General features: G+C 69.6%; 67 protein-coding genes (1 of these 67 cut by a window edge). 42 read left to right on the plus strand and 25 right to left on the minus strand.

Annotated features, from left to right (window positions below):
- Positions 1-142: 142 nt before the first annotated feature.
- Positions 143-559 (minus strand): type II toxin-antitoxin system VapC family toxin, encoded by a 417-nt coding sequence (locus tag BGO46_RS09080; RefSeq protein ID WP_292678028.1) that lies wholly within the window; start codon positions 557-559, stop codon positions 143-145.
- On the minus strand, positions 556-801 hold the full coding sequence (locus BGO46_RS09085; protein WP_292678026.1) for a type II toxin-antitoxin system prevent-host-death family antitoxin: 246 nt from the start codon (positions 799-801) through the stop codon (positions 556-558). The genes BGO46_RS09080 and BGO46_RS09085 overlap by 4 nt, the downstream gene beginning before the upstream one ends.
- 196 nt (positions 802-997) lie before the next feature.
- Between BGO46_RS09085 and BGO46_RS09090 the strand changes: the two genes are divergently transcribed.
- The 5 genes from BGO46_RS09090 (at position 998) to BGO46_RS09110 (ending at position 4123) form a co-directional block, all read left to right on the plus strand.
- The gene (locus BGO46_RS09090) at positions 998-2110 is read left to right on the plus strand and encodes an alcohol dehydrogenase catalytic domain-containing protein (RefSeq protein ID WP_292678025.1); all 1113 of its coding nucleotides are present in this window, start codon (positions 998-1000) and stop codon (positions 2108-2110) included.
- 117 nt (positions 2111-2227) lie between these two features.
- Entirely contained in the window at positions 2228-2968 is a 741-nt protein-coding gene (locus BGO46_RS09095; protein ID WP_292678023.1) for a DUF4192 family protein, read from the plus strand.
- A 44-nt stretch (positions 2969-3012) separates the two neighbouring features.
- On the plus strand, positions 3013-3300 hold the full coding sequence (locus BGO46_RS09100) for a type II toxin-antitoxin system Phd/YefM family antitoxin (protein ID WP_292678021.1): 288 nt from the start codon (positions 3013-3015) through the stop codon (positions 3298-3300).
- Positions 3297-3716 carry a type II toxin-antitoxin system VapC family toxin gene (locus tag BGO46_RS09105; RefSeq protein WP_292678019.1) on the plus strand — a complete coding sequence of 140 codons (420 nt, stop codon included), beginning with the start codon at positions 3297-3299 and terminating at the stop codon, positions 3714-3716. The genes BGO46_RS09100 and BGO46_RS09105 overlap by 4 nt, the downstream gene beginning before the upstream one ends.
- A gap of 32 nt (positions 3717-3748) precedes the next feature.
- The gene (locus BGO46_RS09110; protein ID WP_292678017.1) at positions 3749-4123 is read left to right on the plus strand and encodes a DUF5655 domain-containing protein; all 375 of its coding nucleotides are present in this window, start codon (positions 3749-3751) and stop codon (positions 4121-4123) included.
- A gap of 79 nt (positions 4124-4202) precedes the next feature.
- On the opposite strand, the gene BGO46_RS09115 is transcribed toward BGO46_RS09110, so the two are convergent.
- The 5 genes from BGO46_RS09115 to BGO46_RS09135 form a co-directional block, all read right to left on the minus strand.
- Positions 4203-4430, minus strand: a complete 228-nt coding sequence (locus BGO46_RS09115) for an AbrB/MazE/SpoVT family DNA-binding domain-containing protein (protein ID WP_292678015.1) — start codon at positions 4428-4430, stop codon at positions 4203-4205.
- A gap of 60 nt (positions 4431-4490) precedes the next feature.
- Positions 4491-4781 carry a type II toxin-antitoxin system RelE/ParE family toxin gene (locus BGO46_RS09120; protein WP_292678013.1) on the minus strand — a complete coding sequence of 97 codons (291 nt, stop codon included), beginning with the start codon at positions 4779-4781 and terminating at the stop codon, positions 4491-4493.
- A gap of 1 nt (position 4782) precedes the next feature.
- The gene (locus BGO46_RS09125; RefSeq protein WP_292678011.1) at positions 4783-5016 is read right to left on the minus strand and encodes a type II toxin-antitoxin system ParD family antitoxin; all 234 of its coding nucleotides are present in this window, start codon (positions 5014-5016) and stop codon (positions 4783-4785) included.
- A 55-nt stretch (positions 5017-5071) separates the two neighbouring features.
- Positions 5072-5263: a DUF6767 domain-containing protein gene (locus BGO46_RS09130; protein ID WP_292678009.1), complete on the minus strand. Its 192-nt coding sequence runs from the start codon at positions 5261-5263 to the stop codon at positions 5072-5074.
- An 85-nt stretch (positions 5264-5348) separates the two neighbouring features.
- On the minus strand, positions 5349-6653 hold the full coding sequence (locus BGO46_RS09135) for a trypsin-like peptidase domain-containing protein (RefSeq protein WP_292678007.1): 1305 nt from the start codon (positions 6651-6653) through the stop codon (positions 5349-5351).
- Between the two features lie 136 nt (positions 6654-6789).
- On the opposite strand from BGO46_RS09135, the gene BGO46_RS09140 reads away from it, so the two are divergent.
- The 3 genes from BGO46_RS09140 (at position 6790) to BGO46_RS09150 (ending at position 9198) form a co-directional block, all read left to right on the plus strand.
- Complete coding sequence (locus tag BGO46_RS09140) at positions 6790-7233, plus strand: MerR family transcriptional regulator (RefSeq protein WP_292678005.1); 444 nt, start codon at positions 6790-6792, stop codon at positions 7231-7233.
- Positions 7234-7426: 193 nt separating this feature from the next.
- On the plus strand, positions 7427-8314 hold the full coding sequence (locus BGO46_RS09145; protein WP_292678003.1) for an aldo/keto reductase: 888 nt from the start codon (positions 7427-7429) through the stop codon (positions 8312-8314).
- Positions 8315-8442: 128 nt separating this feature from the next.
- Positions 8443-9198 carry an SDR family oxidoreductase gene (locus BGO46_RS09150; RefSeq protein WP_292678001.1) on the plus strand — a complete coding sequence of 252 codons (756 nt, stop codon included), beginning with the start codon at positions 8443-8445 and terminating at the stop codon, positions 9196-9198.
- Positions 9199-9310: 112 nt separating this feature from the next.
- On the opposite strand, the gene BGO46_RS09155 is transcribed toward BGO46_RS09150, so the two are convergent.
- From BGO46_RS09155 to BGO46_RS09165, 3 genes are read right to left on the minus strand one after another with little or no spacing between them, the layout of a single operon-like run.
- Positions 9311-10168, minus strand: coding sequence for an aldo/keto reductase (locus tag BGO46_RS09155; RefSeq protein WP_292677999.1), 858 nt, complete (start codon positions 10166-10168; stop codon positions 9311-9313).
- The gene (locus tag BGO46_RS09160; RefSeq protein WP_292677998.1) at positions 10165-10587 is read right to left on the minus strand and encodes a cupin domain-containing protein; all 423 of its coding nucleotides are present in this window, start codon (positions 10585-10587) and stop codon (positions 10165-10167) included. The genes BGO46_RS09155 and BGO46_RS09160 overlap by 4 nt, the downstream gene beginning before the upstream one ends.
- A 1-nt stretch (position 10588) precedes the next feature.
- On the minus strand, positions 10589-10924 hold the full coding sequence (locus BGO46_RS09165) for a carboxymuconolactone decarboxylase family protein (protein ID WP_292677996.1): 336 nt from the start codon (positions 10922-10924) through the stop codon (positions 10589-10591).
- Positions 10925-11123: 199 nt separating this feature from the next.
- Between BGO46_RS09165 and BGO46_RS09170 the strand changes: the two genes are divergently transcribed.
- Positions 11124-11630, plus strand: coding sequence for a GNAT family N-acetyltransferase (locus BGO46_RS09170; protein WP_292677994.1), 507 nt, complete (start codon positions 11124-11126; stop codon positions 11628-11630).
- Positions 11631-11684: 54 nt separating this feature from the next.
- Positions 11685-13184 (plus strand): SDR family oxidoreductase, encoded by a 1500-nt coding sequence (locus tag BGO46_RS09175; protein ID WP_292677992.1) that lies wholly within the window; start codon positions 11685-11687, stop codon positions 13182-13184.
- 19 nt (positions 13185-13203) lie between these two features.
- Here the strand turns inward: BGO46_RS09175 and BGO46_RS09180 are convergent, their stop codons facing one another.
- On the minus strand, positions 13204-13623 hold the full coding sequence (locus BGO46_RS09180) for an NUDIX domain-containing protein (protein ID WP_292677990.1): 420 nt from the start codon (positions 13621-13623) through the stop codon (positions 13204-13206).
- Positions 13624-13666: 43 nt separating this feature from the next.
- Between BGO46_RS09180 and BGO46_RS09185 the strand changes: the two genes are divergently transcribed.
- Both BGO46_RS09185 and BGO46_RS09190 read left to right on the plus strand, forming a co-directional pair.
- Positions 13667-14134: a hotdog domain-containing protein gene (locus BGO46_RS09185; RefSeq protein WP_292678043.1), complete on the plus strand. Its 468-nt coding sequence runs from the start codon at positions 13667-13669 to the stop codon at positions 14132-14134.
- A 127-nt stretch (positions 14135-14261) separates the two neighbouring features.
- On the plus strand, positions 14262-16424 hold the full coding sequence (locus tag BGO46_RS09190; protein ID WP_292677988.1) for an HAD-IA family hydrolase: 2163 nt from the start codon (positions 14262-14264) through the stop codon (positions 16422-16424).
- A gap of 31 nt (positions 16425-16455) precedes the next feature.
- On the opposite strand, the gene BGO46_RS09195 is transcribed toward BGO46_RS09190, so the two are convergent.
- A complete protein-coding gene (locus BGO46_RS09195) occupies positions 16456-17370 on the minus strand; it encodes a DUF808 domain-containing protein (RefSeq protein ID WP_292677986.1) in 915 nt (304 codons plus the stop codon).
- Positions 17371-17572: 202 nt separating this feature from the next.
- Here BGO46_RS09195 and BGO46_RS09200 point away from each other — a divergent pair, with 202 nt between their 5' ends.
- From BGO46_RS09200 to BGO46_RS09245, 10 genes are all read left to right on the plus strand, one after another.
- A complete protein-coding gene (locus BGO46_RS09200) occupies positions 17573-19120 on the plus strand; it encodes an MATE family efflux transporter (protein WP_292677984.1) in 1548 nt (515 codons plus the stop codon).
- 107 nt (positions 19121-19227) lie between these two features.
- Entirely contained in the window at positions 19228-20046 is an 819-nt protein-coding gene (locus BGO46_RS09205; protein WP_292677982.1) for an alpha/beta hydrolase, read from the plus strand.
- Positions 20047-20395: 349 nt separating this feature from the next.
- Complete coding sequence (locus BGO46_RS09210) at positions 20396-21274, plus strand: LssY C-terminal domain-containing protein (protein ID WP_292677979.1); 879 nt, start codon at positions 20396-20398, stop codon at positions 21272-21274.
- Complete coding sequence (locus BGO46_RS09215) at positions 21271-21783, plus strand: hypothetical protein (protein ID WP_292677977.1); 513 nt, start codon at positions 21271-21273, stop codon at positions 21781-21783. Before BGO46_RS09210 ends, BGO46_RS09215 begins: the two co-directional genes overlap by 4 nt.
- A 30-nt stretch (positions 21784-21813) precedes the next feature.
- On the plus strand, positions 21814-22764 hold the full coding sequence (locus BGO46_RS09220) for a Gfo/Idh/MocA family oxidoreductase (RefSeq protein WP_292677976.1): 951 nt from the start codon (positions 21814-21816) through the stop codon (positions 22762-22764).
- A 53-nt stretch (positions 22765-22817) separates the two neighbouring features.
- Positions 22818-23189, plus strand: a complete 372-nt coding sequence (locus BGO46_RS09225; protein WP_292678041.1) for a helix-turn-helix transcriptional regulator — start codon at positions 22818-22820, stop codon at positions 23187-23189.
- A gap of 14 nt (positions 23190-23203) precedes the next feature.
- Positions 23204-23623, plus strand: coding sequence for a VOC family protein (locus tag BGO46_RS09230; protein WP_292677974.1), 420 nt, complete (start codon positions 23204-23206; stop codon positions 23621-23623).
- Position 23624: 1 nt separating this feature from the next.
- The gene (locus BGO46_RS09235) at positions 23625-24062 is read left to right on the plus strand and encodes a hypothetical protein (RefSeq protein WP_292677972.1); all 438 of its coding nucleotides are present in this window, start codon (positions 23625-23627) and stop codon (positions 24060-24062) included.
- 73 nt (positions 24063-24135) lie between these two features.
- Positions 24136-24795: an acyl-CoA synthetase gene (locus tag BGO46_RS09240; protein ID WP_292677971.1), complete on the plus strand. Its 660-nt coding sequence runs from the start codon at positions 24136-24138 to the stop codon at positions 24793-24795.
- The gene (locus BGO46_RS09245; protein ID WP_292677969.1) at positions 24792-25121 is read left to right on the plus strand and encodes an amino acid transporter; all 330 of its coding nucleotides are present in this window, start codon (positions 24792-24794) and stop codon (positions 25119-25121) included. Before BGO46_RS09240 ends, BGO46_RS09245 begins: the two co-directional genes overlap by 4 nt.
- A gap of 166 nt (positions 25122-25287) precedes the next feature.
- On the opposite strand, the gene purB is transcribed toward BGO46_RS09245, so the two are convergent.
- The gene (gene purB, locus BGO46_RS09250; RefSeq protein ID WP_292677967.1) at positions 25288-26676 is read right to left on the minus strand and encodes an adenylosuccinate lyase; all 1389 of its coding nucleotides are present in this window, start codon (positions 26674-26676) and stop codon (positions 25288-25290) included.
- A gap of 372 nt (positions 26677-27048) precedes the next feature.
- Positions 27049-27552, minus strand: a complete 504-nt coding sequence (locus tag BGO46_RS09255; RefSeq protein WP_292678039.1) for a low molecular weight protein-tyrosine-phosphatase — start codon at positions 27550-27552, stop codon at positions 27049-27051.
- A gap of 139 nt (positions 27553-27691) precedes the next feature.
- Here BGO46_RS09255 and BGO46_RS09260 point away from each other — a divergent pair, with 139 nt between their 5' ends.
- Together BGO46_RS09260 and BGO46_RS09265 are read left to right on the plus strand one after the other, a co-directional pair.
- On the plus strand, positions 27692-27964 hold the full coding sequence (locus tag BGO46_RS09260; RefSeq protein ID WP_292677966.1) for a hypothetical protein: 273 nt from the start codon (positions 27692-27694) through the stop codon (positions 27962-27964).
- The gene (locus tag BGO46_RS09265) at positions 27961-29403 is read left to right on the plus strand and encodes a hypothetical protein (protein ID WP_292677964.1); all 1443 of its coding nucleotides are present in this window, start codon (positions 27961-27963) and stop codon (positions 29401-29403) included. Before BGO46_RS09260 ends, BGO46_RS09265 begins: the two co-directional genes overlap by 4 nt.
- Here BGO46_RS09265 and BGO46_RS09270 read toward each other — a convergent pair.
- From BGO46_RS09270 to BGO46_RS09280, 3 genes are read right to left on the minus strand one after another with little or no spacing between them, the layout of a single operon-like run.
- On the minus strand, positions 29372-29767 hold the full coding sequence (locus BGO46_RS09270; RefSeq protein ID WP_292677962.1) for a phage holin family protein: 396 nt from the start codon (positions 29765-29767) through the stop codon (positions 29372-29374). The genes BGO46_RS09265 and BGO46_RS09270 overlap by 32 nt on opposite strands.
- Before the next feature lie 7 nt (positions 29768-29774).
- Positions 29775-30143: a type II toxin-antitoxin system death-on-curing family toxin gene (locus BGO46_RS09275; protein WP_292677960.1), complete on the minus strand. Its 369-nt coding sequence runs from the start codon at positions 30141-30143 to the stop codon at positions 29775-29777.
- A complete protein-coding gene (locus BGO46_RS09280) occupies positions 30140-30340 on the minus strand; it encodes a ribbon-helix-helix protein, CopG family (protein ID WP_292677958.1) in 201 nt (66 codons plus the stop codon). The genes BGO46_RS09275 and BGO46_RS09280 overlap by 4 nt, the downstream gene beginning before the upstream one ends.
- A gap of 288 nt (positions 30341-30628) precedes the next feature.
- On the opposite strand from BGO46_RS09280, the gene BGO46_RS09285 reads away from it, so the two are divergent.
- The 5 genes from BGO46_RS09285 (at position 30629) to BGO46_RS09305 (ending at position 33644) form a co-directional block, all read left to right on the plus strand.
- A complete protein-coding gene (locus BGO46_RS09285; protein ID WP_292677956.1) occupies positions 30629-30829 on the plus strand; it encodes a helix-turn-helix domain-containing protein in 201 nt (66 codons plus the stop codon).
- The gene (locus BGO46_RS09290) at positions 30822-32027 is read left to right on the plus strand and encodes a site-specific integrase (protein WP_292677954.1); all 1206 of its coding nucleotides are present in this window, start codon (positions 30822-30824) and stop codon (positions 32025-32027) included. The genes BGO46_RS09285 and BGO46_RS09290 overlap by 8 nt, the downstream gene beginning before the upstream one ends.
- Before the next feature lie 19 nt (positions 32028-32046).
- On the plus strand, positions 32047-32688 hold the full coding sequence (locus BGO46_RS09295; protein ID WP_292677952.1) for a hypothetical protein: 642 nt from the start codon (positions 32047-32049) through the stop codon (positions 32686-32688).
- 294 nt (positions 32689-32982) lie between these two features.
- Positions 32983-33333 carry a type II toxin-antitoxin system RelE/ParE family toxin gene (locus BGO46_RS09300; protein WP_292677950.1) on the plus strand — a complete coding sequence of 117 codons (351 nt, stop codon included), beginning with the start codon at positions 32983-32985 and terminating at the stop codon, positions 33331-33333.
- A 5-nt stretch (positions 33334-33338) separates the two neighbouring features.
- Positions 33339-33644 carry a helix-turn-helix transcriptional regulator gene (locus BGO46_RS09305; RefSeq protein ID WP_292678037.1) on the plus strand — a complete coding sequence of 102 codons (306 nt, stop codon included), beginning with the start codon at positions 33339-33341 and terminating at the stop codon, positions 33642-33644.
- 178 nt (positions 33645-33822) lie between these two features.
- Here the strand turns inward: BGO46_RS09305 and BGO46_RS09310 are convergent, their stop codons facing one another.
- The 7 genes from BGO46_RS09310 to BGO46_RS09340 all read right to left on the minus strand — a co-directional run bounded on the left by BGO46_RS09310 (position 33823) and on the right by BGO46_RS09340 (position 39822).
- Positions 33823-36300, minus strand: a complete 2478-nt coding sequence (locus tag BGO46_RS09310; RefSeq protein WP_292677948.1) for an FAD-dependent oxidoreductase — start codon at positions 36298-36300, stop codon at positions 33823-33825.
- A gap of 292 nt (positions 36301-36592) precedes the next feature.
- Positions 36593-36754 (minus strand): hypothetical protein, encoded by a 162-nt coding sequence (locus BGO46_RS09315; protein WP_292677947.1) that lies wholly within the window; start codon positions 36752-36754, stop codon positions 36593-36595.
- A gap of 29 nt (positions 36755-36783) precedes the next feature.
- The gene (locus BGO46_RS09320) at positions 36784-37059 is read right to left on the minus strand and encodes a metal-sensitive transcriptional regulator (protein WP_292677945.1); all 276 of its coding nucleotides are present in this window, start codon (positions 37057-37059) and stop codon (positions 36784-36786) included.
- Positions 37060-37070: 11 nt separating this feature from the next.
- Positions 37071-37292, minus strand: coding sequence for a hypothetical protein (locus tag BGO46_RS09325; protein WP_292677944.1), 222 nt, complete (start codon positions 37290-37292; stop codon positions 37071-37073).
- Between the two features lie 46 nt (positions 37293-37338).
- Complete coding sequence (locus BGO46_RS09330) at positions 37339-39030, minus strand: FAD-dependent oxidoreductase (RefSeq protein ID WP_292677942.1); 1692 nt, start codon at positions 39028-39030, stop codon at positions 37339-37341.
- A complete protein-coding gene (trxA, locus tag BGO46_RS09335; protein ID WP_292677939.1) occupies positions 39027-39425 on the minus strand; it encodes a thioredoxin in 399 nt (132 codons plus the stop codon). The genes BGO46_RS09330 and trxA overlap by 4 nt, the downstream gene beginning before the upstream one ends.
- A 31-nt stretch (positions 39426-39456) precedes the next feature.
- On the minus strand, positions 39457-39822 hold the full coding sequence (locus BGO46_RS09340; RefSeq protein WP_292678035.1) for a rhodanese-like domain-containing protein: 366 nt from the start codon (positions 39820-39822) through the stop codon (positions 39457-39459).
- A 508-nt stretch (positions 39823-40330) separates the two neighbouring features.
- Here BGO46_RS09340 and BGO46_RS09345 point away from each other — a divergent pair.
- The 12 genes from BGO46_RS09345 to BGO46_RS09400 all read left to right on the plus strand — a co-directional run bounded on the left by BGO46_RS09345 (position 40331) and on the right by BGO46_RS09400 (position 52596).
- Positions 40331-41395: a histidinol-phosphate transaminase gene (locus BGO46_RS09345; protein ID WP_292677937.1), complete on the plus strand. Its 1065-nt coding sequence runs from the start codon at positions 40331-40333 to the stop codon at positions 41393-41395.
- 133 nt (positions 41396-41528) lie between these two features.
- Positions 41529-42659: a thiamine pyrophosphate-dependent enzyme gene (locus BGO46_RS09350; RefSeq protein WP_292677935.1), complete on the plus strand. Its 1131-nt coding sequence runs from the start codon at positions 41529-41531 to the stop codon at positions 42657-42659.
- 23 nt (positions 42660-42682) lie between these two features.
- Positions 42683-43648: an alpha-ketoacid dehydrogenase subunit beta gene (locus tag BGO46_RS09355; RefSeq protein WP_292678032.1), complete on the plus strand. Its 966-nt coding sequence runs from the start codon at positions 42683-42685 to the stop codon at positions 43646-43648.
- 199 nt (positions 43649-43847) lie between these two features.
- Complete coding sequence (locus BGO46_RS09360) at positions 43848-45245, plus strand: dihydrolipoamide acetyltransferase family protein (protein ID WP_292677933.1); 1398 nt, start codon at positions 43848-43850, stop codon at positions 45243-45245.
- 75 nt (positions 45246-45320) lie between these two features.
- Positions 45321-46349 carry a zinc ABC transporter substrate-binding protein gene (locus tag BGO46_RS09365; protein WP_292677931.1) on the plus strand — a complete coding sequence of 343 codons (1029 nt, stop codon included), beginning with the start codon at positions 45321-45323 and terminating at the stop codon, positions 46347-46349.
- Positions 46346-47167: a metal ABC transporter ATP-binding protein gene (locus BGO46_RS09370; RefSeq protein ID WP_292677929.1), complete on the plus strand. Its 822-nt coding sequence runs from the start codon at positions 46346-46348 to the stop codon at positions 47165-47167. The genes BGO46_RS09365 and BGO46_RS09370 overlap by 4 nt, the downstream gene beginning before the upstream one ends.
- Before the next feature lie 13 nt (positions 47168-47180).
- Positions 47181-48041, plus strand: a complete 861-nt coding sequence (locus tag BGO46_RS09375; protein ID WP_292677927.1) for a metal ABC transporter permease — start codon at positions 47181-47183, stop codon at positions 48039-48041.
- Positions 48042-48085: 44 nt separating this feature from the next.
- Positions 48086-48529: a transcriptional repressor gene (locus tag BGO46_RS09380; RefSeq protein WP_292677924.1), complete on the plus strand. Its 444-nt coding sequence runs from the start codon at positions 48086-48088 to the stop codon at positions 48527-48529.
- Entirely contained in the window at positions 48522-49556 is a 1035-nt protein-coding gene (locus tag BGO46_RS09385) for a permease (RefSeq protein WP_292677922.1), read from the plus strand. The genes BGO46_RS09380 and BGO46_RS09385 overlap by 8 nt, the downstream gene beginning before the upstream one ends.
- Complete coding sequence (locus tag BGO46_RS09390) at positions 49549-50349, plus strand: TIGR03943 family protein (protein ID WP_292677920.1); 801 nt, start codon at positions 49549-49551, stop codon at positions 50347-50349. Before BGO46_RS09385 ends, BGO46_RS09390 begins: the two co-directional genes overlap by 8 nt.
- Positions 50339-51754, plus strand: coding sequence for a hypothetical protein (locus BGO46_RS09395; protein WP_292677918.1), 1416 nt, complete (start codon positions 50339-50341; stop codon positions 51752-51754). The genes BGO46_RS09390 and BGO46_RS09395 overlap by 11 nt, the downstream gene beginning before the upstream one ends.
- Positions 51755-51942: 188 nt before the next feature.
- Complete coding sequence (locus tag BGO46_RS09400; protein WP_292678030.1) at positions 51943-52596, plus strand: DNA-3-methyladenine glycosylase; 654 nt, start codon at positions 51943-51945, stop codon at positions 52594-52596.
- A gap of 47 nt (positions 52597-52643) precedes the next feature.
- Here the strand turns inward: BGO46_RS09400 and BGO46_RS09405 are convergent, their stop codons facing one another.
- Positions 52644-53270: a TetR family transcriptional regulator gene (locus BGO46_RS09405; protein WP_292677916.1), complete on the minus strand. Its 627-nt coding sequence runs from the start codon at positions 53268-53270 to the stop codon at positions 52644-52646.
- A 34-nt stretch (positions 53271-53304) separates the two neighbouring features.
- On the opposite strand from BGO46_RS09405, the gene BGO46_RS09410 reads away from it, so the two are divergent.
- A protein-coding gene (locus tag BGO46_RS09410; protein WP_292677913.1) for a glycosyltransferase crosses the window boundary here: on the plus strand, positions 53305-54160 show its 5' portion. 473 nt of this gene lie beyond the right edge of the window; only the first 856 of its 1329 coding nucleotides appear in the window; the start codon lies at positions 53305-53307; its stop codon lies off the right edge, out of view.

A 54160-nucleotide genomic window follows, 5' to 3' on the forward strand; every position in this document is an offset into this window, starting at 1 on the left:
GCTCTTGTAAGAATCCGCCACTACTCGCGGAATCCTGAACCCGAAACCCCAGCCAACTACCGTGGAATCGCGGCATTCCTCGCCATCTCGAGCGGGAACCTACAGTGATGATCTCGGCGAGGCGTTGTCACCGGCGGCGCTTTCACCCGGCGAGATCCCACGGGTTCAGCAGTGCGGCGCCCGTGCGTTCCATATCCCGAAGGTTGCGCGTCACGAGCGTCAGTCCATGCACAAGCGCGGTCGCCGCGATAAGCGCGTCCATGTCGGGCATCCGATCAGGGGAATGCAGGCCAGACGCCACCAGGGCGACGCGTTCGTCGACGACGAGGATGCGCCCGGTGAACAGAGGCCGCACGGCGTCGTCGAGCCACAGGCGAAGCCGGGCCCCCTGGGCGGGGTCGCGGCGCTCGCGCTGACGTACTCCGCGATCGAGTTCGAGGACGGTGATCGCGCTGATGGCGAGATCGCCTTCGACCTGTGCGTCCATCCATCTGTCCAGCGCGGGAGAGACTCCCTTGTAGTGATCGCTGATGATGTTCGTGTCGAGCAGGTACTTCACAGGTCGGGCACTCGGCTGTCGTCGATCCTGCGATCGGGCAGGTCGAAGTCGACCGGCACGCCTTGCGCCTTCAACCGTGTGCCCACTCGGCGTCTGTGGCCCGTGAGCTGATCGAACAGCGCGGCGGTGATCAGAACGTGTGACGGTCGTCCGTGATCGGTGATGGTGACCGGCTCCACCTCCGCGGCGCGCTTGGCGGCGCCGACGTCGTGATTGAAGTCTCGACTGGTGATCGTGGGCATGACCGTCTCCCAACTATGTAGGAACAATACCTACATAGTACGACGATTGCGAAGTCGAGCGCACTACTTGATCCCGACTGTGCGGGGGTATCGCCACCGTGACCCAGACCGGTGACACCCCGCTCGCATCGGCGACCTACAGTGGATAGCGCGCTGAGCCTGAACACCGCGTCGGCATCCAATGAAGGAGCACGTCATGAGAATCACCGGAGCCGTCCTCGAAGAGATCGGACGCGCGCGTCCGTTTGCGCAGTCGAAGCCCATCAGCATCTCGACGCTCGAGCTGGGCGAACCGGGGCCGACGGAGGTTCTCGTCCGCATTGAGGCGGCGGGCGTCTGCCACTCTGACCTCTCGGTCGTCGACGGCAACCGGGTGCGGCCCGTGCCGATGCTGCTCGGCCACGAAGCCGCCGGCATCGTCGAGTCCTTCGGTGACGAGGTGACCGACCTCGCCGTCGGTGAGCGGGTCGTCATGGCGTTCCTGCCGCGGTGCGGAGAGTGCGCGGGCTGCGCAACCGACGGGCGCCTGCCCTGCGAGCGCGGCACCGCGTCGAACAACGCCGGGACGCTCCTGCACGGTGAGCGCCGGCTCACCCGCGACGGGCGCGACATCCAGCACCACCTTGGCGTCTCCGGATTCGCAACCCATGCGGTCGTCGACCGTGTGTCGATCGTCCGCGTGCCCGCGGACGTCCCCGCCGACGTCGCGGCGGTGTTGGGCTGCGCGGTGCTGACCGGCGGTGGTGCGCTGCTGAACGCCGTCCGCCCCGAGCCGGGCGACAGCGTCATGATCGTCGGGCTGGGCGGCGTCGGCATGGCCGCTCTGATCGCCGCGATCGCCGAGGGCAAGGGTGATGTGATCGCCGTCGACAACGTTCCCGAGAAGCTCGAACTCGCCCGCGAACTCGGAGCGACCGCGGCCTACACGCCGGCCGAGGTGGCCGAGCGGGGGATCAGAGCCTCGCACGCGTTGGAGTGTGCGGGGCATCCGCGTGCCTTCGAAACCGCCTTCGCCGCGACCGCTCCGGGCGGCCGCACCGTGACCGTGGGGCTGCCTGACCCGGCGGCGCGGGCGTCGATCTCGCCGCTCACGATCACGGGTGAGGCACGCGCGATCATCGGCAGCTATCTAGGCTCGGCGGTGCCCGCCCGCGACATCCCGCGCTTCGTGGATTGGTGGCGCGCCGGTCGCCTGCCGATCGAGCGCCTCATCACCCGCCGCATCCGCCTCGATGAGATCAACGACGCGATGGATGACCTCGCCGACGGCCGCGCGGTTCGCCAGGTCATCATGTTCGACGAGGGCTGAGCCCACCCCGCGCCAGCGCCGTGCGGAGCTTCCTCCACAATCGCCGACTTTCGGGACTTGTCCACATTCCGGCTCATCGGCCGACCACGGGATGTGCTCAGCGTCGAGGATCGGGGGATGAATGACACCAGCGCGACACGAACCGGCCTTCGCCTGCCCTCCGTTGACGAACACGATCGCGACCGAGTGCTGCACCGCATCCTCTCCGTTGCGGATGACCTGCCGCGGATCTCCGTCCAGGTCTCGCGCTCTGAAGCGGCGCGTGCCATGGAGGAGCACGGCTCTGACGATGAGCCGTTCACCCACTGGGAGACGCTTCATCTGATCATCTCGATCGTCGAGACGCTGTTCGACGACGAGGTCACCTCGTACTCCCCCACGTTCCACGCGCAGCTGACACTGATGCTGCAGTTTCCGCTGGTGCCGGAGTCGACGGCGACACAGGTCGCATTCGGACGCGGCATGGGGGAGAACGCACTGCTGCTGATCGAGAGGATTGCCGCCGCGGCTTACGCGCGCGGAATCACTGTCGATGAGCGCGTTGAGGAGCTCGCCGCGCGAGGGGACGTCGGACATGATCTGTCATCGAGGTGTCTGCGTGGCGAGATCCGCCGGGTTCCGAACGGAGGGCGCATGCAGAAGGCCGTCGAACTCTTCCGGCTCACCGCTGCGTACGCACCCGAGCAGCTGCGCCCGCCCGTGCTGTGCGTGATCGCGTGGTTGCTGTGGGCCGCGGGCAAACGGGCACTTGCGCTCGCGTATCTGCGGGAGGCCCTTGCGATCGAGCCGGGGCACCTGCTGGCCCAATCGTTCAGCATTCTGATGAGCAGAAGCCGCCCAGACTGGACCCACGAATGACCGCACAGCCTCCAGAGATTGTACGCCAGCGTACAATCCCGTACATGGCAGAGATCAGCGCGAGCGTAGCGCGTCAGACTCTCCCCGCTCAGCTCGACCGGGTCGAGAAGGGTGAGGAGATCTCGATCACCCGACACGGGCGGGTGATCGCTGTACTGGTGCGTCCCGACGTGCTCGCGGCGCGTCGGTCATCGAGGGTCTGGGCGGGCGCGGATCGGATCGGAGCGATGCTTGACCGGGCGCGCGACGAGCCGCTCGAGGGCCCGGTGATGTCGGCGGAACGTGCAGAGGAGCTGGTGAACGACATCCGTGCCGGCCGGGCGGTGCGATGAGCATCGCCTTCGACGCCGACGTGCTCATCTACGCGGCATCGGGTCATCCGCTCGGTTCGGCCGTCGGGCGGATCTTCGCCGCAGTGGGCGACGCGCCGGCGGGAATCGGGTCGGTCCTCCTTCTCACCGAGACGCTGGCGAAGCCGCTCCGTGCGGATCCGGAATCGGCTGAGAGCCGCGAGCTGCTGCGTCTGCTGAGCAGACTCGAACTGCGACCGTTCGATGAGTCCGCCGCGCGGATGGCGCTCGCATGCTCGATCTCGTACGGTCTTCGTGCTGCGGATGCCGTGCACCTGGCGACCGCGATCGTCAATGGCGCCGATCGCTTTCTCACGAACAACCGCAGAGACTTTCCGAAGACGATCGACGAGATCGACGTGATCTATCCCGATGAGCTGGCCGAGACACACGCCTGACGCGTCCTGGTCCCCGAACAAGGAGGTTCACCATGACGCCGGATGCCGAGTGGACGATCGAGCGACATCTCGAAGGGCAGCCGGAGTTCGCCGTCGAGCTCTTCGACCGCTTCATCGAGCTCGTCTCGACGTTCGGCCCGTTCACCTACGCGGTGTCGAAGTCATCCATCACGCTGAAGGGGTCTCGGCGGGGGTTCGCCGGCGCCCGACCGGTCACCGCCGGACTGCGCGGATACCTCGACCTGCAGCGCGCGGTGTCAGACCCGCGCATCCGATCGGTCGCGCCGTACACGCAGCGCCTGTTCGTGCATCATTTCCAGGTCGCCACCATGTCGGAGCTCGACGATGAGTTCGTCGGCTGGCTCGGCGAGGCGTATGCCGTCGGTGAGGGCATGCACCTGCGCTGACGGGAGCGGCCCGCGGCGTGCGGGGGGCGCGTCTTCGGTCAGTACATCGAGGATGATGTCGGAGTCGATGAGCGTGGCGTTACTCGCCACGAGTGAGTTGCATGATTTCGTCCGTAGCCATGCCACCCCGCGCTATTCCCCGCGCGCGGTGAATCCAGCGATCCGTCGGGGTGGCGTCCGGCGCGCTGTGCACGATCCGCAACGTCGCTCCGTCCTCGATGACTTCCACCTCGTCGCCCTCGACGAACCCGAGCTTGTGTCGCAGTTCGGCGGGGATCGTCACCTGTCCCTTGCTGTTGAGCCTCATGCGCACTCCCCTCCATGTATTAGGTTACGAACGCTCGACGCAATACGCGAGGGCGCCGCACTACAGGTGGCGGGTGGGATCCATCCGCTGGTGCAGGATGCGGATGACGTCGATGCCGTTGTCGCCCTCGAGGAAGAAGATCAGGTGGCTTCCGATCGCGTAGCGGCGGTAGCCGGCCCGCATGTGGTCGACGGTGCGTCCACGATCCGGTTGCTGAGCCAGGCGCTCAATAGCGTTGCGAATCTCGAGCACATACGTCTCGGCCTGCCCGGCATCCCAGCGCTCGACCGTGTAATCCCAGATGGAAGACAGGTCGCGCTGAGCAGCCGGCGTGAGCCGGTAGGAACCCACGTCAGGGACGCTTCGAGGCGATGAACGCATCGAAGTCGAACGGTTCGGGCGCGCCACTCTCTTCGCCGCTGACCAGGGCTGCCCGCAGCGCGCTCATCTGCGTCTCCTGATCCTCGAGCAGGCGAAGCCCGGCACGCACGACTTCACTTGCGGAGCGGTAGCGTCCGGTTGCCACTTCCTGCGCGAGGAAGTCGGTGAAGTGCGCATCGAGGCTGATCGACGTGTTGGTGGCCATGAGGAATAGTACCAAGAATTGGTAACACCAGCTCGGCTCGCGGCCGATGCGCGCCTCAGCGCTTCGCGCGGGCGGCCTGGCGCAGCTCGTTGGCGCGTTCGCGCAGTTCGGGGTCATCCATCACGAGCAGCACGAGGGGGCAGTCCTGCGGACCGGTCGCTCCCGGAACGCACAGCGAGCAGGGATCCCCGGCGCGCACGGGACACATCGGCTGCGGAGTCCGCCGCTTCTTCTGTGCCGCATCCATACCTCCAGCTTGCGCTCGCCGGCACGACGAAGGGGCGGCAACGACCGTGAATAAAGCCGTTGCCGCCCCTGTTTTCCCCTCCGCGTCAGGCCGCCGGGCCTGTCGCAAGCGTGACGGATGCCGAGTGGGATGCCCCGGAGGCATCCGTCCACGTGATCGTGACGGTGTCGCCCGGGTCATAGCCCGACAGTGCCGCCGACAGCTCGGTCGAGCTCGCGACACTCGTGCCGTCGACCGCGGTGATCGTGTCGCCGGCGGTGAGCCCGGCCGATGCGGCGGGCATACCGTCGATGACGCCCGCGACGACCGCGCCGCTCGTGGTCGCGGTGGTGCTGCTCGACGATGACCGGCGCCCGGGCGTCGCATAGGTGCTCGTCGTGCCCGACGACATCTCGACCCCGAGGAACGCCGGGTAACGGAGCGTCACGCCGTCGGATTCGTCGCCCGCGAGGATCTGGTCGACGATCGCGAGGGCATCCTCGATCGGAATCGCGAACGCGGTCGTCGTGGCCGTGCCGCTCGAGGCGGCCGTCGTCACGCCGATGACCTCGCCCTCGGCATCCAGCAGCGCGCCACCCGAGTCGCCGGCGACCACGTCGGCGCTGAACTGGATCATGCCGTCGAGCGTCTCGCTGTCAGACCCCGAGGTCGTGACCGTGGCATCCAGCTGCGTGATCTCGCCGTCTGCCGCCAGCAGCACCCCGCCGCCCTCGGCGTTGCCGACGGCGGTCACCGCGTCGCCGACCGACTCGGCGTCGTCGTCGATCGTCACGGTGTCGAGCCCGCTCGCCCCCTGCAACTGCAGCAGCGCCACGTCGTCCGCGACGTCGGTGCCGACGACCGTCGCCGTGTAGGTCTCGCCCGTGCTGAGGGTCACGCTGATCTCGGTGGAGTCGGCGATCACGTGGTTGTTCGTGAGGACGAGACCGTCGGAGGTCAGCACCAGCCCCGTGCCCGCCGCGGCGGAGTTCTCGTAGCCGATGACGGTGTCGATCAGCACGACGCCGGTCGACTCGTCCGCCGACGCGGTCGTGGCGTCCTCGTTCGCACTGCCGGTCGTGGTGCCGGTGCCGCCGCTCGTGCCGCCGTTCTGTGTCGATCCCGGGCCGTAGCCGCCGTAGCCTTGCGCTCCGCTGTAGGGGTTCGTGACGCTGGGCATGCTGCCGGCGGCGTCACTGGTGGATGCCGCGGTGGTCGCGGCCGACGACGCCGCCGCGCTCGCCGCGAGCGGCCCGGCGATGCTCAGTACGCCGACGAGCGCGAGGCCCGCCGCAATGCACGTCAGCGGGACGGGTCGTCGGTACCAGGGCCGCGCGAGCGCGGCAGGCGCGGTGGTTGCGGGCGCGGCGGCTTCGGGCGCGGGGGCGGTGGATTCAGACTGCGGGAACATGGGGCTTCCTCTCGACACCACCCATGTCACCAAGGCATCCGATGCGCCACCGCTGTGCACCTTCAGCGGTTGTTATGAGTCGCGCGGTCACCCGACCCGATTGACTTCGAGCACTTTAAGTTTCTACCGTCGAAGCATGGCCCTCGACACGAAGCGATACACGATCCGCGAGGCGGCAGAGCTGACCGGTCTGCCGGCGAGCACGCTGCGGTACTACGAGACGATCGGCATCATCGATCCGATCGGGCGGCGCACCAGCGGCCACCGCACCTACAGCCAGGACGACATCGACCTGATCGACGGCATCGCCTGCCTCAGCGCGACGGGCATGGCGATCCCCGAGATGCGCGAGTACCTCGCGCACAGGCTCGAAGGAGCCGCCGGCGCCGCGCAGGAGATCGCGCTGCTCGAGCGGCAGCAGGAGATCCTGCGCGACGAAGCAGCCCGCGTGCAGCAGCGGCAGGAGTACGTCGCCGCGAAGATCGCGTACTGGGCCGCCGTGCGCAGCGGCGACGACGGCCTGGCCGTCGAGCTCGCCGACGCGTCGCGGCTCGCCGCCACCCGCATGCGCGGCAGGTGACCCGACCTTTCGCCGGCTCGCAGCGCGGCCGGCCCGTGCCGCGCGCGCCGCGGGTTGCCGCGGGTTGGCGTGCCGAAGTCCTGCTCGCTGGGGCTGGTGATGCCGCAGACCCCCGCGCGAGGCCACTCCTGCACCACCCAGCAGTACTTCAGCCCGCCCCCACCCCACGACTGACACGAAAGAAGGAGAAATCATGACCGAATCAGTCCCCGTCCTCACTTTCAATAACGGCGTCGTCATGCCCGCCCTGGGCTTCGGCGTCTTCCAGACCCCGCCCGACGAGACGGCCACCGCCGTCGAAACCGCCCTGGCGACGGGATATCGGCACATCGACACCGCCGCCGCGTATGCGAACGAAGTGGGCGTCGGCGAGGGGCTGCGCCGCTCGGGCATCCCTCGTTCTGACGTGTTCATCGAGACGAAGGTGTGGGTCGTCGACTATGGGTACGACCAGACGCTGCACGCGTTCGAGAAGAGTGCGGCCAAGCTCGGCGTCGACCAGATCGACCTGCTGATCCTGCACCAGCCCATGCCGCAGCACTTCGAGCGCACCCGCGAGGCGTACCGCGCGCTCGAGACGCTGCTCGCCGACGGCAAGGCGCGGGCGATCGGCGTGAGCAACTTCATGCCGCATCACCTGGATGCCCTGATGGAGACCGCCACGGTCACCCCGGCCATCAACCAGGTCGAACTGCACCCGTACTTCACCCAGCCGGCGGTGCAGGCGGCGGATGCCGCGCGCGGCGTCGTCACGCAGGCGTGGTCACCGATCGGCGGCATCACGTTCTACCGGGAGTCGAATGGCAGCGTCCTCGACGACACCACCCTCGCCGAGATCGCCGCCGCGCACGGCAAGACGCCGGCGCAGGTGATGCTGCGCTGGCACCTGCAGCAGGGGCGCTCGGCGATCCCGAAGTCGACGAAGCCCACCCGCATCGCGGAGAACTTCGACGTCTTCGACTTCGAACTCTCGGGTGACGAGCTGGCCCGGATCGACGCGCTCGACACGGGGCACCGCGGCGGCCCCGACCCCGACGCGGTCGACCCGTCGTCGTGGGGCCTCGAGGTCCCCGAGGCGTAGCCGGCCGAGGGGGCCTGTCAGTACCTGGAACACGGGACACCGCCGCGCGCATGCTGGGGGGTGGTCCACTGGAGTCAGCCATCAAGCGCCGCGCCGGCGCTGAGCGCCCACAAACAGTCAGGAATCCCATGACGAATCTCACCATCCTGCTCGTCGGCGGCACGGGATCGATCGGCCGCGAGGTCGCTCGTCGCGCGCTCGCCGACGGACACACCCTCCGCGTGCTCACCCGCACGCCGACTCGCGCCCCGCGCGGCACGACGGGCATCGCCGGCGACCTCACCGACCCGGCGTCGCTGGCCACCGCCGTCGACGGCATCGACGCGGTCGTGTTCACGCACGGCGCGCCGTACTCCAGCTCAGCCGTCCGCGACGTCGACTACGGCGGCGTGCGCAACGTGCTGCAGGCGATCGGCGACCGTCCCGTGCGCATCGCGCTGATGACCGCGATCGGCGTCACCAACCGCGCCGGCGGCTACCACGACTGGAAGCGCCGATCCGAGCGGCTCGTCCGCGCGAGCGGGCATCCGTACACGATCGTCCGACCCGGGTGGTTCGACTACAACGACGCCGATCAACACCAGTTGCACTTCCTGCAGGGTGACCGCCGCTGGGCGGGCAGTCCCGCCGACGGAGTCATCGCCCGCGCGCAGATCGCCGACGTCCTCGTCGGCTCGCTGACCTCGGATGCTGCGAACGGCAAGACCCTCGAGCTCGTGGCCGAGCGCGGGCCCGCACAGCCCGACCTCGAGCCGCTGTTCGCGGCGCTCGCGGCCGACCGCGGTCTCGACGGGGCCGACGACACCGCGAATCTGCCGCTGGCCGACGAGCCCGCCGACGTGCGTGCGGATCTCGCCGCAGTGGAGGCATCCGCCCAGGGTTGATACGGGCGCGGGGCCGACGAACAGTCCTGACACGCAAATGGGTGGCGCCCCCGACCAGCTCAACCAGGTTGAGTCAGTCCGGGGCGCCACCTCGTTCGGGTGAGGCGTCAGCTCACTTGCCGCTGTACACCGGGAATCCGCTCGAGTCGCCGTAGTCGCGCGCCTCGAGGCCCCGCAGCGCGTCCATGTCGACGTCGGAAATCGTGAAGTCGACCTGTGCGTTGGAGCGCATGTGGTCGGGGTTCGCGGTCTTCGGCAGCGACACGGTGCCCAGCTGCAGCGTGTACCGGATGCACAGCTGCGGCACGGTCACGCCGTAGGTGGCCGCCATCTCGGCGACGAACGCGTTCTTGAGCATCTCGCCGTGCGCGATCGGCGAATATGCCTGCACGAGAATGCCTCGGTCGGCGCAGAACTCGAGCAGGTCGGTCGGGGTGTTCCCGACGTGCACGAGCAGCTGGTTGACGTGCGGCACGACGGTGCCGCCGTCGATGATGTTCTCGACGTCGCCCTCGCGGAAGTTCGAGACACCGATCGAGCGCAGCTTGCCCTCGGCGTGCGCCTCTTCGAGCGCACGCCAGGCCGCCCGGTTGCCGTCGGCGTAGTCGCCACCGCGGAAGTCGGCCCACGGCTGCGGGCTGTGGATCAGCATCAGATCGAGGTATTCGAGACCCATCCGCTCGAGCGACTCGTCGATCGACGCGCGTGCCGTCTCGTAGTCCTTGATCTCGGCGGCGAGCTTGGTCGAGACGAACAGGTCAGACCGGGGCACGCCAGACGTACGGATGCCTTCGCCGACGCCGCGCTCGTTGCCGTACGCCCGCGCCGTGTCGATGTTGCGGTAGCCGATCTCGACGGCATCCCGCACTGCCTGTGCCGCCTTGTCGTCGTCGATGAACCACGTGCCGAGCCCGAGCCGGGGGATCTCGACGCCGTTCGCGAGGGTATATGTCTCGTCGAGAATACTCATGCGTTGTCGCCCTTCTCTGCCAGCGTCGCGTAGTACTCGTCGTCGACGGGCTCGAGCCACTCGTTGGACGTGTTCTCGCCGGGCACGGCGATCGCGACGTGGCTGAACCACGAGTCGGCCTTGGCGCCGTGCCAGTGCTTCTGCCCCGCCGGGATCTCCACAAGCGTCCCCGGCTCGAGGCTGATCGGTTCCTGGCCCTCGGCCTGGAACCAGCCCGATCCGGCGACCGCGAGCAGGATCTGCCCACCGCCGCTGGTCGCATTGTGGCGGTGCCAGTTGTTGCGGCATCCGGGCTCGAACGTCACGTTCGAGATGTGCATGCCGAGGCTCGCGAGCGGGGCGAGGTAGCTCTGCCCGATGAAGTACTGCGCGTACGCGTCGTTCTTCTCCCCGAGCGGGAAGACACTGTCGAAGCTCATGTCAGTTGTCCTTTCCTTCGATGGTGTTCTTGAGTACGGCCATGGCGCCCATGCCGTTGGGCCAGCCGGAGTAGAACGCAAGGTGCAGCAGGGCCTCCTTGAGCTCATCGTCCGTGACGCCGTTCTGGCGGGCGAAGTCGAGGTGGAATCGCAGCTGATCGGTCTTGCCCATCGCCGTGAGGGCGGCGACGGTGACGAGGCTGCGGTCGCGCTTGGACAGATCGGTGCGTTCCCACACCTCATCGAACAGCACACGGTCTGTGTAGTGGACGAGCCCTGGTGCGAAATCTCCCAGCGCGCGCTGTGCGCCGGACCAGCCGGTCGGTTCATCGGTCATGATGTTCTCCTTCGTCAGACGCCGCCTACTCAACCCCTATCCGGGCGGCGGTGGGAGTCCCTTCCGAAACGTGTACTCGCAGTGCACCCCACGCGCGGCTGCAGCGGCGGTCGTGTGCTGCCGATTCCGTCGGGGTCGCGTACCTACAATTGCGATCGAGCGACCCGTCACCGGGTCGCGTGAGACGAAGGACCCGCTCATGGAACTGCGCGATGCGCTGCCCACCGACGCCGCCGGCATCGCCGTCATCTACAACGACGCCGTCGCCCACACGACCGCGATCTGGAACGACGTGACGGTGGATGCCACGAACCGCGCCGCCTGGATCGCCGATCGTCAGGCATCCGGATTCCCCGTCATCGTCGCGGTCGACGGCGAGGAGGTCGTCGGCTATGCGTCGTACGGCAGCTGGCGCGCCTTCGACGGCTATCGGTTCACGGTCGAGCACTCGGTGTACGTGCGCGCCGATCAGCGCGGCAACGGCCTCGGGCGCACGCTCATGGAAGCGATCATCGAGCGGGCGCACGCGGGCGGCATCCATGTGATGGTCGCCGGGATCGAAGCGCGCAACGAGGCATCCATCCGCCTGCACGAGAAGCTCGGGTTCGAGGGCGTCGGCACGTTGAGCCAGGTCGGCGCGAAGTTCGACGCGTGGCTCGACCTCACGTTCATGCAGCTCGTGCTCGACGATCGGGTGGCACCCTGACCGAAGTCCCGGGCATCCCGGCCGCTGTTCAGGCGCCGCTCGGTACACTTTCCTGTGCCTGAAAACCCCCTCGAGTCCGACGACGAGCCGGTCGTGCCCACGATCGACCCCGCCGAGCTCGAGATCGCGCTGCGTGTGATCGAGGCGGCCGCGCAGCTCGATCACGAGGATCCCGCGTACATCGCGCTGCGCCGGCAGACCGGCAAGATGTACAAGGACGTCAAGCGCCTCGCGCGTCGCGACAAGCGCCAGCGCATCGCCGATGCCGACCGCGCCGTCGTCGCGGCGACCGCGACCGGTGCTCCCGACCGGATCGACGACGAGACCCGGGGCATCCCGCTGGCTGCGCGCACCGCGGCTCCGCACGCGGGCGAGCTCATCAAGCCGCGCGCCTGCTACATCTGCAAAGAGCCGTACACGCTCGTCGACGCGTTCTACCACCAGCTGTGCCCATCGTGCGCCGCGATGAGTCACGCCAAGCGCGATGCGCGCACCGACCTCACCGGCAAGCGCGCGCTGCTGACCGGCGGTCGCGCCAAGATCGGCATGTACATCGCCCTGCGCCTGCTGCGCGACGGCGCGCACACGACGATCACGACGCGCTTCCCGCGCGACGCCGTGCGCCGCTTCTCGGCGCTGCCCGACAGTGCCGACTGGCTGCATCGGCTCAAGATCGTCGGCATCGACCTGCGCGACCCGGCTCAGGTCATCGGCCTCGCCGACGCTGTCGCCGCCGACGGACCCCTCGACATCCTCATCAACAACGCCGCCCAGACGGTGCGGCGTTCGGCCGGCGCGTACAAGCCGTTGGTGGATGCCGAGCTGGCGCCGTTGCCGACCGGTCCGCTGCCCGAGCTGCTCACGTTCGGGCACACGAACGACGCGCACCCCCTCGCGCTCGCGCAGTCGGTGTCGAGCCACCCGATTCTCGCCGCCGCGGCGCCTGCTTCGGAGAAACTCACTGCCGACGAGCTCACGGCCGAGGCGATGGCGGCGGGGTCGTCGTCGCTCGAGCGCCTCGCCGCCGGCACGGCGATCGACGCCGGCGGACTCGTCCCCGACGAGAACCACATCAACAGCTGGACCCAGTCGGTCGAGCAGGTCGAGCCGCTCGAGATGCTCGAGGTGCAACTCGCGAACATGACGGCGCCGTTCCTGCTCGTCTCGCGCCTGCGGCCCGCGATGGCCGCCTCGACCGCCCGACGCAAGTACATCGTGAACGTCTCGGCGATGGAGGGTGTGTTCGGGCGCGGGTACAAGGGTCCGGGGCATCCGCACACCAATATGGCCAAGGCGGCGCTGAACATGCTCACGCGCACGAGCGCGCGCGAGATGTTCGAGGCCGATGGCATCCTCATGACGGCCGTCGACACCGGCTGGATCACCGACGAGCGCCCGCACTTCACGAAGGTGCGCCTCGCGGAAGAGGGCTTCCACGCTCCGCTCGACCTCGTCGACGGCGCCGCCCGCGTGTACGACCCGATCGTGCGCGGCGAGGCCGGCGAAGACCTCTTCGGGATCTTCCTCAAGGACTACCGCAAGAGCTCCTGGTAGCCCGCGCGGGCGGGGAGGGTCAGTCCGCGGGGAGGAAGTAGGTGCGCGCGAGCGGCGCGACATCGAGGGCGGATGCCTCGGCGCGCGTGACCCAGCGCAGCTCTTCGATCTCGGCATCCGCCACCGGCACCTGCGTCCCGATGTCGGCGCGGAACACGTCGGCCACCACGAGGAACCCCGGTTCGTTCGCCGCGTGCGCCGTGAACTCGCCGAGCGGTTCGAGGTCGGCGACCGACAGCTGCAGCCCGACCTCCTCGGCCAGCTCGCGCACGAGCGTCACGTCGGGGGTCTCACCGGGCTCGGGCTTTCCGCCCGGCTGCATGAAGGCGGTCGTCCCGGCCTTGCGCACGAGCAGCAGCCGTCCGTCGCAGTCGGTGATGACGGCGGCCGAGACGCGGATCACGCGGGCGGCGGTAGGGGCTTCGGAAGCGGTCGTCACCATGGCACGGTAGCACCGCGGGTATCGTCGAACCGTGGAAAAGATGACGGATGCGGAGTGGGTGTGGTCGGATGACGGCGTCAACTTCCACACACGCAAGTGGGTGCGCCCCGAAGACCTCAACGCGAACGGGTCGCTGTTCGGCGGCAGCCTGCTGCGCTGGATCGATGAAGAGGCCGCGATCTACGCGATCATCCAGCTCGGCAACTATCGCGTCGTCACGAAGCTGATCTCCGAGATCAACTTCGAGGCATCCGCTCTGCAGGGCGATCTGATCGAAATGGGCCTGCGCGCGACGCATTTCGGCCGCACTTCGCTCACGATGCGGGCCGTCGTGCGCAACATGATCACGCGCCAGCGCATCCTCACGATCGAGCGCATCGTCTTCGTCAACCTCGACGCCGACGGCGTGCCCGCCCCGCACGGCTACCGCGACATCACATACGACCGTGATCGGATGCCCCATGAGCACCCCGACACGTCGAGCATCCGCCTGCCCGGCGACCACTGACGCGTCGCGCGGGCTGGCGCCGCCGCGGGTGCCGGCGCAGCCGCGCCTTCGTGCACCGCGGTCCCGCGCCGCCCGGCAGCGCCCCCCACCTTCGCGGGCGCATCGCCCCGCCTCGTAGAGTGAGTGCGTGTCTGGCTCCCCCGCGTTCCCGTTTCCGCTGCCCCGCCGCTCGCCCGAGGAACTCGGCATCCCCACCGCGGCGCTCGCCGCGCTGACCGACCGGCTGCAGGCCGAGGGTCTCGATCCGCACGCGCTCGTGATCGCGCGGGGCGGTGAGATCGCGTTCGAGACGGCCTGGGCGCCGTATCGCCTCGATCGTGCGGCGCTCGTCTACTCGGCATCCAAGACCTTCACGTCGCTCGCGATCGGGTTCCTCGCCGACGAGGCGCGGCTCAGCCTCGATGACTCGGCCGGCGCGCTGCTCGACCTGCCGAACCCGTATGGGATCACCGTGCGCCATCTGCTGACGATGAACACGGGGCACTCCGCGGCGCAGATCGAGCGCTTCGGCGAAGACCCGAGCGCGCTGCTGAGCACCGCGCCGGAGCACACCCCGGGCAGCTTCTTCGCCTACAACACGCCCGCCTCGCACACCCTCTCGGCGATCGTCACGGCGGTCACCGGCGAGCTGCTGACCGCCTACCTGCGCCCGCGCCTGCTCGACCCGCTCGGCATCGGCGACCGATGGATGAGCGCATCCGACGGTGTCGAGCAGGGCGGATTCGGCTTCCACCTCACCGCGGAAGACCTCGTCCGCACCGCGACGATGCTCGGCGACGACGGCCGCTTCGCCGGGGTCCAGGTCGCCCCGGAGTGGTACGTCGACGAGCTGAGTCGGCCGTGGTCATCCACCGCCGACTTCGACGGGCCGCCCGCACCCGAGGGCGAGATCAACGACTGGGCCCTCGGCTACGGATACCAGGTGTGGCGCGGGCGCCAGGGTTTCCGGCTCGACGGCGCCGCGGGGCAGTTCGGCCTCGTCCTGCCCGAGCAGGGTCTCGCGATCGGCTACCAGGGCGCGACGCTCGAGACCCAGGCGATCCTGCGCGCCTTCGCGGACTTCGTCGCGGCGGTCGCCGCCGCGGGTGCGGCGGCTGAGGGTGTGGATGTCTCGGGTGTCGTGGGTGCGGTGGCGGATGGGGCGGATGCCTCGGAGGCCGCGGATGCCTTGGCATCCGCCAGCGCCGCCGGTGACGCGCGTGCCGCCAGCGCCGCACACGCCGCCCTGTCGACCCCGCACGACTCCTGGGACGCCCGGGCGCAGCTGCCGATCATGGCCGAGGCGCCGTTCGACGCTGCAGGGCTCACCCTCACCGACACGGCGGACGGCTGGACCGTCGCCCTCCCCGGCGTCGGCGACCTGACCGTCGGGCCGGAGTGGCGCGACCTGAAGGTCCAAAAGCAGGCTGAACCGGCGCAAGCGCCCGGCTCAGGGCCGGACACCCTCGATCCAGCCTGCTTTTCGCTCGCGACGCGCGGCGAACAGCAGCCCGATGGCACGGTGCTGATCCACATCGTCTCGACGACGTCGCCGCATCGCACCGTCGTGCGCCGCGACCCCGACGGCACCCTGCACTCGGGTTGGCACATCCCGCCGCTGCACGGCGGCTGGCCCGTGCTCGCCGTGCCGCCGGTCGTGACGCGCGTGCAGACCCGCGCGGCTGCGCTGCTGCTCGACATGGACGGCACGCTCGTCGACTCGACCGCCGTCGTCGAGCGGCTGTGGACCGAGTGGGCGCTCGCGCACGCCATCGATCCCGCCCGCGTGCTCGCGATCATCCACGGTCGCCAGGGTCAGGAATCGATGGCGATGCTGCTGCCCGATCGCCCGCACGAGATCAACCTCGCCGAGAACCGCGACCTGCTCGCGCTCGAGACCGCGCAGACCGAGGGCGTCGTCGCGATCGCCGGAGCCGCGCAGCTGCTGCGCGATCTCGTGGGCCTGCCGCACGCGCTCGTGACGTCGGCGACGCTCGGTCTCGCGCAGGCGCGCATGGATGTCTCGGGCCTCGCGATGCCGCCCGTCGTCGTCACCGCCGAGGACGTCACGCGCAGCAAACCCGACCCCGAGGGCTTCCTCGCCGCGGCGCGGGCGCTGGGCATCGAGCCGGGCGCGTGCATCGTCGTGGAAGATTCCGTCAACGGCATACACGCGGGCCTCGCCGCCGGCATGCGCGTGATCGGCGTCGGAGCGCACGCCGTCGGCGCGACGTGGCGGGTGATGGATGCCTCGGGCATCCATGTCGCCCCCGCCCCCGGCGGTGGCATCGCCGTCACGCTCGACGCCTGACCCCGCCGGGTGCGGCGGCGCCACCCCGCGGCTACTCCCCGCCGTGCGGCGCGCTGTGCCCCTCGGCGAAGCTGAGGTTCTTGCCGAAGGCCTTGCCGATCACGAGGGCGATCCCCACGATCACGAGCCCGAGGGCGAGCCCGGCGATCGCCGACACGAGCGTCTCGCCGGTCCACGCGACCACGGCGCCGGCCGGTTCGAGGAAGTGATCGACGGCGTGCAGCACGTCTGCCGGAGCCGCCCAGCCGACCTCGCCCAGGTTCGTGAGAACGAGGTGGCCGCCGACCCAGAGCATCGCGATCGTCCCGATGACCGAGATCACGCGGAACACGCCCGGCATCGATCGGACGATCCGCATGCCGGTGTGCCGCACGCGCGCGGCGGAGTTCTTCGCCATGCGCAGGCCGATGTCGTCGAGCTTCACGAGCAGCGCCACGGCGCCGTACACGAGTGCCGTCATCGCGAGGGCGATCAGAGCGAGGACGAGCAGGCGCATCCAGAACCCGAGGTCTTCGTCGATGGATGACAGCCCGATCAGCATGATCTCGGTGGACAGGATCAGGTCGGTGCGCACGGCACCCGCGACGAGGCGCTTCTCATCGCGGGCGTCCTCTTCACCGTCGGCGTGGTGGAAGCCGAACCACTCCAGCACCTTCTCGGCGCCCTCGAAGCACAGGTACGTGCCGCCGACGATCAGCAGCCACGGCAGCACCCACGGTGCGAAGGCGGTCAGCAGCATCGCGATCGGGATGATGATCAGGAACTTGTTCGCGAGCGACCCCAGCGCAATGCGTCCGACGACCGGCAACTCGCGCGCGGGCGTCAGGCCCTGCACGTACTGCGGCGCCACGGCCGCGTCGTCGATGACGACCCCGGCCGTTTTCGCGGATGCCTTCAGCGCCGCACTGAGGATGTCATCGACGACGGCAAGCAGACCCACGGACATGCGTGCAAGGCTACCTGCTTGCGTCTTCCCGAATCGATTCGATACGATGGATGCCTGGCGCTCCGCTCGGGGCGCCTTTCGGCGTCTGACCGCAAGCCGCGCACGGCACCGCAACGCAGCAAGCCCGCGCAAGGCACGGCCGCCGCGTACCCGCAAGGCACACCCCATAGCACCTCCCACCCCAACCCGCAGAAAGCCGCGCATGTCCCGCACTTTGACCACCGGCAGCCCGTGGCGCGTCATCCTCGCGTTCTCGGTGCCGTTGCTGATCGGCAACGTCGTCCAGCAGCTGTATCAGGTCATCGACGCGATCGTCGTGGGCCGCCATCTCGGCGTCGACGCACTCGCCGCCGTCGGCGCGACCGGCAGCCTGCTGTTCCTGCTGCTCGGGCTCGCGTGGGGCATGACGAGCGGGTTCGCGATCCCGACCGCGCAGGCCTTCGGCGCCCGCGACGAAGACGGCGTCCGCCGCTCGGTGGGCGCGGGAACCGTGCTCACGATCGGCACGAGCGTGCTGCTGACGGTCGTCGGGCCGCTGTGCGCCGAGCCCGCGCTCGCGCTGCTGCAGACGCCGCCCGAGCTCATGGAACCGGCGACGATCTTCGCGCAAATCAGCTTCCTCGGGGCGGGCGCCATGATGGCGTTCAACTATCTGGCGGCGATCATCCGCGCGATCGGTGACTCGCGCACGCCGCTCGTGTTCCTGACGATCGCGTGCGGACTCAACGTCGTCCTCGTGATCGTCATGGTCGGCCCGCTCGCGTGGGGTGTCGGCGGCGCGGCCCTCGCGACCGTCGTCTCGCAGGCGGTCTCGGTCATCCTGTGCCTCGAGTACGTCCGCCGTCGCGTGCCCGTGCTGCACCTGCGCCGCTCCGACTGGCGTGTGCGCCGCGCCGACCTCGTCGAGCACCTGCGCCTCGGACTGCCGATGGGCTTCCAGGCATCCATCATCGCGATCGGTGCGCTCGCGGTGCAGGTCGCGCTCAATTCGCTCGGTGCGGATGCCGTCGCCGCCTACACCACCGCGTCGCGCGTCGACGGCCTCGCCGTCGCGCTGCTGCAGTCGCTGGGGCTCGCCGCATCGATGTACGCAGCGCAGAACTTCGGTGCGCGCCGCCCCGACCGCATCCGCCGCGGCGTGATCCAGGCGGTGTGGATGTCGGTGGCCGCAGGCCTCGTGCTCGGCGGTCTGCTGATCGCGTTCGGCACTCCGCTCGTGCGTCTGTTCGTCGGCGACGGCTCTGACGACGTCGTCGACATGGCGGCGCTCATGCTGCTCATCAACGGTGCGACGTATTCGTCGCTGGCCGTGCTGTTCATCCTGCGCGGAGCGCTGCAGGGTCTCGGCTCGACCATCATCCCGACCGTCACCGGAGTGGTTGAACTCGTCATGCGCGTCGGCGCGGCGGTGCTGCTGGGCCACCTGTTCGGGTTCGTCGGTGTCGTGTGGTCGAACCCCCTCGCCTGGATCGGCGCGTGCCTCATTCTGATTCCGGCATATATCCGCGCGCACCGCGCTCTGGCGACCATGCCGGTCGACCCGATCGAGGTCACTGAGACGACCGCGATCCCGGTGATCGGGCCGACCGATGGGTCGATGGTGGTGGATGCCGTCGTCACGGCGTCGATCCCCGTGGCATCCGTCCCTGCGCCCTCGCGCGGAATGTGGCGTCGCCGCCGCGACGATCAGGCTGCTCGCGTGCACGGCCGCGGTCGCCGCGCCGCCCGTGCGGCCCGCCGCGCGGAGTAGCCTGGCAGAGTCGGCACCGCCCGCGACCCGCGACCTGACCGGGGAAGGCGCGCAGCGGTGCACGACGAGAGCATGCCGCGCCGCGCGGCCACGGGAGGAGATCCGCCATGGACGACGCCGTGCCGGCCTACGTCGCACTGCCCCAGTTGACGCAGCTGCCCGACCCGCAGTTCATCATGGTGGGCGACGGTCTGCGCATCGCGACCTACTCGTGGGGCGACATCGCTGATCCGGTCGTGGTCGTCGTGCACGGCTTCGCCTCGAGCACGAAGGACAACTGGGTCGCGACCGGTTGGGTGCGCGATCTGCTCGCCGCCGGGTACCGAGTGCTCGGACTCGACCAGCGCGGCCACGGGGCGAGCGACAAGCCACACGACCCGCACGACTACACGATCCGCGAGCTCGCGAGCGACGTCGAAGCCGTGCTCGACACGTACCTCGTCGACGAGGCGCGCTATGTCGGGTACTCGCTCGGGGCGCGCGTCGGGTGGGAGGTCGTGCAAGACCTCGCGCACCGCATCCCGCGTGCGGTGCTCGGTGGCGTTCCCGACGGCATCCCGCTCGCCCGGTTGAACATCGATCAGGTGCGTGCCTACGTCGACGAAGGCACGCCGGTCACCGATCCCGTGACGCAGAACTACATCGCCCTGACCGAGCGCGTCGCGGGCAACGACCTGCACGCACTGCTGGCGATCGCGGGCGGCCTGCGCGCGTCGCAGACGATCGACCCCGATCCGACCCGAGCGCCGGCGCAGCCCGTGCTGTTCGCGACGGGGTCGCTGGATGCCATCATCGAGGGCTCCAAGGCGCTCGCCGCCGCGTGCCCGCAGGGGCGCTTCGTGGAGATCCCGGGCCGGCACCACTTCAATGCGCCCGGCTCGCGCGTCTTCCGCCAGGAGGCGCTCGCGTTCCTCGGCGAGGCCTGACGCGCCGCCCGCGGGCGGGTGGCACGCGGCCCCCGGGCGGGGTGACACACGCACACCCGGCTCGGGTTGGCAGTTGTGGCTGCCTCCGGTGCGTTGAGGCCGCCGCGACTGCCACCTGAGGGCGGGCCCGTGCGGGCCCGTAGGCGCCGCCGCCCGCCGCCCGCCGCGGCGCCACCGCAACAACTCAGGAACGGCCGACTCCCGACGCCCGATTTCGACGGGATCGGGCGGTCTGCGGCGCGCAACTCCTGAGTTGTTGCGGCGAGGGCTGAGACAACGGCCCGGGCGCACCACGGCCCTAGGCTGACGAGGGGAATCGGCACAGGCCCGGTCAGTGGAGAGGGGGCGCATGAGCGAGGCATCCGGTCAAGGCCGCACGCGCCGCACGCGCCGCTACTCGCTCGGGATCGCGGCCGACTGGTTCTTCTTCGTCTTCGCGGGCGTTGCCACGGTGTGGCTCGCCGTCATCAGCTTCACGCAGACCTTCGATGCCGGCTGGTGGGGGATCGTGCTCGTGATCCTGTTCTGGGTGCTGGTGGCCTACCTCGTGCTGCCGCGCCTTCACCGGATCCTGACGACGATCTACGTGCCCGACTACTTCATTGGGCGGGCGCGCACGAGCGATGGGCTGCTCGGCGATCCCGTCAATCTCGCCGTGCTCGGCACCGAGGACGAGTTGCGTACCGCGATGTCTGGGGCGGGTTGGACGCTTGCCGATCCGGTGTCGCTGCGGTCCAGCATCGGGATCGTCACCTCGACCCTGCGGCGTGAGTCGTACGCCGAAGCACCGGTCAGCCCGCTGTTCCTGTTCGGCCATCAGCAAGACCTCGCGTACCAGCAGGAGGTCGACGGCAACCCCGCGCAGCGCCACCACGTGCGGTTCTGGCGCTGCCCAGATGGATGGCTGCTGCCGGGCGGGCGCCGGGTCGACTGGCTCGCCGCGGGCACGTTCGACCGCTCGGTCGGCCTGTCGCTGTTCACTCTGCAGATCACGCACAAGATCGACGCCGACACCGACGTCGAGCGCGACCACGTGGTCGACAGCTTGCGTGCCGCGCCCGTCGCCGCACGCATCGAGGTCATCAAGGACTTCTCGACGGGCTACCACTCCCGCAACGGCGGCGGCGACTCGATCCGCACTGACGGGGACCTTCCGATCGTCGATCTGCGCGGTGGCGCCGGAGCGGCTGCGTCCGGGGCATCCGATGACGACGGGATGCCCCGATGAGCACGCCCGACAAGCGGATGTCGTACGAAGCGGCCGGCAAGCTGCTCGAGCCGACCGGCTACAACCCGCGGATGCCTCGCCCTGCCGCGATCGTCGCGGGAGCGGCACTGGTGCTGGCGCGCGCGATCATCGGCACGCTCGCCGGGCTCGGGACTTTCGGCGCCTGGGACGGCACGCTGCGGAACGCCGGAACGGTCGTCGACATGCTGGTCGCCGTCCTCAGCGACCTGTTCGGGAGTGTCACCGTCGCGGTGATCGCGGTCGGGCTCACTGGGCTCGCCATCTCGGTCGGCCTGTTCCTGGGCTGGAACGCCGTCCGAGTGCTCGTCATGGTCGCCGCAGTGGTCGACATCTGCGTCTCGTTCGCGTCGTGGCTCGCGCACGGCGGCGCCTTCGAACTGTTCGGTGACAAGACCGCGGTCGCCGTCGACATCCTCGTGCTGCTGGCACTGTCGAGCCGCAGTGCGGCCGCCTACGCGCGCCGCAACGAGCACCGCGACGCCCGCTGAACCCGGCGGCAACCGCCGTAGGCTGGACGGGTGATCAGACTCGCGACCATCGGCACCAGCACCATCACCGAGCGGTTCGCGGATGCCGTCGCGCAGACCCCCGGCATCCGCATCGACACCGTGTTCTCGCGCGATGCGGCGCGTGGCCGCGCCTTCGCCGACAAGCTCGGTGTCGCGGGTGCCAGCAGCGACCTCGAGGCCCTCCTCGCCTCCGGCGACATCGACGCCGTCTACGTCGGGTCGCCCAACGGCGCACACGCGGCGCAAGCGCAAATGTCCATCGCCGCGGGCGTGCATGTCTTCCTCGAGAAGCCTGCAACTCCCACGGCCGCCGAGTTCGAGGCCCTCGTGGCGGCCGGCCGGGCTCGTGACGTCGTGGTGTTCGAGGGCATGCGCAACGTCTACGACCCCGGCATGCGCCGGGTCGCAGAACTCCTCCCCGAGATCGGGCAGGTGCGGCTCGCCTCGTTCGGGCAGTCGCAGTACTCCGCGCGCTACGACCTCGTGCTGGCCGGCGAGACGCCCAACATCTTCGACCCCGCCCTCGCGGGCGGTGCCGCCTTCGACCTGGGCGTGTACCCCCTGAGCGCCCTCATCCACCTCTTCGGGGCCCCGGCATCCGTCGCCGGACGCATGGTCACGATCGCGACGGGCGCCGACGGCGCGGGCGCGGCTGTCCTCGGCTACCCCGAGCACGTCGCCCAGGTGTCGTTCTCGAAGATCGGCTTCTCGCACCGCCCGAACGAGATCCAGGGCGAGCTCGGCACGATCGAGATCGACGAGATCACGATGCCGCGCCGCATCACGCTGAGCGTCCGCGGCGGCGCGCCCACGGTGCACGAGGTCGACGGCGCCGCGAACAACATGGTCTACGAGGTCGCGCGCTTCGCCGAGCTCGTGCGCGGCGAAGCCGACGCGGCGCCCGACCAGCAGCGCAGCCTCGCGGTGCTGCGCGCCGTGGAGGCGATCCGCGCAGCGTGACCGGTCGCGTCGACCTCGACACCCTCGTGCGCGTGCGCCGCGTGCGCGACCGCATGGACCGCGCCTACGCGCAGCCCCTCGACGTCGAATCGCTCGCCCGCGACGTACACCTGTCGGCAGGCCACCTGTCGCGCCAGTTCAAGCTCGCCTACGGCGAATCGCCGTACGCCTACCTCATGACGCGGCGCATCGAGCGCGCCATGACCCTGCTGCGCACGACCGATCGGTCCGTCACCGAGATCTGCTTCGCGGTCGGATGCCAGTCGCTCGGCACCTTCTCGACGCGTTTCAGCGAACTCGTCGGCGTCGCGCCGAGCGTCTACCGAGAGCAGGGCGCGCCGTTCCGTCCGGGCATGCTGCCGTGCATCGCCAAGAACCTCACGAGACCGATCAGGAATCGAGAAGCACCCGCGGCATCCGAGTGAATATCGTGATGCGCATGGACATCACCATCCACTCCAGTTTCCTGCCGCACACGGATGCCGAGGCATCCGTCACCTTTTACCGCGACGTCCTCGGTTTCGAGGTGCGTCTCGACGTCGGCTACGAAGACATGCGCTGGATCACCGTCGGGCCCGCTGATCAGCCCGACACGGCGATCGTGCTGCACCCGGTCGGCGTCGGTTACGACGTGTCAGACGAAGAGAAGCAGACGCTTCTCGAACTCGTCACGAAGGGCAGCTACTTCGGCGTCAATCTCGCCACCGACGACCTCGACGCGACGTTCGCGGCGATCGAGGCGGCCGGTGCCGACATCGTGCAGGAGCCCATCGACCAGGACTACGGCATCCGCGATGCGGCCGTGCGCGACCCCGCCGGCAACCTCATCCGCATCCAGCAGAACAAGAAGGAGGCCTGACATGGCCGACACCAAGAGCGGGTTCAGCGCCGAAGAGCGCGCCGCCATGAAGCAGCGGGCCGAAGAACTGCGCACGACGAAGGGCCTGAAGGGTGCCGCGAAGCTCGCGAAGGAGCTTGAGGCCTGCGCCGAGGCGATCGACGCACTGAGCGGCGTCGACGGCGACCTCGCCCGCGAGGTGCACCGCATCGTCGCGGAGGAGGCTCCGGGCCTGAACCCGAAGACGTTCTACGGGTTCCCCGCGTACGCGAGCGACGGCAAGGTCGTCATCTTCGTGCAGCCGTCGACGAAGTTCGACACGCGCTACCCGACGCTCAACTTCGAGGACACGGCCCACCTCGATGACGGCGACATGTGGCCGGTCTCGTTCGCGGTCGTGAAGGTGACGGATGCCGTGAAGGCGCGCATCCGCGCCCTGGTCGCGCAGGCGGTGGCGTAGCCGCGGGCGGCCCCGCGGGACCACGGCCTAGACTGGGGGTGTTCCGTCTTCCACCCGTTCGGATGAGCTCCCTGTGACCGATGCCGCGCCGCGCACCTTCGAGGTGCGTCACCTGCAGCTCGCCCGCGCCGCTTTCGCGGCGCTGGCGGCGCTCATGATCACCTTCTCGACCGATCACTCCGCGCCGGTGGGTCTTGCGATCTTCAGCGGGTTCGCGATCGCGACGGCGATCATCTTCTTCGCCGCCGCCTGGCTTGTCTATCCGTCGGGCAGCCGCGGCACGGCCGTGCTGCTCGGGATCGTGACGCTGCTCGCGGGCATGGCCACGGGCATCCCGCCCCTGCGCACGACGACGATGTTCTTCGTCGTCGTGATCGCATGGGCCGCGCTGTCGGGACTGATCGAGCTGATCTCGGGGCTGCGCAGGCGACGCACGGGTGACCCGGCGGCTCGGGATGCCGTGCTCATCGGGGCGATCACGCTCGCGCTCGCCGTCGCGCTGCTGCTGGTGAACCCCGCCTACAGCCTCACGTACTTCATCAAGGAAGCCGACGCCAGCTTCACGCTGACGGGCATCACGATCGGCGTCGGCCTGTTCGGCGGATACGCCGCGATCGTCGCGGTGTTCCTGGGCATCGCCGGCTTCTCGCCGCGACGCGCGGAGCGCGCGCCGGCCGTCACGACAGCGGGCGCCGACGACGCGCCGGCACACCCTGCAGGAGAGACCGCATGAGCGAGGAACGCCCCACCCGTCGTGACCTGATGAAGCCCGTGCAGCTTCTCGGGTTCGCCTTCGCGGCGGCGATCTTCGGCGGCGTCATCGCGCTCGTGTCGATGGGGTTCTTCCAGGACCTGAGCAATGACCAGCGCGCGCACGTCGGGGTCGTCGCGCTCGTCGTGGCGGGGATCTCGTTCATCGCGACGCTCGTCATCATCGCGCTGCTGATGCTCGCCGTCGACCCCGCGCAGATCGCGAAGCCTGTCGACCAGGGCGTGCTGCTGCCGGGCGACGAAGAGCCCGAGGCACAGCCCCCGGCATCCGACACCCCCCGCGCCTGACCCCGGCGCCCGCCCGCCGCCGCGCCGCGCCCGCCGGGCGCACTCGTTCTCCGTTCGTAACTCAGCCCCATCGCGCCCGGATCACCCGAAATCGGGCCGATTCGCGGTCACACGACGCGTGGAGACTGAATTACGAACACCGCAGGCGCGAGACGAAACGCCCCGCCTACAGCTCGTCGACGAGGCGGTCGGCCAGACCCGTGTAGGTCGCCGGCGTCAACGCGATCAGGCGCGCCTTGGCATCCGGCCCGATGTCGAGACCCTGCACGAACTCGACCAGCTCGGGCCCGCCGACTCGGCGCCCGCGGGTGAGGTTCTTCAGCAGCGCGTACGGGTCGGTGATCTGCGAGCGGCCCGCGACGATCTCGGCCCGCACGACCGTCTGGATCGCCTCGGCGAGCACCTCCCAGTTCGCGTCGAGGTCGGCCAGCAGCACGTCGCGCGCGAGCAGGATCTCGGTGAGCCCCCGCTGCAGGTTGTCGAGCGCGAGCAGCGAGTGCCCGAACGCGACGCCGATGTTGCGCTGCGTCGTCGAGTCGGTCAGGTCGCGCTGCATGCGGCTCGTGACGAGGGTCGAGGCGAGCGTCGCGAACAGCCCGCCCGCGATCTCGAGGTTGGCCTCGGCGTTCTCGAACCGGATCGGGTTGATCTTGTGCGGCATCGTCGACGACCCTGTCGCGCCCGCGACGGGGATCTGCGCGAAGAACCCCATCGAGATGTAGGTCCAGACATCTGTCGCGAGGTTGTGCAGGATGCCGCCCGCGTGGCGCACCCGGTCGTACAGCTCGACCTGCCAGTCGTGCGACTCGATCTGCGTCGTCAGCACGTTGAAGTGGATGCCGAGGCCCTCGATGAACTCCCGCGACACGGCCGGCCAATCCACGTCGGGAGCCGCCGACAGGTGCGCCGACCACGTGCCGGTCGCACCGGAGAACTTCGCGAGGAACTCGCCGCCCTCGATCTGCTGCGCGACCCGGTCCAGACGCCATGCGAAGACCGCGAGCTCCTTGCCCATCGTCGACGGAGTCGCCGGCTGGCCGTGCGTGCGCGAGAGCATCGCGGCGTCGCGGTGCTCGCGGGCGAGATCGCCGATCGCGGCGGTGACGGCGCGCAGCTTGGGCAGCCACACGTTCTCGACGGCGCGCTTGACCGTCAGCGCGTACGAGGCCGAGTTGATGTCCTCACTCGTGCACGCGAAGTGCGTGAGCTCGGCGACGGCATCCAGCCCGAGGGATGCCAGCCGGTCACGCACCAGGTACTCGACGGCCTTCACGTCGTGGCGCGTGACGGCCTCCTTCTCGGCGAGCCAGTCGATCTCGGCCTGGCCGAAGTCGCGGTACAGCGCGCGCAGGCTCTGCTTCTGGGCATCCGTCAGCGGCGTCGAGCCGAACAGTGCGCGGTCGGTGAGGGTGATGATCCACTCGACCTCGACCTCGACGCGGGCACGGTTCAGGCCCGCCTCGGAGAGGTAGTCGGCGAGGCCCGTCACGGCGGCGCGGTACCGGCCGTCGAGGGGGCTCAGGGGCTGCGGCGGAAGGGGACGCGCTGAGGTCACGAGACGTGCTCCGATCGGTGAGGAACGCGCCTCCGATCATACCGAGGCCGCGATTCGCCCCGCTCGCGGGCCGCGCGGCACCGCCCTGTGGCCGCCCTGCATCCGCCCCGTGACCGCCCGGCGGCCGCCGCCCGGGGCACTGCGGGGCCGGCCACCGCAATAACTCAGGAGAAGCGGTGAGTCCGGCCGCGGCCGGCCCCGGGATTCCGCGGCGGACGGGCGGCGCGCGGAGCGCCGTTCCTGAGTTATTGCGGTCGGCCCGCTGGGAGTGCCCGCGGCGAGGCCGGGTGGCGTCGGGTCAGACGGCCGGACGGCCGGGTCAGATGGCCGGCATCGCCGAACCGGCGCATCGCGAGGGCGCGCTGCGCCGGGTCAGACGGCCGGGCGGATCGCGGGTTCGAGCTGGCGGAAGAGCGCCCGCACGGCACCCTCGATCATCACGAGGACCTCGTCGAACATCTCCGGCCCCGCATAGTAAGGGTCGGGCACGTCGAGAACGCGGTCGGGAGCGGCGTCGAACGACATCAGCAGGGCGAGCTTGTCGGCATCCTCACCTGTGCGCGCCCAACTCGACAGGATGCGCTCGTGCGAGCGGTCGAGCGCGACGATGAGGTCGTTGCGCTCGAAGTCCTCGAGGCTGAATTGCCGCGCGCGATGGTGCTCGCCGTCGTAGCCGCGCCGCCCGAGCGCCTCGATCGTGCGCGCGTCGGCGCGCTCGCCGACATGCCAATCCCCGGTGCCTGAACTGGTGGATGCCACGTACGAACCCAACCCCGTGCGCTCGGCGAGGTCGCGGAACACGATCTCGGCCATCGGCGACCGGCAGATGTTCCCGGTGCACACGAAGGCGACACGGAAGGGCTCGACGCGGCGCAACACTCGACCTATTGTGCGCCGGTCTCCCGCGCACCGAAAGGGGGCATCGCCTCCTCCACAATGCGGAATCTTCCGCAACTGTCCACCGATCCGCATCTGCGGCCCCCACGCGGGGCCCGCGGCGGTCACACTCGCTTGCATGACAGCTGCCGATTCGCCGACCCTCGCGGCCCTGCGCATCGCGCGTGGGCTGCTGCACGAGGCATCCCTCGAAGCGCTCGCCGTCCGCCGTCGCGTCGCGTCGGTCGCGGATGCCACGCAGTGGCGCTCGCGCGCGACCGACGCGTACGCGGCGGGCGTCGCGCGGCTCGCGGACGACCTGGCGGCGCTCGTCGGGGCGATCGACGCCGTCGACGGTGACCTCGTCGATGCGCAGCGCTACGAGGCGGCGCGAGTGGCGGTGGGCGGATGAGCGCTGACAGTGACCTCCTCGATGTCGATCCCTACGGTGGCACGGCCGTGCCGAGCACACCCCACCGCGCCGCGCCGACCGATGCGACGCTCGATATCCGCTCGGGGGGCATCGTCGCCGTCGACACCGAGACGTTGCGCGCCGCCTCGGCGCGCCTGGTCGCCGACGCCGACTCGTGCGACCGTGCCGGCGACCTGCTCGAGACAGCCGGCCGCACCCTCCTGTGCGCCGGTGTGTGGCTGTTTTCGCCGACCGCGAGGGCGAGGGATGCCGCGGCCCGCGCCCGCCGCCTCGCGGCGGACCTCACCGAGATGGCCGACGTCTACGACGTGGCCGAGCTCGCCGCGGCATCCGACGTCGCCGCCGTCGCGGGCGATGCCGAGCTCGCCGCCGCGCTGCGCGCTCACGCCCTCGAGATCCTCGCGACCCACCCCGGCGTGCTGACCCGGTTCGCCGCCGCGACGGTGCAGTGGCGCGCCGAGACGTTCGCCGTGCTGCGCACGCAGTATGCCGCGCCGCTCAGCCTCGCCGACCCGCTGTCGCTGTTTGCTCCGTTGCTCGCCACGGGTGTGATCGCGGGGCTCGGGCTCGGCGCGGTGCCGCCGCGGACGCCGCTACTCGGGCCGTCGAAACCCGTCGTCGTCGAGCCGGTCGGCGCTGGACGCACGACCGCGCCCACGTCGCTCGTGCAGATCGTCGACCGCATTCCGCAGGGCAGCGGGCAGGTGCGGGTCGAGCGCTACACGATGTCCGACGGCTCGCGCCGCTTCGTCGCCTATGTCGCCGGCACCCGCTCGATGTCGCTCGGCACCAGCGCCCAGCCGTGGGACATGGGCTCGAACCTGCAGCTGTACGCGCGCACCCACAGTGCGTCGTACGACGCCGTCGCGGCGGCGCTCGACGATGCGGGCGCGAAGCCCGGCGACACGGTCGACCTTGCGGGGCATTCGCAGGGCGCGATGGATGCCTCGTTCCTCGCGCTGTCGGGAAACTACGACGTCCCGCTGCTGGTGACCTTCGGCGACCCCGTGCAGGCGAGCGTCGACGACAGCACACTCAGCGTCGCGCTGCGCCATCTCGACGACCCCGTCTCGGCGCTGGCCGACGGCGGCTTCGCGGCGGGAGTCGGTGCCGACGGCAGCTTCGTCGCAACGCGAGAGACGCCCGGCACGATGCTGCTCGGCGACGGCCTGCTCGGTCCGCATGGCCTGGACCGCTACCGCGAGACGGCCGGGATGCTCGACGCCTCGGCCGATCCTCGGATGGATGCCGTGCGCGAGCGCTTCGGCGACCTTGCGCAGGCGACCTCGGTTGAGGCCACGGTGTATCGGGCATCCCGCGATCTGTCCGCCGCGATACCGGCGCCCGACCCGGATCTGCCGTGGCTGGACGTGCCCCAGGGCGGCGTCAGTGCTTCTTCAACTGGGGGCGCAGGATGATGCCGAAGACCCAGTTGATGAGCGAGATGAGGAGGGCCGCCACGACGGCGAGCCAGAAGTCGCCGACGCTGAGTCCCCACCCCCACGAGGTCGTGACCCACGCGGTGATCCACAGCAGCAGTCCGTTGACGAGGAGGGAGATGAGCCCGAGCGTGAGGATGTAGAGCGGGAACGCGACGATCTTGATCACGGTGCCGATGACCGTGTTCACGATCGCGAAGACGGCGGCGATCGCCAGCAGGGTCAGAACCAACTGTAGCGTCTCGCCCGGTGCGAATGGGGTGACGACGACCTGCAGTGCCGTGATGAGGGTGACGACCCAGATGGCGAAGGCGTTGATGACGACACGGATGAGGAAGCGCATGGTGAGGTCAGTCTGACACGGCGCGGGCGCGCAGGGAACCGGCGATCTCCTCGAGGTCGAGGTGCCCCTGTGCGACCCTCAGGACGAGTTCGAAGGCGTCGTCGATCGGGTAGTCGATCACAACGTCATTCAGCTCGAGGAACGTGAGGGTCGCGACCCACGAGAACCGCTTGTTGCCGTCGAAGAACGGGTGGTTCTGGGCAAGGGAGGAGAACAACGCCGCCGCCTTCGTGAACAGGTCGGGGTATGCCTCGACGCCGAACATCGCGCTCTCCGGGCGCGCCACGGCAGACGACAACAGCCCGATGTCGCGGACGTGCAGGCCCATCTCGGCGGCGATCGCGGCGACCTGAGGCAGGTCGAGATAGACCGTCATGCGTCTTCCAGCCGCTTCAACAGGTCGGCGTATCGCGCGCGCACGCTGGCGGCGACCTCGATGACAATATCTGTCTTCGTCTCGAGGTCGACGAGCATGCGGGTGCCCTCGACGACGAGGGCGTGCTTCGAGGTTCCGCGCGCAGCGGCGAGCGCTTCGAGCTGGCGGTCGAGATCTTCGGGGAGTCGCAGTGTCATGGCCATACCGAAAAGATACTGCTACTGAAACGGTATCACCTAGGGTATTGCCGGGGCATCCGTTGTTCTTGGTTCGAGTCCAGGTACCCCAGCACTGTTTTTCGCAGGATTCCGCATCAGAATCCACCCTCGTTCAGAGGCCCCTCCACCCGTCTGATCGGGTCCGGGACCAGAAACGGGACCAAATACCCTTCGGCACGTCCATGCACCGGGTTGGTGTCCCGACCTCCACGCTTTCATGGCGTCCCGTACGGGTGTCCACGGAGGATGCCGACGCACCTGATGTGCATGGACATCGGCGCTTCCGGCATCGCACCGCCGGACTTCAAGACGCAGGCGGAGATCGCCGACATCATCAAGGTGCCGGAGCGCACGCTCGAGGACTGGCGCCTCAACCATGTCGGCCCGCCGTACATGAAGCTCGGCCGACACGTCCGCTACGACCTCTCGGAGGTCTTCGCGTGGGCGCGGGAGCAGCGTCATGCCTAGGCCGAGGATCCGGGCCGGCGAGATCGGCGCCGTGCAGATCACGAAGCTCGCCGGAGGCCGCGTCCGCGCTCGCGCCCGCATGCGCGACGACGCCGGCGAACTCCGGCAGCTCAAGGCCACGGGTGACACCGAAGAGGATGCGCGGGCCGAGCTGCGGCGTCTGGCGGGTTCGCTGACATCGGGCGGTGCAGGAGCGCTGACGGGGTTGAGTACGATCGCGGAGGCGGCCGATGCGTGGCTCGTGCAGGCGAACGCGCGCGCGGATGCCGGGAGCCTCGCGCACTCGACGCTCGAGTCCTACGAGTCCGCGGTGCGACTGGTGCTGAAGCCGGTGTGCGGTGCCGTCACGCTCGACCAGCTCACGGTCGGACGGTGCGACCGGATCATCCAGAGCATCATGCGCGAGGGTTCGCTCTCGAAGGCCCGCAAGGCCCGCGCCGTGCTCGGACTGATCTGCGGCTACGCCGTTCGGGATGACGCGATCCCGCGCAATCCCGTCCGCGATGTGCAGCGGCTACCGATGCCGGAGAAGAAGACCTCGGTACTCACGCCCGAGCAGGTCGCCGCGATTCGGGACCTCATGCACAGGTGGCGGGCGACCGGTGGGCCAGGACCCAGACCGAACTACCGGGCGCTGATCGACGGCATGGACATCATGCTCGGCACCTCGGCACGCGTGGGGGAGTGCATCGGCCTGCGCCGCAAGGACGTCGATATGACCACCTCGCCGCCCACCGTCCTCGTCGACGGAACGATCGTGAGCACCAAGAAGCAAGGGCTGCACCGCAAGAATGCGCCCAAGCGTGCGCGGCAGCGTCGACGTATCGCGCTGCCGGCTCTGGCTGCCGCCGCCGTCCGCAGTCGGCTCGTGCTCGCGGGGCCGGGGGAGGACGCGTTCCTCTTCCCGACGAGAACGGGCCGGCCGATGAGCGTGAGCAACTACGAGCGACTGCTGCGCACCTTCGTAGAAGACCACACGGCGGAGCTCACGGAGTTGGGCGTCGACGTCGACGAGTTCACGACGCATCTCTATCGACGGACGACGGCGACTCTCGTCGAACGCGCCGCGGGTATCACGCTCGCCTCGCGTCTGCTCGGGCACGCGAACGAGCAGATCACACGTGCGAGCTACGTCGTCTCCGCCGTCGAAGTCGACCCCATCACGATCGACATCCTCGACGAAGTCCTCGGATCCTGACAGACAAGGAAGGTGCATCATGCGCACAGGACGACCGCCCCTCGAATGGGGCACGCACGGCGAGATCACCACCCGCACCGTCGCCAGCGGTTACGTCCGTGCCAGTGCACGGGTGCGGCTGTGGGATGGAGAACTCCAACGGATGACCGCCACCGCAAGCACAGCGTCAGACGCGCGCGCATTCCTGCAACACCGAATCGCCGAGCGACTTCGGTTCTCGGAGCTCGACGCGTGGCGATATCTCACGCCGGACGACCCCTTCGACGAACTCGCGCACATGTGGCTCGGCGACCTGCAGTGGGACTCGGATGTGAGCGGGTCCACGCATGCCCGATGTGAGCGCGTCGTTCGAACGCAGCTCCAGCCGGCCTTCGGAAAGTTCAAGATCCGCGAGCTCACCGCGGAGCGGATTGAACAGCGCCTTGCCAGTCAGAGAGTTCAGTCGGAGAAGGTCGTCGCCTCCTCGCGCGGGGTGATCGAGTTGCTCCTGGACTTCGCGGTCGGCGAGGGCGTCATCAGATCGAACCCGATGGTGGTCTCGGAAGACGACGCGGCGCTGTCGCATCTTGGCGATCTCGACACGCACCGGGAGATCGTTCGTGGACGGATCGAACTCCTCCGTGGAGATCAGCGACGCGAAATGCGCGGTGCCGACGACTGAGGTGGCTACGTTACGAGGCGGTGCGCCGCACCACGGCAGACCCGCGCGCAGGTTTCGAACCGGCGGCAAGGGGTCGCAGGTTCAAATTCTCGGCGCGTGGTGCGCAAGCTGCGGAAAGTCAACCGACGCCGAGGGTGGCGCAGCCACGCCGATCTGAACCCGTCATCGAGAACTCACCGAATTGACTTGACTGCCTGACCAAGCCCTGGCAGGCGCGGAAGCCCGGCTCGACCAGTCCGTCACTGATGAGTTCGCGCTCGTGCATCTAGACCCTGCATGGTCTAGACTTTGGGCGTGTGGAGCGTTGACATCGAGCTGATCGCTGGCTGGCTCGCATCACTGGATCAGGGCTCTCGAGAGCAAGTCGTCGCGGCGATCGAACTCCTGGAGGAACGTGGTCCTCAACTGGGGCGACCGATCGTTGACACGGTCGTGGGATCCCGTCACAAGAATATGAAAGAGCTTCGTCCGGGCTCTACGGGTCGTTCAGAACTGCGTGCGCTCTTCGCCTTCGACTCGAAGCGATCGGCGATCATGCTCATCGCGGGCGACAAAGCTGGGAACTGGACCCGCTGGTACAAGAAGAACATTCCGTTGGCCGACGACCTTTTCGACCAGCACATCCGCAGATTGAGAGAGGAGTGACCGAGATGGCAATGTCTTTGAAGGAGTTCGTCGCCGACCATCCCGTGGATCGGGAGCGCGTCGACGCACACAAGGAGCGGATGCTCGCCGAGGTTCGCGCCTATCGTCTGCGTGAACTGCGCGAGCAGGCAGGCCTGACGCAGGCCCAACTTGCGGAGCGGATCGGCGTCGGACAGCGCCAGGTGTCCAAGATCGAACACGGCGACCTCGAAAGCGCGAAGATCGGGACCATTCGCAGCTACCTTGAAGCCGTCGGCGGCGGCCTCGCCATTGAGTATGTCGTCGGAGATGAGCGAGTTCAGGTCGCCTGACGGGATGATCGCGGAAGCTGACGTGACGCGCGTCGCGATGCCGGCCCGCACGCGGACTGCATGCAGGGGGTCAGGGGTTCGAGTCGCTGAGTGAGCGCCCGCCGCGGACGCCACTCGGCAGGGTCAGCGGATCTCGACCCGCAGCCGGTTTGAACCGGCGCTAAGGCGTGGACTGCGGTCAGATGAAGAGCGTCGTTCCGGACTTCTGAGCCTCGGTGAGGAAGGTCGCCACGCCGCCCAGTTCGACGCCGTCGAGAAGGTCCGACTCGGCGATGCCGAGCAGGTCCATCGTCATGGTGCAGCCAATAAGGCGCGCCCCGCCGTCACGGGCGGCGGTCATGAGCTCGGGCAGCGTCTGGACCGAATGCTCCTTCATGACGTGCTTGATCATGGCCGGACCCATTCCCGCCATGTTCATCTGCGACAGCGGGAGCTTCTCAGGGCCGGACGGCATCATCATGCCGAACATGCGGTCGAGCGCCGACTTGTCGCGCACCGGCGGGTTCTCACGACGAAGGGCGTTCAGGCCCCAGAAGGTGAAGAACATCGACACCTTCTGTCCCATCGCGATCGCCCCGTTGGCGATGATGAACGACGCGAGGACCTTGTCGAGGTCGCCCGAGAAGACGACGAACGAGACCTGGTCCTTCGTCTGGAGCGCCGGGGCGGATGCCACTGCCCCGCCCTTGCGGAACCGGGCGACGTAGCCCGGGCCCTCGGGGTCGAGCGAGAGCAGCTCGTGCCCCTTCGTCGACGCCCAGGCCGGACCGTCGTGGGCGAATCCGGGGTCGGAGACGTGCACGACGACGTCGTCGCCGGCATCCAGCGTGTCGATCGTCTGCGACAGCTTCATGATCGGACCGGGGCACGCCAGGCCCGTGCAGTCGAGGTCGACGACCTCGCCGGTGCCCTGCGCGACCGCCGCGAGCTCCACGCCCTCGGCGTAGGGGATCTCGGCGGCGTGCGGCTCGATGCGCGACTGTTCGAGGTCGTGCCAGAAGCGGAACGTGTGCGATCCGCCCGACAGCGTCTTGACGTCGGCGAAGCCCCGCTGCACGAGGCTGCGGTAGGCGAGGTAGCTGCGGAAGCCGACGGCGCAGTACAGGCGCACGGGCACGGAGGGGTCCCAACTCACGCTCGCCTCGCGCAGCGTCGGCAGCGGCACGTTCTCGGCGCCCGGGATGTGCCAGATGTCGTACTCCTCGCGGGTGCGCACGTCGATGATGCGGGCACCGTCGACGGCGGCGGGGAAATCCTGCGCGTACCAGAGCTTCAGGTCGCCCTTGAGGACGTTCGTCGCGAGGAAGCCGGCCATGTTGACCGGGTCCTTCGCCGAGCCGAACGGCGGCGCGTAGGCGAGTTCGAAGCCCTCGAGGTCGTGGACGGTGGCGCCCATCCGGATCGCGGTGGCGAACACGTCGAGGCGCTTGTCGACGCCGTCGAAGCCCGCGATCTGCGCCCCCAGCAGCAGGCCCGTCTCGGGCGCGAAGAGCACCTTGATGTGCATCATCGCCGTGCCCGGGTAGTAGCCGGCGTGACCCGACGGGTGCAGGTGGACGGTGAGGTACGCCATCCCGGCCTGCACCAGCTGGCGCTCGGTGGCGCCGGTCGCACCCGCGGTCATCTCGAAGACCTTGACGACCGATGTGCCCTGTGTCGAGAGGTACTCGGTGTCGCGTCCGCAGATGCTCTCGGCCGCGACGCGCGCCTGGCGGTTCGCGGGGCCGGCGAGCGGCGTGATCCACGTGCCGGGCAGCACCGTGTGCGGCGTCTCGACGGCGTCTCCCGCCGCCCAGATGTGCGGGTCGGAGGTGCGCATGTGGGTGTCGACCACGATGCCACCGCGCGACCCCATGGCCAGTCCCGCGTCGCGGGCGAGCGAGACGTTGGGCCGGACGCCCGCCGACAGCACGACGAGGTCGGCCTCGAGGGTCGTCCCGCTGTTGAGCTCAACCCGGACGCCCCCGTCGGTGCGAGCCGTGAACGCCGCCGCGGCGGTGCCGAGGTGCAGCTCGACCCCGCGGCCGCGCACGTGCTGCTCGACGGGGATCGACACCTCCTTGTCCAGCGGCGGGAGGATCTGATTGGCGATCTCGACGATCGCGACCTCGGCGCCGCGGTGCCGGAAGTTCTCCGCCATCTCGACCCCGATGTAGCCCGCGCCGATGACGACGGTGCGGACGGTGCGGCCGGCGACCTTCGCCTGCACGATCGCGGCATCCAGGTGCGCCTTGATGCGGTCCATGTCCTCCACGTTGCGCAGGACATGGATGCCGGGCAGGTCGGCCCCCGGCAGCGAGAGCTGCACCGGATCGGCCCCGGCGCACAGGGCGAGGGAGTCGTAGGCCTCGGTGTACTCGCGGCCGGTCTTCACGTCGCGCACCGTCACGGTCCGCGCGACGGGATCGAGCGCGACAACTTCGCTGTCGATCCGCACGTCGAGATCGAGCGCCTCGCGCAGGCTCTCCGGTGTCTGCAGCAGCAGACGACTGCGATCGGCGATGACGCCGCCGATGTGGTACGGGAGGCCGCAGTTCGCGAACGACACGTAGTCGCCCCGCTCCAGCACGACGATCTCCGCAGATTCGTTCAGACGCCGCGCCCGCGCAGCGACAGATGCTCCCCCGGCGACTCCGCCGACGACGACGAGCTTCATGACTTCCTCCCGGTGTGGTCTGACCATACCAATATACCCCTAGCCGTATCCAAACGGAAGTGAGAAACGACTGGCGAGTGCTATGCCGGGAGGTGAACCACCAAATCACAGCCTGTGCGGCTCGCCGACGATGACATCCACGCGCAGTACACGATTGACCCACCGGAGGGGTAAGCGGCGACCGTGCGGCAGACGGTACGCAGCACCCGCCGCGCCGACGATGAAAACCCCGCCCGGGGGCGTCACGGCGACGACCCTGGCGGGGTTCAACGGGGCAGGCGCTCCGCTGGGCTCAGCGACCGAAGAGCTTGGCGAAGAAGCCGTTGCCCGGCTCGTTCTGGTGCCCCTGGCAGCGCTGCGCGGCGGGGACGCCGCGCATGACCTGGTCGACATGCTGGCCGCATCCGGACCAGGTCGTCTTGCTGCACTTGCGGCAGGTGACTGCATAACACATGAGTTCTTCCGTCCTTCTTGGTTCAGCGCTCAGGCGAGCATGAGGAAGAGTTTCTCGAGCTCTTCGGTGGTGAGACCTTGCTGGTCGCGGGCGGCATCGGGGTCGGCGATGCAGTCCTTCATCGCGGTCGACACGATCGCGAAGCCGGCACGGTCGAGCGCGCTCGAGACGGCCGAGAGCTGGGTGACGACATCGCGGCAGGGGCTCTCGGCTTCGACAGCCGCGATGACCGCGTCGAGCTGTCCGCGGGCGCGGCGCAGGCGGTTGACGATGCGCTTCTGCGCCTCGGGGTCGGTCGTGGGCATGGGAGGTCCCTTCAAGGTCGGGAGTGGATGTCGATGGGCTGTCGGGCTTCGTCGTAGCCGAGGGTATTGACGGGAGCGGGCTCTTCACGGGAGCGGAGCAGCTGCGTCGGGCACCAGCCCGTGAGCGCACCGATCGCGAGGAACGTCGCGCACACGGCAGCAGGGATTGCGCACCAGAGCTGATCGAGCGAACTCAACGAAATCGCCGTCAGGAACACCGAAGCGACCGCCATGAGCGTGCGCTCCGACCGGCTACGCGAGCATGCTGCCCCAGTGAGCCTACGCACGTGCGAGCACCTCGGGCCGCTCGAGCACGTCGGACTGACGTTCACCGAGCCAGGCCCGGAGCGTCAGCATGCCGCCCGACAGTGACGCGGAGTCGAAGCCCGACTGCGCGACGATGCGGTGGGCGATGGCTGACCGCACGCCTGACTGGCACATGACCCGCACGGGGCGATCCGCGGCAGCGGCGCGCACCTCGTCGAGACGCTCGCGCAGCTCGGTGTGCGGGATGTTCAGCGACCCGGGGACGAACCCGGTCGCGTACTCGGCCCGGGTGCGCACGTCGAGGATCAGCGCGCTGTTGCGCATTTCGTCGAGCTGCTCGGGGTACCAGAGTGTCAGCGTGCCGGTCACGACGTTCTCGCCCACCATGCCGGTGAGGTTGACGGCGTCCTTCGCCTGCCCGTAGGGCGGCGAGTATGCGAGGTCGAGATCGATCAGGTCGTCGACGCGCATGCCGGCGCGGATCGCGGTGGCCAGGACGTCGATGCGCTTGTCGACACCCTCGGTGCCGACCGCCTGCGCGCCCAGCAGCAGGCCGTCCGACGCGCGGATCTGCACGACCAGGTGCACCTGCGAGGCACCCGGGAAGTAGCCAGCATGCTGGTTCGGGTGCAGGTGGAGCGTGCGGTAGCCGATCCTCGCGGTATCCAGCGACGCGCGGTTCGCCCCAGTGAGGGCGGCGGTCAACTCGCCGACGCGCACGATCGCGGTGCCGACAGGTTGCGGCACCGCGCGTGCTTCGTCGGGTCGCAGGATGTCGTCGGCGATCAGGCGACCCGCGCGGTTGGCGGGACCGGCGAGGGCGACAGGGCGACGGATGCCAGTGACGGCGTCGACCGAGACGGTGGCGTCTCCGGCGGCCCAGACACCCGGCGCCGACGTGCGGCCGTGGGCGTCGACCACGATGGCACCGCGCTCGCACACGATGCCGGCGGCCTCGAAGGGCGCCGTGTCGGGGCGCACGCCGACCGACAGCACGACGATGTCGGCCTCGAGCTGGGTGCCGTCGGCGAGCACGACGGTATCGGCATCCTCTCCGCGTTCCACCCTTGCTGCGGCGATGCCGGTGTGCACCGTGATGCCCAGCGCGACGAGCTGCTCGGTGACGAGCCAGGCGAGCTCGGTCTCGAGCGGCGGCAGCGGATGCGGGGCGAGTTCGACGATCGAGACGTCGAGGCCCTGCTGGGCGAGCGCCTCGGCGGCCTCGATGCCGATGAACCCGGCGCCGAGCACTACGGCGCGGCGGGCGCCGCCGAGCACCTGGTCGCGAAGCGCGATGGCGTCTTCGACCGTGCGCAGCGTGCGCACGCGCGGCGAGTCGAGCCCGGGCAGCGGTGGGCGCAGGGCCGACGCACCGGGCGAGAGCACGAGAGCGTCGTACGAGAGCTCGTACACGTCGTCCTCGGTGCGGACCGTGACGTTCTTCGCCGCGGTGTCGACCGCGATGACGTCGCTTCCGGTGCGCACGTCGAGGTCGAGCGCGGCCCGCAGCGACTGCGGGGTCTGTACGAGAAGCTTGCTCTCCTCGGTGATCTCACCGCCGACGAAGTACGGCAGACCGCAGTTGGCGAACGACACGTGTGCGCCACGCTCGAGCACGACGATCTCGGCGTTCTCGTCGAGCCTGCGGGCTCGCGCTGCGCTGCTCATCCCTCCGGCGACACCGCCGACCACAACGATCTTCATCGCACGACCTCCTTCTGCGTCTGCTCCGAGCTCTGCGCCTGCTGCGCTGCGACCTCGGCGCGCACCGCGTCCATGTCCAGTCCCCGCACGCCGGCGATCAGCTGATCGAGCTGCGGCGCGCCGAGCGCGCCGGCCTGAGAGAAGACGAGCACACCCTCTCGGAACACCATGAGCGTCGGGATGGATGAGATGTGGAACGCGGCGGCGAGCTCGCGTTGGTTCTCGGTGTCGATCTTGCCGAAGACGATGTCGGCATGCTGCTCCGACGCCTTCTCGAAGACCGGCGCGAACATGCGGCACGGACCGCACCACGCGGCCCAGAAGTCGAGGAACACGATGTCGTTCTGCTCGACGACCTCGGCGAACCCTTCGATGGTGATCTCTCTGGTGGCCATGTCAGACCCTTCCCTTCTTGGTCGTCGCTCGTCAGTCGACGACGGCGAGTCCTGTCGCTGCGGCGGCGCTGGAGATGCCGCCCGCGTCTTCGACGGACGTGAAGCCCGCCTGCTCCATCTGCGCGACGGCGCGAGACGAGCGATTGCCGGACTGGCAGTAGACGACGTACTCGGCCGACGGATCGAGCTCGGCGAGCTCGGTCGCGAAGTCAGCAGCGCTGACGTCGAGGTTGACCGCGCCGTCGAGGTGCCCACCGGCGTACTCCGCGGGGGTGCGAACGTCGACCACAGTGGTCTCTTCAGTCACCTCGATGGAGGCGGCTGCCGGAGCGCACGCCGTTGCGGCGACGAGCATGATCGCAAGTGTCGGCAGCGCCAGCAGCCGAAGGCGACGCATCCGGCTCACGCGACCACGGTGTGGTCGTGGCCGGGGCAGCGTTCCTCTGCCGGCACGCCCCACAGCGCATCCTCGACATGCTGGCCACATCCGGCCCACGTCGCCTTGCCGCACTCGGCGCACGTCACTCTGCTGCACATGTTCACTCCACATCGATTCGTCGGTACCCCGGGGGGTATCCTAACTATACACCCCTGGGTATTCGGAGGCGAATCATCTCCGCGCCACCCACACCCGGCGACACTCTCCGCCTCGGACTAGGTCACCGTTGATCCGGCCGGCGTCCTATCCGTCGTTGTGCGCTGCGACGATGGTCGAGCGCGTCACATCACCTCGCCATGACGGGACCAGATTGGGACAGGAAACCCCCCTGAGAGTCCCAGATTGGGCCCGCGCGCGTCCGTGTCGGCCGGTAGACTGAGCTCATGAGAACCGCGAAAACACGCGGTTTCCTGCTCCTACAGTGTGGGGGAGTCGAGGCCCCGACGACCTTCCGTAGACTCGTGGCGTGAGTGAGCTTCCCGTCCGCATCCGTCCCGAGATCGCCGCACTGCCCGCGTACAAGCAGGGAAAGCAGGCCGGATCCGACGCGTTCAAGCTCTCCAGCAACGAGAACCCGTTCGATCCGCTGCCGGGCGTCGTCGCGGCGGTGCAGTCCGCGACGGACATCCACCGGTATCCGGATGCCTCGGCCGCGCTTCTGCGCGCGCGTCTGGCCGAGCGCTTCGGAGTCATCGACGACGCCGTCCACATCGGCGCGGGTTCGGTGTCGATCCTCTTCCAGCTCGCGCAGGCCACGAGCGGCCCCGGTGACGAGGTGCTCTTCTCGTGGCGTTCGTTCGAGGCCTACCCGGGTCTTGCCGTGGTCGCGGGGGCGACGGCCGTGACCGTGCCCAATACCGTCGACGGCGGCCACGACCTTGACGCGATGGCAGGCGCAATCACCGACCGCACGCGCATGATCATCGTCTGCACGCCCAACAACCCGACGGGGCCCATCGTCACGCAGGCGGGCTTCGACGCGTTCATCGCGCGCGTACCGCACAACATCCTCGTCGTCCTCGACGAGGCGTACACCGAGTTCGTGACCGACCCCGAGTCGGTCCACGGCGAGCAGGTGCTCGCAGCGGGCCATCGCAACGTCGTCGTGCTGCGCACCTTCTCGAAGGCCTACGGGCTCGCGGGTCTGCGCGTCGGCTACGCCGTCGGCGACCCGGGCATCCTGTCGGCGGCGCGCTCCACGGGCATCCCGCTGTCGGTCACGGCCGCCGCCGAGACCGCCGCACTCGCGAGCCTTGACGCCGAAGCCGAGCTCCTCGCACGCGTCGCCGTCATCGCCGAGCGCCGCGACGCGCTCGCCGCGCGGCTGCGCGAGGCCGGCTGGGACGTGCCCGTCGCGCAGGGCAACTTCGTGTGGCTGCCCGCGGGCGCCCGCGCGCTCGAGATCGGTGCCGCGTTCGAGCAGGCAGGCCTCATCGTGCGCCCGTTCGCGGGCGACGGCGTGCGCATCTCGGTCGGCGAGGCCGAGGCGCTGGATGCCATCGTCGCGGTCGCTGCCTCCTTCGCCCCCTGAGCCGGCCGTGAGGCGCCCGGGTGGCGGGACCCGCCTGGCAGCCACCGGGCTTGTAGGCGAGCGGGCGCGAATCGCGGCATCCGTTGTGTGCCTCATGCAGAGACGCGCATACTTTCGGGGATAGCGTGGAGGCATGACCCCGCCTGACGATCCGGCACTCGTGCGCGTTCTGGCGGCGGACGGGACGTTCGCCCCCACGCCCGAAGCGGAGCGCTTCCTGCCGCTCATCGACGCGCTGACCGACACCGATCTCGAGACGTTCTACCGCGACATGGTCGTGGTGCGAGCCTTCGATCGGCAGGCCACGCACCTGCAGCGCCAGGGGCAGCTCGCGCTGTGGCCACCGTCTCTTGGGCAGGAGGCCGCCCAGGTCGGCTCGGTGCGCGCGACGCGTCCGCAGGACCACCTCTTCCCGTCCTACCGCGAGCACGTCGTCGCGACGACGCGCGGTGTCGACCCGATCGACATCATCCGGGTCATGCGCGGACTGAGCCACGGCGGGTGGGACCCGACCGACCCGGCGAACGGCAACACCCACATCTACACGCTCGTGCTCGGCTCGCACACGCTGCACGCGACCGGTTACGGGATGGGCATGGTCTTCGACGGTCGGTGCGCAACGGGCGATCCGAACCGCGACGAGGCCGTCATCGTCTACTACGGTGACGGTGCGTCCAGCCAGGGTGATGTGCACGAGGCGATGGTCTTCGCGAACACCTACCAGACGCCGCAGGTGTTCTTCCTGCAGAACAACCAGTGGGCCATCTCGGTGCCGGTCGCGACGCAGTCGCGCAGCCCGCTGCACGCGCGTGCCGCCGGCTACGGCATGCCCTCGACCCTCGTCGACGGCAACGACGTGCTCGCGAGCTACGCCGTCAGCAAGCTCGCCCTCGACGAAGCGCGCGCCGGCGCCGGCCCCCGCGCGATCGAGGCGATGACTTACCGCATGGGGGCGCACACGACCAGCGACGACCCCACGAAGTACCGCACCTCCGACGAAGAGCAGTCCTGGGCGCAGCGCGACCCGATCGCCCGCATGCACGCGTACCTGCGGGCGCGGGGTGCGTCTGACGCGTTCTTCGACGAGGTGGATGCCGCGGCCGCCGCCTACGCCGACGACGTGCGCGTGCGCACGAACGCCCTCGGCGGACTCGAGGCATCCACGATGTTCGCGCACGTCTACAGCGAGCCGCACCCGCTGATGGTCGAGCAGGAGCGGTGGACCGCCGAGTACGAGGCATCCTTCGCCGGGGGTGCCGCGTGACCGGGGCCACCTCCGTGCAGACGATGCCGTTCGCGAAGGCGTTGAGCGCCGGGCTGCGCGCGGCGATGGCATCCGATGATCACGTCCTGCTCATGGGTGAGGACATCGGCAAGCTCGGGGGCGTGTTCCGCGTGACCGAGGGGTTGCAGGCCGAGTTCGGCGACCGGCGCGTGCTCGACACGCCGCTGGCCGAGTCGGGCATCGTCGGTACCGCGATCGGACTCGCGATGGCGGGGTTCCGCCCGGTCGTCGAGATCCAGTTCGACGGATTCGTCTTCCCCGCCTTCGACCAGATCACGACACAGCTGGCCAAGCTCACGAACCGGCACGAGGGCGCGCTGCAGATGCCCGTCGTCATCCGGATTCCCTACGGCGGCCACATCGGCGCCGTCGAGCACCATCAAGAGAGCCCCGAGGCGTACTTCGCGCACACCCCCGGTCTGCGCGTCGTGTCGCCGTCGACGCCCAATGACGCGTACTGGATGATCCAGGATGCCATCGCGTCGCCCGACCCGGTGATCTTCCTCGAGCCGAAGGCGAAGTACTGGCTCAAGGGTGAGGTCGACACCGCCGAGCGGGCGCTGCCGTTGCACGCCTCACGCATCGCGCGGCGCGGCACCGACGTCACCCTCGTCGGCCACGGCGCGATGGTCACGACGCTGCTGCAGGCCGCCGCGCTCGCCGAGAGCGAGGGCACGTCGTGCGAGGTCGTCGACCTGCGCTCGCTGTCGCCGATCGACTACGGCCCGATCCTCGACTCGGTGCGGCGCACCGGTCGCATGGTCTACGCGCAGGAGGCCCCGGGCAACGTCTCGGTGGGTTCCGAGGTCGCCGCGACCGTCATGGAGCGCGCGTTCTTCGCCCTCGAGTCGCCCGTCCTGCGGGTGTCGGGCTTCGACGTGCCGTTCCCGCCTGCCAAGCTCGAGGGCACGTACCTGCCCGACGTCGACCGCATCCTCGAGGCCGTCGACCGCGCCCTCGCCTACTGACCGCCCGCCACCCGACCATGCCCGCCCGCCTCACCCCTATGACTGACTGCGCCGTCCCCATGACTGACCGCGAGACTTCAGTGGTGCACCGAAAACAGCACGCTGGCGATGCAGTCTCGGTGCACCAGTGCAGTCTCGCGGGTGGGGGACGCGCGCGGGTGGGGGAACGAGCGCGGGCGGGGGAACGAAGGAGATCGATATGAGCACGCAGACCTTCCACCTGCCCGACGTCGGCGAAGGGCTCACCGAGGCCGAGATCGTCCAGTGGCGCGTCGCGCCGGGCGACACCGTCGCGGTCAACGACGTGCTCGTCGAGATCGAGACCGCCAAGTCGCTCGTCGAGCTGCCGTCGCCCTTCGAGGGCACGGTGGGCGACCTGCTGGCATCCGAGGGTGACACGGTCACCGTCGGCACCGCGATCATCACGATCGCGGGGGCGAGTGCAGAGGCGGATGCCACGTCGGGCCTGTCCGCCCACGGCGAGCCCGCCGCTCCCGCGGCCCCCGACGCCGAGGGCGAAGGCGCCGTCCTGGTCGGCTACGGCACGGGTGGTGCGGCGACCTCGCGCCGCAAGCGGCCCGCGCAGCGCACCGAGGCCGTGAAGGCATCCGTCGGCGTCGTCGCGAAGCCGCCCGTCCGCGCGCTCGCGCGCGATCTCGGCGTCGACCTCGCGCAGGTGACCCCGAGTGGTCCCGCCGGTGAGGTCACCCGCGACGACGTCGTGGCGCACGCCGAGCAGGCGAGCGTCTTCCGCAACATCGCGACGCCCGCCGCTCCCGCCGAGCGCGAGCACACGATCCCGGTCGCGGCGCACGTCGCGGCATCCGCCGTCGCGCCGCCGCTGCAGGGTCAGGCGATGGCGGGGCAGCCTCCCGTCACCGCCCCGGTCACGGGGCGTGAGGAGACGATCCCGGTCAAGGGCGTGCGCAAGGCGACCTCGTCGGCGATGGTGCGCTCGGCGTACACGGCGCCGCACGTGTCGGTGTGGACCGACGTGGATGCCACGCGCACGATGGAGCTCGTCAAGCGACTCAAGGCCTCGCCCGACTTCGCCGACATCCGCGTCTCGCCGCTGCTGATCGTGGCACGCGCCGTCATCTGGGCCGCGCGGCGCACGCCGCTCGTCGGCGCCGCCTGGATCGACAACGAAGACGGCTCGGCCGAGATCCGCGTGCGCAACTACGTCAACCTGGGCATCGCCGCGGCGACGCCGCGCGGACTGCTCGTGCCGAACATCAAGGACGCCCAGGACCTCTCGCTGCGCGAACTCGCCAAGGCGCTCGAGAAGCTGACGCTGACTGCTCGCGAGGGCAAGACCGCGCCCGCCGACCAGCAGGGCGGCACGATCACGATCACCAACATCGGCGTCTTCGGGATGGATGCCGGAACGCCCATCATCAACCCGGGCGAGTCGGGCATCGTCGCGATGGGCACCATCCGGCAGAAGCCGTGGGTCGTCGACGGCGAAGTGCGCCCGCGCTACGTCACGACCGTGTCGGGATCGTTCGACCACCGCGTGATCGATGGCGATGGCATGAGCCGCTTCATCGCCGACGTGGCATCCATTCTGGAAGAACCCGCCCTGCTGCTGGACTGACGCCGCCTGCCGGCGCCTGGAGGACCACACAGTCCTCGATTTGAGAACGATTATCAATAGACGTACGATCGAGGAATGAACGCCCGCCGACTCGTCCCCACCGTCCTCCTCTCCGCCTCCGCGCTCGCCCTCGCCGGCTGCGCCGGCACCGCCGCGTCCGGAACGGATGCCACGGATGCCGCCGACGGAAAGCTGCAGGTCGTCGCCTCGACCAACGTCTACGGCGACATCGCGACGGCGATCGGCGGCGACCGCATCGACGTGACGTCGATCATCACGTCGATCGCGCAAGACCCGCACTCCTACGAGGCATCCGCCCGCGACCAGCTCACCGTCTCGAACGCCGACCTGCTCATCGAGAACGGCGGCGGCTACGACGCGTTCCTCGACTCGATGATCGAGTCGACCGGCACGGATGCCCCCGTCATCACCGCCGTCGAGTTCTCGCACGACTGGCCCGGCACGACGAACGACCACGACCACGACGACGAAACGGATGCCACGGACGAGGCCGACGACGCCTCGGCAGGCTCGGGGACCACCGACGACGACGCCCACGCCGGCCACGACCACGTCGAGGGCTTCAACGAGCACGTCTGGTACGACCCGCACACGATCGCCGATGTCGCGCACGACATCGCGCATGAGCTCAGCGAACTCGACCCCGAGGGTGCCGCGACCTACGAGGCCAACTACGAGACCTTCGCCGCCGGGATCGACGACCTCGAGGCATCCCTCGACGACCTCGCGACCAGCTACGCGGGCGAGCAGGTCTTCGTGACCGAGCCCGTTCCGCTGTACCTGACGGCCGCCGCAGGCCTGGTCAACGCGACGCCGGATGCCTTCAGCGAAGCCGTCGAAGAGGGGCAGGACGTTCCGCCCGCAACCCTTCTCGAGGCCAACAGCATCATCGCCTCGGGCGACGTGAGCCTGCTCATCGTCAACGCCCAGACCGGCGGCGCCGAGACCGACGAGGTCACCCAGAAGGCCGACGACGCGGGCATCCCCGTGCTCTCGTTCACCGAACTCGTCCCCGACGGCGACACCTACCTCACCTGGATGCAGGCCAACGTCGCCGCACTCGCGGATACGCTGTCTCAGTGACCTCGAACGACGCGAGCCCCGTGCTGAGCATTCGCGGCGCGGGGCTGCAGCGTGGTGAGCGCACGCTGTGGAGCGGCCTCGACCTCGACGTCGCTCCCGGCGAGCTGATCGCCGTGCTCGGCCCGAGCGGTTCGGGCAAGACGACGCTGCTGCGCGCGATCCTGGGGCTCGAGCCGCTCAGCGAAGGCTCGATCACCGCGCTCGGCCAGCCCGTGCAGCACAAGGGCAACCGGCACATCGGATACCTGCCGCAGGCGCGGCCGCTGCCCCGCGACACCGCGATGCGCGGGCGCGACCTCGTCGCCCTCGGCGTCGACGGACACCGGTTCGGCCTGCCGATCATGCGCCGTGCCGACCGCGAGCGCATCGACGCCCTGATCGACGCGGTCGGAGCGCGCGAGTTCGCCGACCAGCCCGTCGGCGTGCTGTCGGGCGGTGAGCAGCAGCGGCTGCGCGTCGGGCAGGCGCTCGCCGACGACCCGCGCCTGCTGCTGTGCGACGAGCCGCTGACAAGCCTCGACCTGGCCAACCAGCAGGACGTCGTGCGGCTGATCGACGCGCACCGCAAGACCGGAGCCGGCGTGCTGCTGGTCACCCACGACATCAACCCCGTGCTCGGCAAGGTCGACCGCATCCTCTACATCGCGAACGGGCGGTTCACGCTCGGCACCCCCAAGGACGTGCTGACCTCGCCCGTGCTGACCGACCTCTACGGCGCTCCCGTGTTCGTCCTGCGGGCCGGCGACCGGCTCGTCGTGGTCGGGGCGCCGGATGCCGAGGAGTCCCACCACCACCACGAACACGAGGCCCACGCATGAACGGCGGTCGCTCGTGAACTGGTCTGACATCGGGGATGCCATGTTCGGCGGCATCGCCGACTACGGGGCGATCCTCGCGCTCGTGTCGAACTCGATCTGGGCGGGCGCCGTCCTGGGCCTGGTCGGCGGCCTCATCGGCGTCTTCATCATGCAGCGCGACATGGCCTTCGCCGTGCATGGCATCAGCGAACTGTCCTTCGCGGGCGCCGCGGCGGCGCTGCTGCTCGGCTTCGATGTCGTGACGGGCTCGATCGTCGGGTCGCTGATCGCGGCCGCGCTCATCGGCATCCTCGGAGCGCGTGCGCGCGATCGCAACTCGATCATCGGCGTGCTGATGCCGTTCGGCCTGGGCCTGGGCATCCTGTTCCTCTCCCTCTACAACGGGCGCAGCGCCAACCGGTTCAGCCTGCTGACGGGGCAGATCGTCTCGGTGCAGAACGCGCAGCTGGGCTGGCTCATCGCGATCAGCGCGTTCGTGCTGATCGCCCTGCTGCTGATCTGGCGTCCGCTGAGCTTCGACTCGCTCGACCCGCAGTCCGCCGCGGCGCGCGGCGTGCCGACCGTGCCGGTCTCGCTCGGATTCATGCTGCTGCTGGGCCTCGTCGTGGCCGTCGCAGTGCACATCATCGGCGCGCTGCTGGTGATGGCGCTGCTGGTGACCCCCGCTGCCGCGGCCGCGCGCATCACGACCGGAAAGCTTGCGCTGCCGCTGCTGTCGGCCCTGTTCGGCCTGGTCGCCGCCGTCGGGGGCATCCTGCTGGCCGTCATGGGCACGCTGCCGGTGAGCCCCTACATCACGACGCTGTCGTTCCTGATCTACGTCGTCTGCCGCATCGCCGGCAGCCGCCAGGGCCGCGTCGCGCGCGTGCGCTGACCGCTCCCAGCCCGCTCCGAATGACCGCGGGTAGACTCGCGGGCATGGCTCAGCGCAACACTTGGCAGCGCGATCGCGTGCGCACAGCGCTCGGCGACGCCGCCGGATTCGTGAGCGCGCAAGACCTGTACGCCGCCCTGCGCGAAGACAACACCGGCATCGGGCTGGCCACCGTCTACCGGGCGCTGGCGACCCTCGCCGCGAGCGGCGAAGCCGACCAGCTGCAGAGCCCCGAGGGCGAGGCGATCTACCGCGCCTGCTCGACGACGGGGCACCACCACCACCTGATCTGCCGCAACTGCGGCAAGGCCGTCGAGATCGAGGCCCGCGAAGTCGAGGCCTGGGCGCAGCGCACCGCGGCGCAGCACGGCTTCACGCAGGCCGAGCACGTCGTCGACATCTTCGGACTGTGCGCCGAATGCTCCGCCGCCCTGCCCGCAGGCAGCGAGAGTCCCCACACCCATGTCCACGCGGATGCCCGTGACTGAACCGGCCCTCGCGCCGCGCACGCAACGTCTGGAGCGTGATCCGCGACTGCGCAGCGGCCTGCTGATCGGGGTCGGCGCGCTCGTCGTCGCCGCGCTCGTCGCGGTCGCCCTGCTCTCGCCGGGGCCGGCACTGCCGACGCGCGTGCAGGACGGCCTGACCCTCTCGATCAGCGTCCTGATCGAGTCGATGCCCTTCGTCGTGCTCGGCGTGCTGCTGTCGATCGTCGTGCAGGTGTGGGTTCCGCCGGGCGCGATCGAACGGTGGATGCCGCGTCGCGCGTGGGCCCGGCGCATGGTCCTCTCGCTGCTCGGCATGCTCGTGCCCGTATGCGAATGCGGGAATGTGCCGTTCGCGCGCGGCCTCATGATGCGCGGATTCACCGTGCCCGAGACGCTGACCTTCCTCATCGCAGCCCCCATCGTGAACCCGATCGTCATCATCACGACCCACCAGGCGTTCGGCTTCGACGACGGCATCCTCATCGCCCGCCTGCTCGGCGGCTTCGCTGTCGCGAACCTCATCGGCTGGCTGTACAGCAGGCATCCCGACCCCGACGCACTGCTCACCGAGCGCTTCGCCGCCTCGTGCGCCGTCGCCCTCGACGCGGATTCCGCGCCGACCTCGGGCCGCGGGCAGCTCAGCCTCGCCCAGCTCATCATCGAGCTGCGCGCCGTCATGCCCGCCCTCGTGATCGGGTCGGCACTGGCCGGCGCCGTGCAGGTGCTCGTGCCGCGCGACGCGCTGCTGGCGATCGGATCGAACCCCGCCCTGTCGATCGTCGCGATGATCGCGCTCGCGATGATCGTCTCGATATGCTCGAACGTCGACTCGTTCTTCGCGCTGTCGTTCGCCGCGACCTTCACACCCGGGTCGATCGTCGCGTTCCTGCTTGTCGGCCCGCTCGTCGACGTCAAGATGCTCGCGCTGCTGCGTACGACCTTCCGCAGCAAGGTGCTCGTGGGGCTCGTCGTGATCGTCGTGCTGTTCGCCGTCGCCGTCGGATCGGTGGTGAACCTCCTTGCGTGATCTCATCGGAACCCGCCTGCTCGGCGTCGGGCTCGCTGCCGCGCTGTCGGCGTTGACGGTCGCGCTGTGGCTGACCGGGCAGCTCGGGCTGTACATCAATCCGGAGTCGACGTGGTTCGCCGTCACGATGGCGTTCGTCGCGCTCGTCGGCTGCGCCGTCAGCTTCGCGCTGCCGCGCGGCGCCGAGGCCGACCACGGCCACGACCACGGCGACCACGACCACCACGACCACGGTCACGAGGTTGCGCCGCGCCGGGCTTACGAGGCGGACGGCGATCACGACCACAGCCACGCACGCCCAACCCTCGCGGGCACGGCGGCGGTGGTCGGGGGCATCCTCGCGACCGGAATCGTCGCGGTGATCGTCGTGACGCCGCCGGCGACCCTGTCGGCCGAGCTCGCGATGCAGCGCGACACCGGAACGGCCCCCCTGTTCCAGGGCGCCGACACGATCGCGCTCGCCTCGACGGGCGACACCGCCTCGTTCGGACTCGGCGAATGGGCGAGCGTCTTCGCGACCGCGACCAATCCCGAGGCGTTCGACGGCGACGAGGTGACCCTGACGGGGTTCGTCACTCCCGCCGATGACGGCTTCGCCCTGACGCGGCTCATCATCACGCACTGCGTCATCGACGCGCAGCCCGCGAGCGTCGCGATCGCCGCCGATGCACAGTGGGAGACCGGCCAGTGGGTCACCGTCACGGGGACGATCCGCGACGACGACGGCACCCTCGCCGTGCACCCGACGAGCGTCGAAGCCGTCGACCAGCCGAAGGACCCGTATGAGTACTGACGCGGGGTCGCGACGTGCGCGCACCCGCCGCCGGCGCTCTCGCGCGTTCCTCGGCGCGTTCGCGATCGTGATCGGCGTGCTCGCCGTCGTCGGGCTCGCCGGTGCCGCCGTGTCGACGGCGCAGGGCCCGCGGGTGACGAAGGTGAGCATCGATCCGGATGCCGCCGTGAACTCCGCCGGATCGCGCATGATCGTCACGACGACTCAGTCGCTCGCCGAGGTCGACCCCACGCAGGTCACGGTCACCCCCGCGGCCGACATCACGGTCGACACGTCGGGCCGCAGCGTCGGCGTGCGCTTCGCGTTGCCGCTGTGGGACGACACCGAGTACACCGTGACGATCGACGGCGTCACGGGGGTCGGCGGCGGGGCATCCACCACGATCACCGAGACGTTCCACACTCCGGCGCTGCAGACCTATCTGCTGCTGCGCGGCAGTGACGGCGACACCGTCTTCCAGACCGACCTCACGGGTGAGCAGGGCGTGCCGGTGTTCACCGACCCGCAGATCGAGGACTTCCGCGCGACCGCGAGCCACCTCGTCATCTCGACGCTCGACGACAACGGCGAGTCGCACCTGATCGTCACCGACCTCGACGGAGCGAACGCACGTGAACTGCCGCTGCCGGGCCCCGGCACGGTGTCGAACCTGCAGAGCGCCGACCGCGGCAACCTCATCGGGTACACGTTCACCGATGCCGACATCGGGGCATCCGGAACCCGCGAGAGCATGCTCTACACCGCGTCGCTCGCGGCGGCGCAGGCGGAGGATGCCCCGACACCGATCACCCGCACGGGCGGCGAATCGCGCGTCGACGACTGGCGGTTCGTGCCGGGCACCGACAGCATCCTGATGCTGACCTTCGACGGTGCGCTGACGCTCGTCTCGCCCTCGGGTGGTGCGCCGGTCGCGCTCGGCAATGCCGTCATGATCGACGGCATCGCGCGCGGATCGACGACCGTCGTGATCGAACGCGTCGACGGTCCCGTCGCGATCGACCTGTCGACGGCGCAAGAGCAGGCGCTGCCTATCACCGATCCCGACCTCGGCCAGACCGGCAGCGTGCTGCCGCTCGCCGACGGCACGACGCTGCGCTCACTCGCTCTGCTCGATGGCTTCACCGTCACGTCGACGACCGTCAACGTCGTCGATGACGTGGGGCAGTCGCGGCCTGTCTTCTCGATCGACCCGGCCGATACCCTGCTCGAGACCTGCGTCTCGCCGAGCGGCCGCTACGCCGCGTTCCTCGTCGCGCCCGATGCGGTGAACAACGCGTATGACGGCCACCAGCTGCCGCTGCCCGAGCGCGTGCAGACCCACATCGTCTCGCTGACCGATGGCACCGAGGTCGTCGCCCTGACCGGGTTCGACATCTCGTGGTGCCAGAATCCGCCGCGGCTGTGACCGCGCAGGGCCCGGGCGCGGCGTCGCGCCGCAACAACTCAGGAGACGCGGCCCGAGATCACGCCGAAACCCCGGATTCGGCCCCGTTAGGGGGTGCTGTTCCTGAGCTATTGCGGCCGGGGCTCGGTGACGCCCCCGGTGAGGGGCGGTCGGGCCGGATTGCTGCCTCTGGCGGCGCGACGCCGGGGCTGAATCGCGCGACGCGCGCAGCGCTGTCGGGGCTGCCGGTCGAGGTCGCGCCGCGCCTGCTCGGCGGTGTGCTCGAGGTCACGACCGAGGGGGTGACGGTCGCGGTCCGCATCACCGAGGTCGAGGCCTACCATGGCGTCGGCACCGGCCACGTACCCGACCCCGGATCGCACGCCCGCATGGGCCGCACCGCGCGCAACGCGACGATGTGGGGCGAGCCGGGGCATCTGTACGTGTACCTGAGCCACGGCATCCACTCGTGCGTCAACGTCGTGTGCGGCCCCGAGGGGCAGGCGGGCGGTGTGCTGCTGCGCGCCGGCGAGGTGATCGAAGGGCAGGATGCCGCTTTCGCGCGCCGCCGCGCGGCGCGAACGGCCCGCGAGCTCGCGCGCGGCCCCGGCCGCCTCGGCGACGCGATCGGTCTGCGCCACCCGCGGCACGACGGCATCGACGCGATCACCGGCGCCGAGTTCGCCGGCGCGGTCGCGCGGCTGTGGCTGCCGGCATCCGCCCCCGCTCGCATCGAGCAAGGCCCGCGGGTCGGCGTCGCCGGCGTCGCGGGGACGGATGCCTTCCCGTGGCGGTTCTGGATCGCGGGCGACCCGACGGTGTCGGTGTTCCGCTGGGGTCGCGGGGCGGGCCCGACAGCCTGAGCGACCGAGCCCCGACCGAGCCCCGACCCGCCCGCCCGACCCCCGACTCAGTCCTCGAGGATCATCTTCCGCACGGCGCGCAGTAGCCACGCGCGGTACGCGTCGATGCTCCACCCCGACTCGATCACGAGCTGGGTGTAGCCCTCGGGTGAGATCAGGAACGAGAACTCCGACGCGAGCTCGGCGTCGGGCCTCGCACTGTGGCACAGGCCCTTCTCGCGGTAGGTCGTGATCGAGCTGACAATGTCGTACCGGCGATTGGCCTGTAGCTGCTCAAGGCGCGCGGCGACGTCGGCGTCGGCGGCGGATGCCTCGAGCACGCGCGGCCACAAGCGCGCGACGCGCGCGTTGGCCCCGGCGACCCAGCCGAGGTGGAACTCGAGCATCTCGTCGCCGAGCAGCGGCGCGGCCTGCGCGCCGAGCTCGCGATGGTGCAGCGGGCCGTCTCCCTCCGACCCGGCGAAGGCGCTGTCGAAGCACGCGAGCAGCAGCGCCGGCTTGGGCCCGTTCTGCTTGACGGTCTCGAGCGAGACCCCTGCCTGGGTCGCGATCGCCGACAGTGCGGTGCCGGAATAGCCGCGCTCGCCGAAGATCTCAGCGGCGGCCTCGAGGATGCGCCTGCGCGTCTCGGCAGCCTGGGCTTCACGCAACGGGGACACATACGGCGGAGTCATTGACTTTCCTAACAGGGTGGTGAATACTTCACGAGTGCTTTCAACATCTTATCAGGGGGAAGATGTCATGCTCTCGATCCTCATCTGCTGCACGCCCGTCCACGGGCACGTCGCGCCGTCGCTCGCCGTGGCCCGCGGACTCGTCGCGGCCGGTCACGACGTCCGCTTTCTCACCGGCGTCCGCTACCGCTCCGCGGTCGAGGCGGTCGGCGCGCGCTGGCTGCCGCTGCCGGTCGAAGCCGACTATGACGACCGTGACATGGATGCCTCGTTCCCGGGCCGCGTCGGCCTGACCGGCGTCGCGGGCGCCCGGTGGGATCTGCTGCACATCTTCCTCGAGCCCGCCGCCGCGCAGCTGCGCGCGGTCGACGACGCCCTCGCCGTACAGCAGGCCGACGTCGTGCTGGCCGAGAGCATGTTCCTCGGCGCGATGCTGCTGCTGTGCCGACCGGCAGACGAACGGCCGCGCGTCGCCGGGCTCGGGATCGTGCCACTCGGCCTGCGCAGTCGCGACACGGCGCCCTTCGCTCTCGGCATCCCGCCGCTGCCCGGCCCGATCGGGCGCCTGCGCAACCGCATGATGGCGTGGAGCACCGACCGCTTCGTCTTCGCCGAACTGCAGCGTGAGGGCGAGCGCCTCGCGCGCGAGCTCGTAGGCCACCCGCTGCGCTCGCCTGTCATGGACTATCCGTCGACGGCGGATGCCATCATCCAGCTCACCGTGCCCGAGTTCGAATACCCGCGCTCCGATCTGCGCGTGCCCGTCCACTTCGTCGGTCCCGTTGCCACGACGCCCGCCCCGGCCGGTGACCTGCCCGCGTGGTGGGACGACCTCGCCGACGGGCGACCGGTCATCCACGTGACGCAGGGGACGGTCGCCAACGCCGACC

It is taken from the genome of Microbacterium sp. 70-16, assembly GCF_001898315.1.
Classification (GTDB): domain Bacteria; phylum Actinomycetota; class Actinomycetes; order Actinomycetales; family Microbacteriaceae; genus Microbacterium.

Coding starts and splice junctions, on each gene's coding strand:
- BGO46_RS09135 (WP_292678007.1), bottom strand. CDS start 6,653: ATGTTCCCGCAGTCTGAATCCACCGCCCCCGCGCCCGAAGCCGCCGCG.
- BGO46_RS09140 (WP_292678005.1), top strand. CDS start 6,790: ATGGCCCTCGACACGAAGCGATACACGATCCGCGAGGCGGCAGAGCTG.
- BGO46_RS09280 (WP_292677958.1), bottom strand. CDS start 30,340: ATGACACTGCGACTCCCCGAAGATCTCGACCGCCAGCTCGAAGCGCTC.
- BGO46_RS09110 (WP_292678017.1), top strand. CDS start 3,749: ATGACGCCGGATGCCGAGTGGACGATCGAGCGACATCTCGAAGGGCAG.
- BGO46_RS09105 (WP_292678019.1), top strand. CDS start 3,297: ATGAGCATCGCCTTCGACGCCGACGTGCTCATCTACGCGGCATCGGGT.
- BGO46_RS09275 (WP_292677960.1), bottom strand. CDS start 30,143: ATGACGGTCTATCTCGACCTGCCTCAGGTCGCCGCGATCGCCGCCGAG.
- BGO46_RS09155 (WP_292677999.1), bottom strand. CDS start 10,168: ATGAGTATTCTCGACGAGACATATACCCTCGCGAACGGCGTCGAGATC.
- BGO46_RS09195 (WP_292677986.1), bottom strand. CDS start 17,370: ATGTCCGTGGGTCTGCTTGCCGTCGTCGATGACATCCTCAGTGCGGCG.
- BGO46_RS09310 (WP_292677948.1), bottom strand. CDS start 36,300: ATGAAGCTCGTCGTCGTCGGCGGAGTCGCCGGGGGAGCATCTGTCGCT.
- BGO46_RS09355 (WP_292678032.1), top strand. CDS start 42,683: ATGCCGTTCGCGAAGGCGTTGAGCGCCGGGCTGCGCGCGGCGATGGCA.
- BGO46_RS09330 (WP_292677942.1), bottom strand. CDS start 39,030: ATGAAGATCGTTGTGGTCGGCGGTGTCGCCGGAGGGATGAGCAGCGCA.
- BGO46_RS09360 (WP_292677933.1), top strand. CDS start 43,848: ATGAGCACGCAGACCTTCCACCTGCCCGACGTCGGCGAAGGGCTCACC.
- BGO46_RS09265 (WP_292677964.1), top strand. CDS start 27,961: ATGAGCGCTGACAGTGACCTCCTCGATGTCGATCCCTACGGTGGCACG.
- BGO46_RS09215 (WP_292677977.1), top strand. CDS start 21,271: ATGAGCACGCCCGACAAGCGGATGTCGTACGAAGCGGCCGGCAAGCTG.
- BGO46_RS09090 (WP_292678025.1), top strand. CDS start 998: ATGAGAATCACCGGAGCCGTCCTCGAAGAGATCGGACGCGCGCGTCCG.
- BGO46_RS09235 (WP_292677972.1), top strand. CDS start 23,625: ATGGCCGACACCAAGAGCGGGTTCAGCGCCGAAGAGCGCGCCGCCATG.
- BGO46_RS09315 (WP_292677947.1), bottom strand. CDS start 36,754: ATGTGTTATGCAGTCACCTGCCGCAAGTGCAGCAAGACGACCTGGTCC.
- BGO46_RS09320 (WP_292677945.1), bottom strand. CDS start 37,059: ATGCCCACGACCGACCCCGAGGCGCAGAAGCGCATCGTCAACCGCCTG.
- BGO46_RS09130 (WP_292678009.1), bottom strand. CDS start 5,263: ATGGATGCGGCACAGAAGAAGCGGCGGACTCCGCAGCCGATGTGTCCC.
- BGO46_RS09150 (WP_292678001.1), top strand. CDS start 8,443: ATGACGAATCTCACCATCCTGCTCGTCGGCGGCACGGGATCGATCGGC.
- trxA (WP_292677939.1), bottom strand. CDS start 39,425: ATGGCCACCAGAGAGATCACCATCGAAGGGTTCGCCGAGGTCGTCGAG.
- BGO46_RS09210 (WP_292677979.1), top strand. CDS start 20,396: ATGAGCGAGGCATCCGGTCAAGGCCGCACGCGCCGCACGCGCCGCTAC.
- BGO46_RS09125 (WP_292678011.1), bottom strand. CDS start 5,016: ATGGCCACCAACACGTCGATCAGCCTCGATGCGCACTTCACCGACTTC.
- BGO46_RS09260 (WP_292677966.1), top strand. CDS start 27,692: ATGACAGCTGCCGATTCGCCGACCCTCGCGGCCCTGCGCATCGCGCGT.
- BGO46_RS09205 (WP_292677982.1), top strand. CDS start 19,228: ATGGACGACGCCGTGCCGGCCTACGTCGCACTGCCCCAGTTGACGCAG.
- BGO46_RS09115 (WP_292678015.1), bottom strand. CDS start 4,430: ATGAGGCTCAACAGCAAGGGACAGGTGACGATCCCCGCCGAACTGCGA.
- BGO46_RS09165 (WP_292677996.1), bottom strand. CDS start 10,924: ATGACCGATGAACCGACCGGCTGGTCCGGCGCACAGCGCGCGCTGGGA.
- BGO46_RS09170 (WP_292677994.1), top strand. CDS start 11,124: ATGGAACTGCGCGATGCGCTGCCCACCGACGCCGCCGGCATCGCCGTC.
- BGO46_RS09305 (WP_292678037.1), top strand. CDS start 33,339: ATGGCAATGTCTTTGAAGGAGTTCGTCGCCGACCATCCCGTGGATCGG.
- BGO46_RS09350 (WP_292677935.1), top strand. CDS start 41,529: ATGACCCCGCCTGACGATCCGGCACTCGTGCGCGTTCTGGCGGCGGAC.
- BGO46_RS09285 (WP_292677956.1), top strand. CDS start 30,629: ATGGACATCGGCGCTTCCGGCATCGCACCGCCGGACTTCAAGACGCAG.
- BGO46_RS09405 (WP_292677916.1), bottom strand. CDS start 53,270: ATGACTCCGCCGTATGTGTCCCCGTTGCGTGAAGCCCAGGCTGCCGAG.
- BGO46_RS09270 (WP_292677962.1), bottom strand. CDS start 29,767: ATGCGCTTCCTCATCCGTGTCGTCATCAACGCCTTCGCCATCTGGGTC.
- BGO46_RS09230 (WP_292677974.1), top strand. CDS start 23,204: ATGGACATCACCATCCACTCCAGTTTCCTGCCGCACACGGATGCCGAG.
- BGO46_RS09290 (WP_292677954.1), top strand. CDS start 30,822: ATGCCTAGGCCGAGGATCCGGGCCGGCGAGATCGGCGCCGTGCAGATC.
- BGO46_RS09200 (WP_292677984.1), top strand. CDS start 17,573: ATGTCCCGCACTTTGACCACCGGCAGCCCGTGGCGCGTCATCCTCGCG.
- BGO46_RS09085 (WP_292678026.1), bottom strand. CDS start 801: ATGCCCACGATCACCAGTCGAGACTTCAATCACGACGTCGGCGCCGCC.
- BGO46_RS09295 (WP_292677952.1), top strand. CDS start 32,047: ATGCGCACAGGACGACCGCCCCTCGAATGGGGCACGCACGGCGAGATC.
- BGO46_RS09145 (WP_292678003.1), top strand. CDS start 7,427: ATGACCGAATCAGTCCCCGTCCTCACTTTCAATAACGGCGTCGTCATG.
- BGO46_RS09100 (WP_292678021.1), top strand. CDS start 3,013: ATGGCAGAGATCAGCGCGAGCGTAGCGCGTCAGACTCTCCCCGCTCAG.
- BGO46_RS09365 (WP_292677931.1), top strand. CDS start 45,321: ATGAACGCCCGCCGACTCGTCCCCACCGTCCTCCTCTCCGCCTCCGCG.
- BGO46_RS09325 (WP_292677944.1), bottom strand. CDS start 37,292: ATGGCGGTCGCTTCGGTGTTCCTGACGGCGATTTCGTTGAGTTCGCTC.
- BGO46_RS09095 (WP_292678023.1), top strand. CDS start 2,228: ATGAATGACACCAGCGCGACACGAACCGGCCTTCGCCTGCCCTCCGTT.
- BGO46_RS09245 (WP_292677969.1), top strand. CDS start 24,792: ATGAGCGAGGAACGCCCCACCCGTCGTGACCTGATGAAGCCCGTGCAG.
- BGO46_RS09340 (WP_292678035.1), bottom strand. CDS start 39,822: ATGCGTCGCCTTCGGCTGCTGGCGCTGCCGACACTTGCGATCATGCTC.
- BGO46_RS09225 (WP_292678041.1), top strand. CDS start 22,818: ATGGACCGCGCCTACGCGCAGCCCCTCGACGTCGAATCGCTCGCCCGC.
- BGO46_RS09160 (WP_292677998.1), bottom strand. CDS start 10,587: ATGAGCTTCGACAGTGTCTTCCCGCTCGGGGAGAAGAACGACGCGTAC.
- BGO46_RS09395 (WP_292677918.1), top strand. CDS start 50,339: ATGAGTACTGACGCGGGGTCGCGACGTGCGCGCACCCGCCGCCGGCGC.
- BGO46_RS09185 (WP_292678043.1), top strand. CDS start 13,667: ATGACGGATGCGGAGTGGGTGTGGTCGGATGACGGCGTCAACTTCCAC.
- BGO46_RS09380 (WP_292677924.1), top strand. CDS start 48,086: ATGGCTCAGCGCAACACTTGGCAGCGCGATCGCGTGCGCACAGCGCTC.